Genomic DNA, 42,458 nt, shown 5'->3' with positions numbered 1-42,458 from the left:
CCGGGAACACATCACGTGTTCCTGGTGAATAGGCTCGGTTCCTGAACCCGGCTTTTCGATTCCACTTAGCGTATGCCAGCGCAAGCCCTCCGCGCTCCCGGGGAGACACCAAAGAACCCGGCCGCCGAAAGCATCCCCGCGGACCCGGACACCGGCAATCTCCCTGTCCTGAAACAGCGGGCATACCCAAACCCGAGGAAGAACTCTCCGCTTTCCAGAGGTTCTTTCCCTAACAACGAAACAGGAGCTTACTCCATTACTCTGATCGCATGATAGCCTTCATGAACGGCAGTTAAAATCTTTCTGGGCGCTTCTGCGTCCCCGATTACGGTCAGATCCTTGACGAATCCCTCCAACGCTTCTTCGAGCTGGTTGTTCGCCCTGTAACCGGCCGCGATCATAACGGTATCGCAGTCGATGGACGCTTCTTTTCCGTCTTTTATGTATGTAACGCTATCAGGAGTGATGCGGGTCACTTTTGCACTGCAGATGGCGGGAATGTTCCGTTCGGCCAGCATGGCGCGCAGCGCCTGATCGTTATTCAGACAGTGATCGGCGGTTGCCAGAATGTCATCCAGCATTTCGATAATCGTCACTTCATCCGCTGTCTCTTTCATATAGGCGGCAGCTTCGCACCCGACTAAGCCTCCTCCTATGACCACCACTTTCTTACCGGGCTTTTTCTGCGCGGTCAGATAGGCGTTGGCTGAGGCGGCGTACTCGATACCGGGGATCGGAGGCATAACCGGCGTGGATCCGGCTGCCAGAATGACCTTGTCAAATTGGCCGGCCGCCACTTCTTCTGCGGTTGCTTCCTTTAGTAACCGCACGTTCACACCCAGCTTATGGATCTGTCTCTCCATATAGGTGATCAGGCGCAGTACGTCGTGCTTGAACGTGGGAGTTCCGGCTGCCCACAAATTGCCGCCCAGTCTTCCGGTCTTTTCCCATAATTCCACGTCGTATCCTCTTTTGGCAGCGGTCATGGCGGCGGACATTCCTCCGGGGCCTCCTCCGATTACCAGGACTTTTTTGGAAGTGCCGTCGGGTTTCGGGAGAGCGTACTCTTTTTCCGCATAGCACTGAGGGTTTACCGCGCAGTAGTAATGCTTGCCGGAGAAGCCTGCCAGCAGACATTCGTTACAACCCACGCAGGGGGTGATATCCTCGATTGCGCCTTCTTTTACTTTATTGGCCCAGTGGGGGTCCGCCAGCATCTGATGAGCGAGAACGACATAATCGGCGATGCCGTTTTCAATTACTTCTTCCGCTTTTTCCGGATCAAAAAGTTTTCCCTGACCCAGAACAGGGAGGCTCACGGTATTTTTTACCGCTTCCACAATGTGTAACTGATGTCCTTCCGGTGCGTATACGGTAGAGATCGCTTTGTACCAGGCCTCGTAGCAGCCCACATCCACATGCAGCGCGTCGATTCCGGCGTTCTCCAGGATCTTCGCCATCTCCAGTCCTTCGTCCAGTTCCCGTCCGCCTTCGACACCGTGATACGGCGTGAATTTTACCAGGATCGGAAAATCAGGGCCCACATTGGAGCGGATCGCCTGTATACATTCCAGTGTAAAACGCATCCGGTTCTCCAGGGAACCGCCGTACTCGTCCGTTCTTGTATTCCACTTGGAAGACTGGAACTGATCCAGCAGATACCCGCCGTAGGCGTGCAGTTCCACGGCATCCGCGCCGGACATTTTCGCAAGGGAGGCGGAGTATCCTACTTTATCTGCCAGATAGTGGATATCTTCCACGGCAAACGGTTTGCACTTCAACTGAGGGAACCAGAATGCAGGACAGTCACCGGCGGAATAAGGAGGGGTAAAGGGATCGGTAAACTGCTGACGCCCTAGTCCCGGCGACAGCTGGACACATACCTTAGCGCCAAAATGGTGGCAGCGGTCAATCAGCATGTTCAGACGTTCCACATGATGGAAATTACTGAGTTCCGTACAGGGCCGCGGTTCATATTTCGTAGACACTACGTTGGCTCCTGTGATAATCAGTCCGGTTCCGCCCTTCGCGCGCTCCATAAAGTAATTGATCGCATCGATGTTATAAGCGCCGTCGGCTTCCCCCGTAGTTCCCATAGGCCCCATCACAATACGGTTTTTCAATTTCATGGAGCCGATCTGAGTTTTTTCAAACAATTTGGACATAGGATCTCCACCTTTCTTGAATATTACTATAGTTATATATTTATATTACTGCGGTAATAATATTATAAAATATCGTTATTTTATTGTCAATATATTTCTCTGGTGGATACGAATGATTTTTGCTATACTGTCAATATGTTTAGAATTGGTATGAAATAGAAATGCCGCAGTGTGTGCGGCGTCGGAGGAAATTATGGCAGAATCAGCAACAAAAGAAATGATTATTGAAAAAGCCAACCAGCTTTTCCAGGAAAAAGGTTACAACCAGGTAACCATCCAGGACATCTGCGATGCTTGTGAGATTACAAAAACTACATTTTATTATCATATGAAATCCAAGGACGACCTGATTATCAATAATTACGATATTATCACGGAGAATCTGACGCAGCTGATGGTATCCCTGATAGCAGCCGATAATTACTGGGAACAGCTGTGGATGTGCTTTGAAGTCCTGATCCGGGAATCCGTCCGCTATGGACAGGATCTCTACAGCCAGCTCTTCATCGTCAACCTGAAGGAAGACCGCGGAAGCTTTGACATGCGGGAGGACCTGACCCGCATCGCGATATCGGTTATCCGAAAAGGCCAGGAAGCCGGCCAGATCCGGAATCCAAACCCGGCGGAACAGCTCTATGAGGCGTCCGCTTATCTCTTCACCGGATACGAGATTACCTGGTGTATCAAGAAGGGAAACTTCGACTGGATGGAAAATACACGAAGGTCGCTGGAAGTTATGTATGACATATTGCCTGAGCTGAGATATGATCATAATAAATAATCGAACTATGATCATAAATAATCTAATATCTATAAGCGGTTATAACCACAAAAAGCATCTTTCGGCGCGGAGATTCTGTACAAGGGAAACGCGGAGGGAAAAGCTGGAAATAACAAACGGGACAGGAGGGAGAACCTTCATGTCCGGCACACGATCTGAGTCCGAAGGACGAGATTGCGCCGGACAATGAAATAAAAGTTTCTCTTTCCTGTCCCGTTTTTCATTTTTCGTTTTTCCTGCCGCGTTTCCCGTGTTACAGAAATTATGTCCCCGGATTTGGTTCCGGGAATTCCATTATGCTGATTTCTATCTAGCTTTTTTCGTCTTCCGGATCAGGACCTGTGTCCCGTAATTCAGCAGCAGACCTGCTGCCGCTAACGCCACGCACACCCAGAAGATCGCTTTATACTCGGCAGCGCCGGGATTATCGCCCATCATTTTACCGAATACGGTGAACATGAACGCGTCCGGAAGGAAACCGATGAAGCTGACGATTCCGGCGGCTGTACCGATATATTCGTCGGGAATATCCAGCTCCGTCATCGGCACAAAGTAAGTACCGCGCATCATATAGATCACAAACGAAGCGGCGAAGCCGATGATGATGGACACCACCGCCATGTTATTCCCGGCCGGGGTGATCGTGAAGGCGGCCATAGCCACGATCAGCAGAATAAAGGCCCTGGTCAGGAACTTAGTGGCGGATTTTAACCGGTCCACCAACACTCCGGCAAGAGCGGCGGCCAGGAATGGCAGCAGATAGAGCCGGACGCTGGATAAGGAGGCAGCGACTCCTGTATCCACACCCATGACGGAGGTCCAGTAGGGCACCAGCTTTCCAAGGCCTGCGCCGCTGACGCAGTAGGCGCAGAAAACCATCAGACCTACCATCCAGATCGCCGGCATCTTGCAGACATATGCAAGGCCGTGCATCAGATCGCTGAAGCTGACCTTCTCTTTCTTCTGGGAAGCAGAAGAATTGGGGATGAACAGGAAGGAGAGAACGGCGGCTGCGAAGTAGATAATGGAATAGTAGATGATGATATTGCGCACACCGGTGATGTCGGGGGAAGCCTTGTAGATCAGCCAGGTGCCCAGCTGACTGTAAACGAATGCAAACAGCCCGAAGCCGGCCTCCCGGAATCCGAACATCCGGCCCTGCTCGTCATCGGAGCCCAGCAGTTTGACTGCCTTGATCATGGCAGGCCAGTAAGTGAATACGGTTGAGAAGCCGTAGATCAGCATGATGGCCATCAGCTGCGGGTAGGAGGGGAACGTGGCGAACCAAATGCCGGCGGCTCCGGTAACGGCCAGGGATATGGAGATCAGCCAGCGCACATTGAACTTATCGGCCAGCAGTCCGCCGAAGAGATAAGCGATGGAGCTTACGATACCCAGAACCGTCATCAGATTTCCCATCTGCAGGTTGCTGATTCCAAATGCGGCCTGCAGATCATCGTAAAAAGAATATTGGATATAAGGTAATATGTATACGATACCGCCGCCGACACAGATGATAAACAGGATCAACCATTTTTTAGACAACAATGAACTACTTTTTTCTCCCATAAGTAAAAATCCTCCTTCTCTTTTCAAACACAGGCGTGATCAGTGTAAATTGTTACGGAATGTTACCGGTATCCGGTATAGTTTAACGGGAACTGCTTTTTAACATATCCACGAACCAGCGCCAGAAGCCTTCGATATCTATATCCACCGCTGCGTGTACATTCGGAGCCTTCTCCTCCACACAGTGGAAATCGGCGATCGTCATCCCCCGTGTGACAGTCCCTTCGGTCTCCACCGTCATGTAGAAATCTTTGGTTGTGATCAGATCCGGCCGAACGATACTGGCCAGTGCGATCACATCGTGAAGATTCGGTTCATCCCCTCCGATCTCGATTTTCCGCCGTTTCATGAAGTCGAAGATGCGGGAAACCAGATCCCCATAAGGAGTCTTCACAGCGGCGGCTTCATCTACCACCCAGTCGGGAAGTTTGGGCTTCAGGGTGACATCCAGGCCGATCATGGTCATCTCGATTCCGGAGTCAAAGACGATTTTAGCCGCATCGGGATCGTTGTAAATATTAAACTCACTGGTCATAGTCATGTTTCCGCCCCATATGCCGCCGCCCATAATGGTAATCTTGCGGATCAGGGGAACGATGTCGGGATGCCTGGTAATCGCCATGGCCAGGTTCGTCAGCGGTCCTACGGCCAGAAGCTGCAGTTGGCCTTTTTCTGACAAAGCATGACGGTAGATCACTTCCCAGGCCGGTTCTTCCAGAAACCCGTGGGGAGATGCGGGCAGGACTACATCGCCAAGCCCGGTATTGCCATGGCTTTTTGCGACGGTCAATTCATGTTCCAGCGGCTTTTCGGCTCCTTTTGCCACCGGAAGGTCAGAACCCAGGTAGCTCACCACATTGCGCGTGTTCTGGCTGGTCTTGTCAAGAGTTACATTTCCACAGACGCTGGTAAAGGCTTTGATATCAAGCTGGTCCTGGTGCAGCAGCGCCGCCGTGATGCAGATCGCATCATCCGTTCCGGTATCGACGTCAATGATGATAGGGATTCGTTGCAATGCAGATACCTCCTTTAATCAATTAGATTTGACAAATAGTTCTTGAAAAAGTAAAACGATTGATGTAAAATGATATACGTAAAACGTTTGCGTAACTTTATATTAGTCGATGGATTTTTATTTGTCAAGTGATTAATGATTAGAATTTATTGAATGATTTTTCTTTGCCGGGTAAAATGAAAGAGATGTATCACGTTTGCAAAACGAAAGAACATGCGGAGAAAACAGGCGCAAAAACCGTATGAAAGGGAGTGATGAGATGGAGGAGATTGTTTTATACCTGACCGGCCATAAAGAAGAGATTCTGCAGGCGGCCGTAGAGCATATCACCCTGTCCGGCCTGGCGGTGCTGATCGGATTCGGAATTTCACTGGGAATCTGTATTCTGGCCGTTATGAAAGATGCCGATATGGATAAGGTAATCAACCGGATCAGTTTTTTCAGATTGATTCCCGGCGTCGCCATTTTGGTGGTTGCGATGCCGGTCCTGGGCGTGGGTTTTCTGCCGGCCCTGTGTACGCTGACTCTGGTGACGGTCCCTTCCATATTGGTGAATCTCTACGCGGGGATTAAGAATATCGCAGCAGATACGATGGAAAGCGCGGCGGGGATCGGGCTGTCCAGACAGCAGATTCTCTTCCGGGTACAGCTGCCCATGGCAAAACCGTTTCTATTGTTAGGAATCCGCACGGCCATCGTGGACGCGGTGACCATCGCCACGGTAGCCTCTTTGATGGGAGCCGGAGGACTGGGAAGATATGTAATGACGGGACTTACGATCAATGACTACCGGCTGGTGGTGATCGGAGGCATTCTGATCACGGCTATGGCATTGTGCGGTGAGATTCTGTTCGGATGGATGCAGCGGTCGCTTGAATATAAGTATACAGGGCGGCGTTAGAGATGCCGCAGGACTGGAGGTAAGGATGAAAAAACGGATACTCAGCTTATTAATCATTCTGGTCATGTTAACCGGGCTTGCCGGCTGTAAAGGGAAAACTTCCGAAAATACGGTAAAAATCGGTTCCAAGGATTTTACGGAATCCTTTATTGTGGCAGAGCTCTATGCGCTGGCCCTGGAACAGGCGGGATTCGAGGTGGAGAGAAAATTCAATCTGGGAGGCACCAATGTCACCCAGGAGGCGATGCAAAAAGGGGATCTGGATCTCTATCCGGAATATACGGGCACCTGCCTTCTCAACGTCCTGAAGGAAGAACCTATGAAAGATCCGGAAGAACTGTATGCGCATGTGAAGTCAGTGTACGAAGCGGATTACCATATGACTTTGTTGGACGCTTCCACGGCGAATAATTCCCAGGGGCTGGTCATGACGCGGAGTATCGCAAAACAGTACGGAATACAGACAATTTCCGATCTGCAGAAAAACGCCTCTCTCATACGGTTTGCGTCACAGGGAGCGTTCGAGGAAAATGCGGACGGCATGCCGGCTCTGACCGGGACTTACGGAGAATTTACTTTCCGCTCGGTGGAATACTATGACAATGCTATCAAATATGAGCTGCTGAAAAATGATAAAGCGGATCTGGCGGTTGCATTTACCACGGACGGACAGCTTACCGATCCTGATTTTGTGCTGCTCGAGGACGACAAGGCGGCCTGGCCTTCTTACAACATCGTGCCGGTTATCCGGCAGGATTCCCTGGAGAAGCATCCGCAGATAGAGGAGACGTTAAATCGGGTGTCGGCCGCACTGGATACGGAAACCATGCAGCAGTTGAATGCGAAAGTAGACCTGGAGAAAGAAGAACCGGAGGATGTGGCGGCAGAATTTTTTCAGGAAAATCTGAACGGACGGAGGGGATAGGGTGCAGGATATCATACTGGAATTTCAAAACGTGGAAGCGGGATATCCGGGGCTGAACAGACAAATATTAAGAAATATCAGCTTCCGGATCGTAAAAGGGGAATTTATCACGATTCTTGGTAATTCCGGCTCCGGGAAAACGACGCTCCTGAAGCTGGTGAACCGTCTGATCAGTCCTGACGGCGGCCGGATCTTATTTAAGGGCAAAGAGATTGCACAGGGAAAGCCCGAACAGCTTCGCAAGAATATGGGATATGTGATTCAGCAGGCAGGCCTGTTTCCGCATATGACGGTGGCGGAGAATATCGCAGTGCTGCCGAAAGTATTAAAATGGGACAAAAAAGCCATCAATGGCCGGGTGGATGAACTGTTGTCCATGATGAAGCTTCCGACGGCCATTGAATTTAAGAACAGGCATCCCTGGCAGCTCTCCGGCGGGCAGCAGCAGAGAGTGGGGATCGCCAGAGCCCTTAGCACGGATCCTGATATCCTGCTGATGGATGAACCCTTCGGGGCATTGGACGCGGTGACCAGAAAGGAACTTCAGCAGGAAATAAAGCAGCTCCATCTTACCTTTGGGAAAACCATATTATTCGTCACCCATGACCGGCAGGAGGCAATCGATCTGGGTGATAGGGTGATGGTTTTAAATGACGGTGAGATCTGCCAGTTTGACGAACCCCGCCGGCTGATCCTGCATCCGGCCGGCGATGCCATCCGGGAATTGTTCCATGCGGACACGGCGTTGAAAAAGCTGAGTTATTTTAAGGTGAGTGATTTTGCCGATCTGCTGCGGGAAGGACAGGAAGACAAAGGCAGCTCCGTGGAATGGGAGATGCCGATGGAGACGGTTCTGGACTGCATGCTTCAGGGACAGAAGACCGTTTCCGTGTACCGGGAAGGAAAATATATGGGCAGCTTTCAGCACGGGGATCTGATTCAGGCGGTTGATGGTATTGAGAATCAGGGGCGAAGTCAGGCAGGTGGCAGGGTATGATCAGCTATACGTTAAAAAATTATGATAAATTATTAGGCGCGCTGGCGGAACATCTGGAACTGGTGGGCATCACACTGCTGATTTCCGTCCTGCTGGCCGGCGTGGTTTACATGGTTCTTGGACATTTTCCGCTTCTTCAGAAGGCTATGCTGCTGCTTTTGCTGGTGGCATACTGTATTCCCAGTATCGCTTTGTTTGCATTTCTGGTGCCGGTCTTAGGGCTTGGGAAAGGAACCGCGGTGGTGGGAATGACCATTTATAATCTGTTTTTACTGCTGCGCAGTATTCAGGCAGCGGAAAATGCGGTGCCGGCTAACATCTATGAAGCGGCCAGGGGAATCGGCCTGAACGGGATACAGAGCATGCGCCTGGTCTACCTGCCTGTGATGCTGCCATATCTGATTTCCGGTATCCGGATCGTTACCGTGAGTACCACAGGGATCGCTACCATGGCCGGACTGATCCATGCGGGCGGGCTAGGCAATATACTGTTCGAAGGGATGCGGACCTATCATATGCCCAAACTGATTTGGGGAATCCTGATGGTTTCCGGTCTTGCCATGCTTTTGAATTTTCTGTTTATCCGGCTGGAAAATTGGGCAGTCCGGTATGCACAGGGGAAATCCGGCGTGTGGAGGAAAAAAACAAAAACTGATGATAAAATCCTTTCATTGTGATAGAATGGGATCAGATTATTTGATATAGTCAGGAGAGGTTCCAGCATGGCGGTAACGATAAAAGATATTGCAAAAATGGCCGGGGTGTCGATCACGACGGTATCCAGGATTTTGAATAATAAAGAGGGATTCATCAGTGAAGCGACCAGGGAAAAGGTATTGAGGATCGTAAAAGAGCAGGGGTATACGCCCAATTCCTTTGCCAGATCCCTGGTGACAAACCAGTCGCGGATGCTGGGACTGATCCTTCCGGATATAGTAAATCCCTATTTCCCGGAGCTGTATCGGGCCTGTGACGACCAGGCCCAGGAAAAGGGATATACCCTGCTTTTGTGTAACTCCGATGATGAGAGTGAAAAAGTAAAAGGCTATATGGAGTTCCTGGCCCGAAGGGGCGTGGACGGGATACTGCTGGCCAGCAGCGGAGTCAGTCCGGAGTTAGAGCAGATCGACCGTCTGGGTATTCCGATTGTTACCATAGACCAGTATCTGGAGGAATGCAGCTGGCATGTGGGAGATATCGGGAATGACAATACATATGGCGTATATCTGGCGGTCAGTCATCTGATCGGGCGGGGTCATGAGAAGATCGGCTTTCTCTGCGGAAAAGAGGGAACCTTTACCTCGAAACGCAGATATCAGGGATATCAGCAGGCGATGCGGGAGCATGGCCTGACGGTACAGCCGGAACTGGTCTGCTTCGGCGAATACCAGCACCGGTTCGGCTATCAAAAGACCAGAGAGCTTGTCCGCCAGGGGCAGCCGTTTACGGCACTGTGCTGCATGAGCGACACGGTGGCGCTTGGCGCTATGGCGGCGCTGCGGGAAGAGGGGATCCGGGTCCCAAAAGACTGTGCGGTCATGGGATATGACAACACCTATATCAGCGATTTGATTGAAAAACCACTCTCAACCATCAACCGGTTTACCACGGATATGGCGAAACTGGGCGTACAGGTGCTGGTGGATTATATTGAAGGGAAAAATAAAGAATACGTGGAGAAGATTCTGAAGCCGACCCTGGTGGTCCGCAAAACCACGTAAAATGGAGGAATAACAATGGCGAAGTCAATGACGCAAGATATGACAGTCGGTACACCGTACCGGCTGATTTTGAGGTTCACCCTGCCAATCCTATGCGGCAGCCTGTTCCAGCAGCTGTACAATATGGCGGACGCTATGATCGTGGGCCGTTATCTGGGTATCCGGGCCCTGTCTTCAGTGGGGGCCAGCTCTTCGCTTATATTCCTGATCATTGGTTTTTGTACCGGCATGTGTACCGGTTTTGCGATTCCGGTGGCCCAGAGCCTCGGAGCCGGAAAATATTCCCAGATGCGGAAATTCGCGTTTAACAGCTTTTATCTGTCCGGTATTTTTGCCGTGGTCATAACGGTGGTGACCGCAGTATTCTGCCGGGATATTCTGATTCTGATCCGCACGCCGGAATCGATCCTGCAGGGCGCATGGGATTATCTGTTTGTGATTTTTCTTGGGATTCCATTTACCATACTCTATAATCTTCTGGCCAGTATTTTAAGAGCGCTGGGAGACTCGAAAAGCCCGTTTCTCTTTTTGACGGCCGCGGCGGTGATCAATATTGTCCTGGATTTATTGTTTATCACGGTATTTAACTGGGGCGTTATGGGGGCGGCCATCGCCACGATTACATCCCAGGCGGTATCTGGAGGGCTGTGTATCCGGTGTATCGTCCGGAAATTCCCGGAACTGAAAGCGGACAGCGAGGAGCGCAGACCAACCAAACGGCATATGCTCAAGCTGTTGAATCTGGGATTGCCCATGGGACTTCAGACTTCCATCACCGCGATCGGCAGCATCATGCTGCAAAGCGCTGTGAACCATTTAGGAGAGGTCAGCGTGGCGTCCTATACGGCGGCGCTGAAAATCAAATATCTGTTCCTGTCGGTCTTCGAGGCTGTGGGCACGGCCATGGCCACTTATGTCGGTCAGAACCTGGGAGCCGGAAGGCTGGACCGGATTCGGGAGGGAGTGCGGTCTGCGATTCTGATCCAGTGTATCTATGCGGTGGCGGCAGCTATCGTTTTGCATCTGGGCGGGCGGTATATCGCGATGCTGTTCGTGGACGGGACGGAGACGGAAGTGCTGGATAATGTGCAGATGTTCCTGAATATCAGCAGCATGTTTTATATCATGCTGGGAGTATTATGGGTATTACGTTCTGCTATTCAGGGGATGGGATATGGAAAATCCGCCATCTTTTCCGGTGTGTCCGAGATGGTCGCCAGGACTGCTATGAGTCTGTTTTTTATTCCCCAAATGATGTTCCTGGGAGTGTGCTGGACGGATCAGATCGCCTGGATGGCGGCGGATCTGTTTTTGATACCTGCGTATCTGTTCATCATATATAAAAGAGGCGGTTTCCGTAAAAAGATACCGGCCGCGTAGAATAGAGTCCGCGTCTGCGAAAAGTGCCATTTCACCGGAGAAAAATGAAAATCATACGCGCTTTGCCGCCTGAGATGTTATATTGATTTCATCAATTGCAAAAGGAGGCGACAATATGAATGCAGAAAATGATGTGCGGCGGATCGTCGTTCTGGGAGGTTCCTTCTCACCGCCCACTATCGCACATAGGAAGTTATTGCAGGCAGCAATGGACGCGGTGCAGGCGGACGGCGGAATCTTTGTACCGACACCCTGCTGGTATGTAAAACGCAAGTTGAAGAAAAGCGGCTGCGCACAGGAGGCCCTGCCGGATGAGCTTCGGCTTGAGATGCTGAAGGCCATGTGCAATGAGGACGGCAGATTAAGCGTTGACGGCAGCGAGATGCACCGGACCGAGCGGGGATTTACCTATGAGACTCTCGTCAGGATTCAGGAAAAACATCCCGGAAGCCGGATATACTTCGTGGCAGGCAGTGATAAATTGCATATCATTCCCAGATGGCATCGGATCAGGGAGTTTGTGGAACATTTTACGATTCTTGTGACAAAGCGAAATGGGGAGCTGCCGGAGCAGCTATTGGAAGAACAGCCCTTTCTGGCGGAACACCGGGAGGCCTTTCTTATATTTACAGCGCCGGAGGAACTGGACTACATCAGTTCCACGGCTGTCCGGGATGATCTGCGCCGCGGCGGTACGCTGGCGGAGAAGATGGTGACAAAGGATGTTTGGGAGATTATGAAGAAAAATGGAATGGTTAAAGAGGCTTGTATCAATAGATTCCGGGAGGAGCATGATTTCCTGAGTAACTTTTATCCGGCGCGGGTTGAATACCAGGGACTGATTTACCAAAATGCAGAGGCAGCTTTTCAGGCGCAGAAATGCCGTACAGATGAGGAAAAAAGTGAATTTTGCGGACTTCCTCCCAATATGGCGAAGAAGCTGGGAAGACAGGTGGAGCTTCGGGATGACTGGGAAGAATTGAAAGTGGGATTCATGGAAGAGATCGTCCGGGCGAAGTTTATCCAAAACCCGGATTTGGGAAAAAGGCTGTTGGCAACCGGTGAGACGCCGCTGGCCGAAGGGAACACCTGGGGGGATACCTGCTGGGGAGTGGATAGCCGGACCGGGCAGGGGGAGAATCATTTGGGCCGGATCTTGATGAAAATAAGGGCGGAGCTTGCAAGGGTATTGGAATAGAAAGCAGAGCGGGCAGATGCGGAAGGGGAGAATTCGAATTTGGAGCTGCATCTGCCGGAGCTGCCGCTAACTGTCCTTAATCAAATCCTAGTTTCTGATCTGCAGCATCTGGTTTTGTATTCGGGAAACAGGCTGTCCTTGGAAGAAGAGGCTGTGACAGAAAATAAAGTGCTGGAAATAAGGCTTGAAATAAGTGCTGGAAAATAGAGTTGTTTCATGGGTTATTTATTGATATAATATACCCAGGTACCTCTCAAAATTTGAGATCCGTTTTGCTCTTTGACAATATTCAGAGAAGAGTGGATGGAAGGTACTATCGTACAGCTACAGCGGAAAAAGATAGAACTGTCTCTGATAAAGTAACACCGCCAAACCATGTAATATTCATATTTATTCAAATCATATGTCAGCCTGAATCAGGCGTAAATCTCAAAGAATATAAATTAAAATCATAACCATAAAACAAAAGCTAAACTGTTGTACCGTGTACGATTACATATTATAATAAAAATAGTAGCATTTGAAAAATCTCTCTGACTATTTTTATGCATCGCACATAAGCAGCTAAAATGTCCCGCTGAGTGCTTACAGCTATAATAGAAACGGCGTACGAAAATATTCTGGATTTCTGGCTTGCGCGGTTTCCTGGCGGCGTAGCGAGTAGAGATTTGTTCTTCTTATAGCTTTGGAAAGGAATAGCTATATGGAAGAAAACCACAAACAGGGGCAGCCTCCCGGCAATTACCATCTGGAAGATATGGTAATGAAAACGGCAGCCCAGTATTTCGGAGCGGAACTGCTTCAGTATCTGGGTATTCGACAGCAGGTTCAGTATATTGCTCCGACCGAACTGGTCCAGTTAGAGGCCAGGCAGATGTATCAGGATTTCAATTATGAACTGGAGGACAGAAGCTGGCTTCATCTGGAGTTCGAAAGCGACCCCATCCGGCTCGCTGATCTTAAGCGTTTCCGGGAGTATGAAGCGGCGACAAGCAGAAGGTATCAGGTACCGGTGGTTACCTGTGTGATCTGCACTGCGGATGTAAAGAAAATACGATCTGAATTTACGGAAGGTCTGAATACGTACCGGATAAAGGTAATACGTCTAAAAGACGCGGATGCCGATCAGATTTTTGCCGATATTCAGAAAAAAATCAGTATCAGCGAGATACTGAAAAAAGAGGATCTGCTGCCGATGCTGCTCAGCCCTTTGATGGGCGGAACAATGCGGTCAAAAGACAGAATCAGACAGGCGCTGGGAATTCTGAATGAACCGGTGATCAAAATTGAGGAAGAAGAACTGAGAAAAATGCAAGCCGTCTTGTACGCACTGGCGGATAAGCTGCTGGATGAGATGGAATTGCAGGATATTAAGGAGGTAATCGCAATGACCAGGCTGGGACAGATGTTGATGGAGGATGGGATCGAAAAAGGTATGGAAAGGGGAATGGAAAAAGGAATAGATCTGGCTAAGAAAATATTTCGTTTGCACGAACAGGGAGAAACTGCCGAGATGATAGCAGAAAAATGCAATATCACCGCAGAGAATGTCAGAAAAATCTTAGAAAATTAAGTGTTGATTTACAAGCGGAATACACAATAAGAAGGTTTTAATTCTGAACCATCAGACTATTTATGGATGCCTCCGGAAAAACAGAACCATGTTCCACAAGCAGGAACCGGTTCTGTTTTTTATGCGGTTTTTTAAGAAGCTATGGAGGTTTTTTAACCGATCCCGGCAGATCCGTTGTCTCCCGGTAAACCATATGCTAGTATGTTGCCTGTACCAGTTAACAAATATATATTTAACAGGAGAAGGAGAAGTAGAAAATGAGGAATCACATGAAAAACCATCTGAAAAAATGGACCGCACTGCTTTTAGCCGGTGTGATGAGCATGGCCCTGACTGCCTGCGGGTCTGAAAATACGCAGCCTTCCGGCAAAGACACGGACGCCGGACAGGAGACCCAGACCGGTGCGCCCGCGGATGCCGGGCAGGACACGGCAAAAGCCGGAAACGGCGAGACGATTGAGTTCTGGACCACCTGGGTACCCGGTGGGGACATCGAGGCGGGAAGTCTGGACATGATTGAAAAGTTCGAAGCAGAAACTGGTTATAAAGTAAACTATACGGTTTATACCTATGATATGCTGCACGATAAGGTGATCTCCGCCGCGTCTGCCGGGAATCCTCCCGATCTGATCTGGGGACTGCCGGAATGGCTGGGAGAGTTTCATAATATGGGTATTTTGGAAGACCTGACTCCCTACTATGAGAAGTGGGAGGATAAGGATGCGGTATATGAGTCTGTGCTCTCTGCCCTTCAGATCCAGGATCATTACTATGCCGTGCCTCACGAGATGACGCTGCGGGCGCTGGAAGTGCACAAAGATCTCAACGCCAAAGCGGGAGTGGAAGTACCGAAAACATGGGAGGACGTACTCGCCCTTACCGACTACTATGAGAAAGCCGGCGTATACCCTTACGGCATCGCTGCCGCAGGTGTCCGTTCCCCGCAGGAACTGATCGTATATCTGGCCCAATATGGCTTAGAGGTCTGCACCATCCAGGATGACGGAAAGTACAAAAACACCTGGGCCGAAAATCCGGAAGATCTGGCAAAAGCGGCTAAAGTATTCCAGTTCTACAAGGATCTGGTAGACAAAGGAGTTGTAGATCCCGCCTCAGTGACCTGGGGATATGAAGAGACCGATGAAAACTTCGCGACCGGCTATACCGGTATGTATGTGACCGGAAACTGGCTGGAAGAACGGGAAAAATCAAATCCGGAAACCATGGGTGATGTGGATATCTGCCCGATCCCCTATCCTTCCGACGGACAGCCCGCTACCTACATAGAAGCGAAACCTCAGTATATTTTCAGCGACAGCAAGAATAAAGAAGGCGCATTCGCGCTGGCCTCCGCGGTCTGTTCCAAGGAGTGGCAGGAAGCCGCGTTCGCATCCCATTCCGCCCGCAAGGATGTATTTACCGATACGATCTGGAGTAAAGGCTTTGCCAATCTGGCTGACGACGGCGTCGTATTCCCGCCGGTTACCCTGGGCGGAATCACACAGGCGATGATCGACTCGATCGCCATGGTACTTCAGGACGGCAAATCACCGGAGGATGCGGCTAGCTGGCTGAGTGAGGCGATCAATCAATCCCTGGCAGATTCCGGCGAGCTCAGCGAGTAGCGTATGAGGCTGGTATCATGAAAAACAAACAACGATTACACAAACATAAAAACCGGGCACAGCGGGAGATAACCACATCAGTGGTTATGCTCCTGCCCGCCATCCTTTTTCTGGTCCTATTGATCGCGTATCCGGTTGGAAAAGTATTTCATGATGCCTTTTCCTATACGCATTTGGTCAATAAGTCCATGGAGGGATTCGCAGGATTGGAAAATTTCAAAACCGTCATGCGGGACCCCCATTTTACCCAGGCGATCAAAAACACGGTAGTCTGGACCGTTTTTTCCGTAGCCGGCGAGTATATGGTTGGTATGCTAACGGCGGTACTACTGAATCAAAAATTTAAAGGGCGGGCCATTTTCAGAACTTGTATTTTTATACCATGGCTGGTTCCGATCATTGTAGCCGGTATGACCTGGGACTGGATGCTGAATCCAAACTTTGGAATCGTGAATTATATCCTGACGCAGCTGCACCTGGTGGACGCGCCGGTGAATTTCCTGGGAAACAAATCCACCGCCATGGCCACCGTGATCTTTGTCAATATCTGGCGGAGTTTTCCCTACTACACCATCTCTTTTCTGGCGGCGCTGCAGTCGATTCCAAAGGATCTGAACGAAGCGGCTTCCATCGACGGAGCTGGTATGTTCCGGAGATTTTTCAGTATCACGATGCCGCAGATGAAAACCGTATCCCTGGTCATTATCTTTATGCATCTGATCTGGACTTCCATCAATTTTGACTTTATCTGGGTAATGACGGAAGGCGGTCCCAACTACGCGACGGAAACTTTGCCGCTGATGATCTACAGATACTCGATGAAAAAGTTCAACGTCGGAGCGGCCTCTGCTTTGTCCACGATGATGATCGCCATGATGACCATACTGTTTATCTTTTATTACCGCATGCGTACGCAGGCGGCCAATGACAGTAATTAGAGAGGAGGAAAATATGTTAGGCAGAAAAGCCTGTAACAGGCTGACAAAATTGATTACCTATATCCTGTTGACCATGATCTCCCTGGTCTGTGTATTTCCCTTTCTCTGGATGGTTATCACGGCGTTAAAACCGGAGACGGAAGTACGCCAGGCGGTTCCAAGTCTGATTATCCATCAGCCGACCATAGAGAATCTGCTCAAGGTCCTGTTTGATACAGGATTTGTAAAGTATATGAGGAACAGCTTCGTGGTGGCCAGCGCCGCTACCGTCTTATCCATGATCATCGCGGTAATGGCCGGTTACGTGCTGAGCCGATATTATAAGAGAAGAATCGTGAAACTATCCAATGTGGGGATGATGATATCCCAGATGATTCCGGGGGTGCTCCTGCTGGTACCGCTTTATATAACCATGCAGAAGATCGGGCTTTTAGAGTCCTATTTTTCCCTGATCCTGGCGTATACCACCTTTGTCATACCACTGTGCACCTTTATGATGAGCAGTTTTTTTGACACGGTCCCCATCGAATTGGAGGAGGCGGCGGAAATGGACGGCTGCAATAAATTTACCACCATTGTCCGGGTGATCCTGCCGCTGTCGGTGCCAAGCCTGGTTTCCACGGGATTGTACGCTTTTATCAATGCATGGAACGAGTTTATGTTCGGATATGTCTTTTTGTCCACAGATAAATACCGGACGATCACACCTGCGATTATGCTGTTCAAAGGAGCCAACATTACCGATTGGGGAGGCCTGATGGCGGCCTCCGTCATAGCGGTTATCCCTGTAACCTTCATCTTCCTGTTCCTGCAGAGATATTTCCTGGAGGGGCTGATGAGCGGATCGGTCAAAGGGTAGCAGGACAGTAGTAGATATTTGTAAAAGAAAGGAATATCACAAAATGGATAAAAATACATTTGCCGTTACGCCGCCGATGGGCTGGAACAGCTGGGACTGCTACGGAGCCTCTGTCACAGAAGAGGAACTGCTGGGAAATGCTAACTATATGGCGGAACATATGAAGGCATACGGCTGGGAATACATCGTCTGTGATATACAATGGTATGAACCCAGCGCCAATACCTCGGTATATCATAAATTCGCCCCCCTTGAGATGGATGAATTCGGAAGGCTCATACCCGCCGTGAACCGCTTCCCGTCCAGCGCCGGGCAAAAAGGGTTTGGACCAATCGCAAAGAAAATCCACGATCTTGGGTTGAAATTTGGAATCCACATGATGCGGGGGGTACCCAGACAGGCGGTACATGCCCAGCTGCCGGTAAAAGGAACAACGGTCACAGCCCGGGACATCGCTCATCCATTTTCTCTGTGTTCCTGGAACACCGATATGTACGGCGTGGATACCAGCGCGGTGGGAGCGCAGGCATACTACGATTCGCTCTTTGAACTTTATGCAGAATGGGGCGTTGATTATGTGAAGGTAGACGACATCTGCACGACGGCCTTCCTTCCCCATGACCTGTATTCCGCCAAAGAAGAGATCGAGATGATCCACCGCGCCATCAGCCGCTGTAAAAGAGAGATCGTCCTAAGCCTGTCGCCCGGTCCGGCCCTGCTTACGCAAGCCGGGCATCTGAGCCGGTATGCCAATATGTGGCGGATCACCGGTGATTTCTGGGACCGCTGGGAAGATATCAGGGAAATGTTTGATATATGCCGGGACTGGAGCCCGTATGTAAAAGAAGGCTGCTGGCCGGACTGTGATATGCTTCCGCTGGGGCACATCAGCATCCGGGGAAATGAGCACGGATTGTCCGACCGCTTTACCCGGTTTACCAGGGAAGAACAGACGACTCTGATGACCTTGTGGTGTATCTTCCGGTCCCCCCTGATGATGGGAGGAGAACTGCGCGATAATGATCCATGGACACTGGAGCTGCTTACCAACGCCGAAGTATTGTCCTTGCTAAAAGACACATCCGGTGCCGGAGAAATCTATCGCGGCAGCGATATCATCGCATGGACGTCGCAGGATGCCCGGAACAATACCTATCTGGCCATATTTAATATCGGATGGGTAGAGAAAACGGCTGCCTTCAGCTTGGATAAAATCGGACTCCCCGGCCCGTGTCAGGTAAGAGACTTGTGGAACCACAGGAATCAAGCCCCGGCCAGGGAAATGATCACGGCCAGCATCCCCATCCATGGCGCCGTATTATATAAACTAACGCCGGATCCCGAAATAAAATAATTCAGTGAGGACTGTTTTTATATTCGGATGGGCTCATGCCGTACAGCTGCTTGAATTTATCCATATACTGCCTTACGTTGTGGTAACCGACCGCTTCCGCCACTTCATAAACCTTCTTATCAGTTGTCAGAAGCAGTCGGATGCTTTCTTTCATGCGGATCTCAGTAAGATAGGTTTTGAAGTTTTTCCCTGTTGATTTTTTGAAAAAAGAACTGACGTAGTAGGGATTCATGCAGGCCAGCCGGGACAGATCCGCCAGAGTGATATCCTCCGCATAGTGCTCCTCAATATATTTGACCAGCCGGGCGGTCTCGGAGGAATCCTGATAATTGCCGGATGCGTACAGCTGTTCCAGAAGCGTCCGGTAATATTGAAGAGAGGCCTCCTTTAACGCGGCAAAAGTATCGTAATCCGGGAGCGCTATGAGATATTCCCTGAATCCGGGATCTTCCGGTTCAATCAGATGGTACTTTACCAGATGCTGATGGAGCTGTTCGGAAAAGGAAATACATTTGTGCACCACCGCCGACCTGCTTCCATAGTGCATGACACAGATCAGATCCAGGCAGCCGCCGATACAGGCGGCTGCCTGACTGCGCTGATGCAGGATGTGATCCAATATCTCTTCACAGGATTTTTCGTATTCCTCCTCTACGGGCTCATATACATTCTTGATATCTTCCGAAAAAATCACAGGCTGATTCAAAAAGTAATAGAAATCTCTGGCCATGATGGACGTCTTATAGGTTTTTTGCAGATCTCTTATATCATAGATAAAATCCCCGATACCGGCTCTTAATGCAAACCCGTACTTCTCGCGGATCATCTGGGATATGAGCCGGATATGGCGTTTCATTTCCTCTCTGCCTGAGGCGGCGGGGAGGATGAATACCTGATAACTGTGGCTGACTTCCTTTCTGATGAGAAAGCCGCAGTTATTCTGCCGGACATATTCCTGAATCTCGTTAAAAACGGAGAAGCGGACTAACTGGCGTTTCCCAAATAATTCGTTGGATAATTTTCGTCCGGATTCCGAGGAGAGATAGAAATCCACACAGACCAGAGCCTTATCCTCAAGCGCCAGGCCCAGATCTTTAAAAATCTGATAAAACTCCTCCTCGTTATAGGCCAGGCCCTCGTTGATGCTGCGGAATATTTTGCGGATATCCACATCCTCGTCATTAAAAAGCTGCAGAATACTCTGATCCTGGAGAAGAGATGCGGCCTTTTTCAGGGATTGGACAAGGGGCTCCTCCTCCACGGGTTTTAACAGATAATCCACCGCGCCGTATTGGATCGCTTCCTTTACATAGCTGAATTCCTTGTAACCGCTCAAAAAGATCACTTGGGTCGGACACTGGCAGTTGGCCAGCTCTTTTAAGATATCCAGGCCGGTCTTCGCCGGCATGGCGACGTCCAGTATGGCGATATCTGGTTTGAGAGACAGTATTTTATCAGCGGCTTCCGCCCCGTCCCGGGCTTCTGCGATGACCTGGATGTCCATATCCAGGCCTTGTATTAATTTCTTTAATCCCTTGAGAATCATGGGTTCATCATCAGCAATGACTAATTTAAGCATCTTGGGTTCCTCCTTTTTCCTGGGAAATGTAAGATCCGTTCAGGACCGGCAGCCGGTATTGGACCAGAGTACCCAATCCCGGCCAGCTCTCGATGCAGATACCATAGCCATCTCCATAATACAGGCGGATACGGTCGTGTACATTTTTCAATCCGATATTTTCCGGAGGCGCGTCTGTAACCGGTTCAGAGATATCCTGCTTTAACAGGGACTGCAGGAAGGCCAGGCGGTCTGCATCCAGGCCAAGACCGTTATCGAGAATTTCAATAACCAGGCAGGAAGTATCCCGATCGGTAACCGTCTGAGCGGTAATGGATATTTTTCCTGCTCCCTTGGCCGGAAGCAGGCCATGCTGTACGCTGTTTTCCACCACGGGCTGCAGGATCAGCTTCGGTATCCATACGTTTAGCAGCTCTTCCGGTATACAGAGCTCCAGCTGAAATCTGTTTTCATAGCGGATTTTTATAATTTTAAAATAATTCCGGATATTTTCTATTTCTTCCTTAAGCATCACAACCTCGCTGGGACTGCTGATCAGGTAACGGAGCTGATGGGAGAGGCTGTTTAACATATCGGCCGCATCATGATCCCCATGATCCAGCGCGGTCATCTTGATGACTTCCAGAGTATTGTACAGATAATGGGGCTGAATCTGCACCTTCAACACTTCCAGTTCCGTCTCCTTTTGTTTAATCTCGGCTACGTAGCTCTTCTGGATGTAGGAATTGAGATTTTCCGCCATGTGGTTCAATCCGTCGGCCAGCACGCTCAGCTCGTCACTGCGGTTTAAATGGACCCGGGTATCCAAACGGCCGTTCTCAATACGGATCATGGCCGACTTCAGCTGGCGTATGGGTTTGCTGGTCTGCCTTGAGAAAAAGAGCGCGGTCAGACACAGCAGGAACGAAGCGATCAAGAGCAGAGTCAGTGTGTAGCGCCGATAAGCCTCATAGCTTCCGGTCATCTCCTGGTCGGAGAGCGCGGTAATGGCGATCCAGCTGCTTTTTGGAATAAAGTTATATACCAGATATCCATTCGGTACCGCCAGATACCCTCCGTTATCCGAAAACAGCAGTGAGGTAAGATCCAGGGAATCTATGACGGGCGCCCGCTCGGAAGATTGATAGATCAGCTGATCATTTTCCGTATCCAGAATACAGAAGCTGGAGATCTGCTGGTCCACGTTCATCTTTTCCACCGCCGCCGCGAACTGCTCTACTGCCACGTCTATGTATAAAGTTCCCAGGACTTCCGAGGAGGCTGTCCAGATCGTCGCCGTATTCATATATCTGCGGGCAAAGGTGACCACCATGGTATCCGAATCATAATAATAGTAGTCCGCCCGGTGGGTAGGGAAGATGTGGAGGTCGGAGAAGCTCTTCCATTCGTACCCACCGATATGATCCAGGGTTTTTTCGCGGTTCAGTACGCCGGTATCCGGATGGGAACTGTAGTACAGATTTTTTCCGTTGTCTATAAAATAAGCGCATTTGATGAAGGAATTGCTATTCAAAATACGGTTCAGCATTTTATTCATATTGGCGCTTTTCTTATTGGGCGTGGCGGTCTCATCCAATAACAGATCGTGGAGATAACTATAGTCATCCACCGTATAATACCGGTAAAGAGACATGGTCTGATCGTCGATGTCACGCAGGATTCCTTCCACGCTGGAGGCGGCGGAGTAGTTCATCTGCTCTGTATTATTCAACAGAATTTTCTGCATGTTCCCGATGAAACGGTTCAGCATAATACCGCCGATGACCAGCAGCGGGACCAGCCCAACGACGATCAAAATGGCGGCTAATTTTATGAAAATACTGTGCCTTCCGGCAAATGAATCCGATTTTTTGTTCCATACAGACTTCATAGCTCAAGTTACCTCACAGACTAATAGACGCGGGCTTTGTCCCAGGCGCTGTCCAGGAGTACCGCTGTATCTTCAAGGGAAACCATATCCAACACATAGTCCTTTACGATCAGGCTCATGGCGTTGTTGAACGTCTCCGGGGTGTCCAGGCTGCCGATCAGGCTGCTGAATTTTTCCGCGTAGCGGTAATTAACCAACAGATCCTGCTGAACCTCGATGGAAGGATAGAGTACCGTCTGCCGGGTGGTGGGAATCGCATTTATGGAAATTAATATTTTCCGGTAATTCTCTGTCTGATAAAAATATTGTAAAAACAGGGAAGCAGCCTCAGCCTTTTGCTGATCTCTGGTGCATTCCTTGGAGAGGGCCCAGTAGGATTTCGTATCCTTGGCAGCCATCACATTCCCTTGTTCATCCGGAAGAAAAAACCAGGAAAATGACATGTCGGCGTCCGTGTTCTGTATCTGGGAAAATAGCATGGGCCCCGCATAGAGCATGGCGATATCTCCCTGCACAAAAGAGGTGGCAAGCTGGTTTTCCGTCAGCTCGATAAAGTTCTCATCGATATATCCTTTGTCGAACAGCAGTTTGAAATCTTTCAGCATGCCGGCGGCACATTCGTCCGCAAAGGACGCTTTTTTCAGCCCTCTCAGATATTGCCAGTCCGGTATTTTACACAACACATCCTTGATAAAGTAATAATTGATCCAATAATTCCAGTACCGCATATCATCCCCGGCGACGCCGATGGGAGCGATGCCTTTCTTTTTGAGCGTTTCACACAGGTCCAGAAACTGCTGGTAATCTTTGGGCGGCGTTAGCTGATACCGGTCAAACATCTCCGTATTATAGATCATTCCATAGGTGGTGGAGTACATGGGCAGTGCAAATATCCGGCTGTTATAGGTCAACGGATCATTCACCAGTCCGCTGGCGTCATCGGGGATAATACCGATTTTTCCTGATTTGACAAAGGAAAGGGGCTCCTCGATCTCCATAATATCCGGAAAGTCGTTCAATGCTTTGGAAGCCTTCAGATATTCCATATACACCCCTTCCCGGCCGGGATCCAGTTCGATTTCGATCGACGGATAGAGAGTGGTAAAGGAGGCCACGATTTCCTCGATCTTCGATATCCAGACGATATCCTTTCCCGAATAGGTTAATTTGAGATGGACTTTTGGAGGGGATTCCGCCTGGATCATGGCTTTCTGAGATTCGGATACATCCGGCCCGGATAAAGCCGGACCGTCCATTTTGTGACAGCCCCAGAGCAGGCAGCACATGGAAAGCATAACAAACAGGCAGGCTCGTTTCGTATATTTATTCATAATCATCGATTCCTTATAGACCAGGTATTTTACCGCAGCGTTTGCCGGTACGTTCTGATCTTTATTTTACCATGTGGTGCTAGAGGAACTCAATGTTAAATATTCAGGACGAGAAATGCTTAGCTTTGTAAATAATGTCCAGTATCGTTTGGAAGACAGAATTTGATTTGGGGATATTCCATAATCAGAAGGAAAATAACATAAAGATGTCCATGGTACCTACAGGAAGAATGTGAAAATTTGTCAGTTTAATGCTTGACGGCGTCCCCGATTTCCATAATAATAAAAGTATGTTAAAAAAATAACACACTATTACCCGCATCGGTAAAGGAGGACGTAAGTATGGCAAACATTATTGGCAGCCCCAGCAGATATATCCAGGGCAAGGGGGAAATCAAAAAACTCAGCAGCTACGCAGGCAATTACGGTAAAAAAATCTGTATTCTGACCAGTGAATCCGGAAGAAAGCGGGTGGAACCTGCGATTCTGGAAGGTAAAGGGGATGCGGATCTTCAGCTTATATTTAAAAATTTCAACGGCGAATGCTCTATGACAGAGATCAACCGGCTGATCGGCGAATGCAAGGAGGCCGGCTGCGATACCATCGTTGGAATCGGCGGCGGCAAGATTCATGATACGGCGAAGGCGGTAGCTTATTACATGGGACTTCCGGTTGTGATCGTTCCGACCATCGCTTCCACAGATGCTCCCTGCAGCGCGTTATCCGTGATCTACTCGGACGAAGGCGTGTTTGAAAAATATCTGTTCCTGCCGGCCAGCCCGAATCTGGTTCTGGTGGACACCGATATCGTATGTAAAGCGCCGGCCAGACTTCTGGTCTCCGGTATGGGAGATGCGCTGGCCACGTATTTTGAGGCGAGAGCCTGCCAGAGATCCAATGCAGGCAACTGCGTGGGCGGTAAGATCACGCTGGCGGCTATGGCCCTTGCGAAGCTTTGCTACGAAACCCTGCTGGAAAGCGGTGTCGGCGCGTATCTGGCTGTTCAGGCGAAAGCCTGCACGAAAGCAGTGGAACATGTCATCGAGGCTAATACCTACCTGTCCGGTATCGGATTCGAGAGCGGCGGACTGGCCGGAGCGCATGCGATCCATAACGGTCTGACGGCGATCCCCGAGACCCATGCCTTCTATCACGGAGAAAAGGTGGCTTTCGGTACGCTGGTACAGCTGGTTCTGGAAAATGCCGATATGGAAGAGATCGAGACGGTGCTGGATTTCTGTATGGAAGTGGGACTGCCCACTACGCTGGCTGATCTGGGCATCAAGGAAGTGAATCCGGATCAGATCATGGAAGTGGCGAAACTGGCCTGCTCAGAAAATGACACGCTGGGAAATATGCCCTTCGAGGTGACTCCGGAAGATGTATATGCGGCAATTATGGGAGCGGATGCTCTTGGAAGGTATTATGCGGCGGAATAATTCGGCATTCGGATTCACGGTATTGTCATGACAAAAGGGGCTGTCGGTAAATACCGATTTTTAAGCTCCTGAACTAAAAAAGGAAGGCCCCATGGTATTCAGTGTTTTTAGCGCTTGTTTTTCCATGGGCCCTTCTTTCTCTTTTTATTGTTGCTTATTTTAAGCATAAAAATCCCTTGTCCCTATATTTACGGACACTCCTTTTTCTAAGCTGATTTCTGGACCCTTTTTCCTTCTGATTTTTGTTTTTACCATGAAGAGTATCCTGACACCGATCGAGTTTTGAGATAGTTCTGTTCTCTGACAGTATATAGCGAAGAGTGGCTAAAATGAGACTGGCACTGGGTATTTTAAATGAATGTAGGATATTAAGGAGATAATCGCTATGACCAGACTAGGACAAATGTTGATGGAGGATGGAATCGAATAAGGTATGGAAAGGGGAATAGAAAAAGGAATCGATCTGGCTAAGAAAATATTCCGTCTGCATGAACAGGGAGAAAACTATTAAATTGATAGCTAAAAAATGTAACACGACAGAAGAGAGTGTCAGAAGAATTTTAAAGAAATAGAAAAATGACTTTTAAGCAAGAAAGGCTGTCTGATTTACGATATCAATCGTTTACAGACGGTCTTTTTGTAATTAGAAAAGTGTATAAGAAAATAATTTTTAAATTACGTTTCACAATCATAAATCCGGGATATCAATAAATTTACCTATCTCAGCTGTGCCGAAGGATGGCGTCATGCTCGGGATTCACAAGGTAAACACCGTTATGAACTTTGAGACTTTTCGCATATTCTCTTGGATGCATCCCGGTATACCGCCGGAAAGCGGTGGAAAAGTAATTTAGATTGCAGAAATTAAGACGTGCCGCTATTTGCGTCAGTGTTAAATCCTCAAAGCGTATCATATTTTTTGCAGCTTCAATTTTAAGACGGTTAAAATACGGAATTACAGAGCTGCCGGTATATGCACGAAAAGCGGTGGAAAGCGTTGTTTTGGAGCATCCAAGCGCAGCACATATCTGAGAAATCGACAGGGATTCCATCAAGTGCCGGGCAAGATAGTCAACCGCCCGCTGTCCTAAATGCTCCGCACGGGTGCAGGCGATCGCGTCGGCAGGCCGGAGACTTAAGGAATGTCCTGCAGCCTCCTGTGCACAGAGCAGAAGAAAACTTTCCAGAGAATTGGTAAATAACTGCTCCTGCACTTCACTTACGTCCGGTTTTTTTACGAGATATAACACGTCTTGCGCATCCACCAGTGAGGAAAAAATATCAGTCGCGTATTTTAGAGCTTGGGATAAGGCACGGCGGCGGGTATCATCTAAGATAAAGGTTCGGTGTGCCATAGGGGCGAGGGCGGGAGAATCACAATAAAATGCTGCAATGCACAGAGAGGTATCCTGGTCCTGGCTGGCGATATGCCTATGATATTCCATAGGCGGGTGAAAGGTTATTTGACCTTGTGCCAGCGGATAGGAACCGAGATCTGTTTCTACATGCAAATGTCCACGGTCTACATATACAAACTCCCAAAAATCATGGATTTCTCCACGAGAAATAAAGTCTTGTCCAAGATCACTGTAAAATGCACTTATGACCTGTGTTATATGTAGAGGATGACGCAAGGTCTGTGCCAGAAAACGTTTCTCATCCATTTCAGGTTACCTCCTATTAGTCTGTCAGTTTATATCATTGTAGCATATTTTGAACGATATTGTAAATTATACGTACAAATTTGTATAGAAAGCCGGGTTCTGTTGTGATAAATTGAAAATGCGGAAACAAAAGTTATAAAATATCATAAAATATAACATTGATGTTATGCAAGATGTATATTTTTGCTTCGCGCGTTTTATGTAAAATGAACGATTTTATAATTGTGGACACTGTAGAATATTTAATGAAGAGAGGTAGTTTGTGATGAAAGATAAGCTGAAGCAATTGACACGGGAGTATTCGTCTATACTGGCCATCCTCGTGATGGGAGCTGTATTTACCGTAGCTTCGCCATATTTTCTTACCGCGCAGAATCTCACCAACATACTGCTGCAATGCGCCGCATTATCCATTGCGGCTATCGGACAGGCGTTAATTGTCATCAGCGGGAACCTGGACTTATCGATCGGGCAGTGTGTATGTTTCAGCAGTGTTATAGGCGCTTATTTGATGAAATTCATGGATGTAAATCCCTGGGTGGCTGTAGTTTGCGCATTGCTTATGGGATGCCTGATCGGCTGGTGTAATGGATTCCTGGTGGCATATGTGGGGTTACCTGCGTTTATTGCTACGCTGGGTATGCAGATGATCTGCCAAAGTTTTGCCAAAATCATAACAAATGCTACGCCGATTGCACGCTTGCCGGAAGACATCGCATTTTTAGGGCGTGGCTACCTGGGACCAATTCCGATATGCGTTCTAATCATGCTTGCTTTTTATGCCCTGATACAATTTATAGCAGCAAAAACCCGGTTTGGCCGTAACGTATTTGCCATCGGCGGAGGGAAGGAAGCGGCTTACTTTGCAGGTATACCCACAAAAAAATATCTGTGCGCCACCTATATTCTGGGAGGACTGTTAGCCGGCGTGGCCGGTGTGCTTCTTATGTCACGTCTGGATTCCGTCTCAATCACAAACGGAAATCAATATGAGTTCGATACGTTGATAGCCTGTGTGATCGGAGGCCTTTCCACCACCGGAGGAAAGGGAAAAATTGTAGGTGTGTTATTTGGTACAATTTTCTTAATTATGTTCTTTAATGGAATGACGATGCTGGATGTAGATCCATTTTATCAGAACGCCATTAAGGGTGGAGTACTGATTATTGCAATTACGGCAGATGTGCTGGGGAACAGGAAACGCAATTAAAGCTTGGAGGTGAGTGGATGAGTGAAGATACAATTTTAAGCTTAAGAGGAATTACGAAAGAGTTTCCGGGTGTCAAGGCGCTGGATGACGTGACTTTTACCATTTCCCGGGGCAGGATTCATGCATTGGTCGGGGAAAATGGCGCTGGGAAATCTACATTGATTAAAATTTTGGCGGGAATCTATCTGAATTATAAGGGCGATATCTTACTGGATGGGAAAAAGCTGACGCTGCGGAGCCCGGCCGATGCTCAGGCACACGGAATCAGTGTAGTACACCAGGAACTGAAACTGTGTGAGCCCCTATCTATTACGGAAAATATATTTCTGGGCAATCTATTATATCGCGGGGGCCTGGCGGATTGGAAAAAGATGCATCACAAAGCAGCAGAAATGCTGGCACAGCTTGGTATGAGCATGAGAGAAACGCAGCTTGTTGAATCTCTCTCCGTAGCGCAAAAGCAGGTTGTAGAAATCTGCAAGGCAATTAATCATAACTGCAGACTATTGATCATGGACGAGCCGTCCGCCACGCTGACGGACAAGGAACTGACAGTGATGTTTTCCATGATGCGCCGGTTAGTCCGCAGTGGCGTAACTATTATTTATATTTCCCATCGAATGGAGGAAATTTTTAATCTTGCTGATGATATTACAGTACTGCGGGATGGAAGGTTTGTAAAAACGCTTCCGGTTCAGGAGTGTTCCAGGGAAGAGCTGATTCGTCTTATGGTGGGCCGCACACTGGTAAATGAATATCCTAAGTGTGAGATGGAACTGGGACCGCCGGTTTTAGAGGTGACGGGTCTGACGCAGAAAGGGGTATTTGATAATATTTCGTTTACACTCCATAAAGGAGAAATCTTAGGATTTTCCGGTCTGGTGGGCGCCGGGCGTACGGAGGTCATGCTGGCTCTTCTTGGACTTTCGGATTTGACGAAGGGTGAGGTGCGAAAAGACGGTAGAATGGTACATTATAAGAAGTTTGCGCAGGCAATCCGGGCGGGAATTGGTTTGATACCGGAGGACAGAAAAAAGCAGGGTCTTGTACAAATTGCTTCTATCAGCGGAAATATTTGTATGAGCAGCCTGAAAAAGATAATACGCCGGGGGATACTTAGCAAAAGGCTGGAACGGCGTTATGCGGAGGAATATATCAAGGCGCTTTCCATAGCTGCGCCGGGACCTGATACAGAAGTACAGTACTTAAGCGGTGGCAACCAGCAGAAGGTCGTTATCGCAAAATGGCTGATGGCGGACAGTGATATTATCATCATGGATGAGCCGACCCGTGGCATCGATGTAGGAGCCAAGAGTGAAATTTACCGGCTGATGGGAAAACTTGTCAGACAGGGGAAATCGATTATCATGATTAGCAGTGAAATGCCGGAACTGCTGGGCATGTGCGATAATATTGTGGTAATGTACGAGGGACGCAAGGTCGGAGAGCTTACACGCGGGCAAGCTTCTCAGGAAGCAATTATGGCTTTGTGCGTATAATTACGAAGCTGGTCGGAGTTATCGACTCGTTTCTTTTTTATAATAGAACTTATTGTATGAATACCATTTAAAGGAGGAAACACTATGAAAAAAACAACAGCAATATTTTTAGTACTTATCCTCATCTGCGGATTGACCGCTGGTTGTGGGGCGAAGACGGATGCAGGGAACGCGTCCGGCAAAGCCACATCTGAGGGAAAATCCCTTCGAATTGGGGTGTGTCTGTTTACTAAGAATGACGAATGGCTGGCCGATATTGCAGATCAGTTTGAAAAACAATGCGCAGATAAGGGGTATGAAGTTAACATCCAAGATGGAAATCAGGAAAATGAAAAGCAGGTACAGCAGATCGAAAATTTTATTGCCAAAAAGTATGACGCTATTGTCCTTTCGGCAGCGGATGTAGAGGGGATTTTGCCTGCCATCGACAAATGCCAGGAGGCCGGGATACCGGTTATTGCGATAGACACTCCGATCGACCATGCATGGATTTCCACCTGTATATCCTGGGACAATTATAAAAGCGGCCAGATGCTAGGGGAATATGCGGTGAAATATATTCAGGAGAATCTGGCGGATAAGAATACCGTAAATCTTGTCATGCTGGATGGCACGGGCTATCCCCATCTGGAGAAGCGGGACGAAGGATTTTTGGATGCACTGAAGGATATAAAAAATTTGGATTTAGTCGCGCGTCAGTGTACCAATGGAAATCGTGAACTTTCGGCTAATGTAATAAATAATAACATTGCAAAGGGGATTGATATCGTCTACGGTGTTGTGGATAATCATGCTTGGGGGGCAGTTACGGCCTTGCAGGAAGCGAAAGCGGAAAAGTGCGCTGTGCTGTCCTGCGGAGGATTTGGAGAAGAACCTTTTACCGCATTGGAAAATGATGACCCGTATTATAAGGCGATCATTGTAGTTCCGCCGGAAAATATAGTAGAAGATTCGATTGCGGCAGTGGAAAAGGTACTGGCGGGAGAATCGGTGGAGCCGATTACCAATATTGATATCAGTCTTGCTGACCATAATAACGTAAAGGATTTTATTAAGTAAAAGAACGAGAGTATGATATGACATATCTGAATGCAACGATTCATTCATGGAGTCTTGGTATTAAAACAAATGTCCACATCTTGATTCCGGATTTGAGGCCGGGAGAAAAGCCGCCGGCAGGAGGTTATGCGGTACTGTACCTATTGCACGGCTACACCGGAGACGGCAGTGACTGGCTGCGGCTTTCCCGGCTGGAATATTATCTGATGGAAAAGCAGATTGTAGTGGTGATGCCTGATGGTAATAATGGTTTTTACACCGATACGGCAGCAGGTGATTTATATTGGACCTATCTGTCGGCGGAACTTCCGCAATTTATAACCGGAAATTTTCCGGTATCTGGTAAGCGGGCGCATACGTATGCTGCAGGCTTGTCCATGGGAGGATACGGGGCGTTAAAACTTGCACTGCGTTGTCCACAAAAATATGGGTATGCCGTAAGCTTCTCCGGGATGCTGGATGTTTTGGACATAATAGAGAAATGCAAGGAAACACCAAATATAATTCCTCATTGCAGCGTAACGCCGAATTTTAAAGCAATTTATGGAGAACCAGTGAAGAGAGCGGAAAATGATTTGATGGAACTTTTAAAACATATGAAGCCTAAAAGTTGTCCTCAGTTAAAACTATACTGCGGTGAGGAGGATTTCTTATTCGGAGCAAGTGAATTATTTACAAAAACAGCGCTTCATTATGGCCTCCCTTGTTCCTTTGATCATTTTCAGGGCGGACATGAATGGGGATTTTGGGATACTGCATTGGCAAAAGCATTGGAATGGCTGCCGCTGCGATAATCCCAGGTTAATGGCTCACCGCCGGAGTGGTTCGGCCGGCGGTAAGCACTAAGATCTCTGAGAGCAAACCGGAATCCACACCTCATATTTAGCGTTCTGGGGATCGGGATTCAGATAAACTTCGATATCCGGCGCGTTGCCGTACTCATAACCGGAGGTGGGCAGCCATTCGGTCACGATCCTCTTTTCCAATTCCTGAATGGACTGATTCGTCCCTTCCCCGGGAAATACAGCCCAAGAAGAGGCCGGTATGACATATTCTTCCAGTGTGTCATCCGCGGGTTTGGTGCTGGCCACCGCGATATAGTATTTCCAATGTTCGGTGTTGCAGGCGCTGACACCCAGAAGGCCCATAGGTTCGCCGTCCATCAGGGAAGCCAGCTTCGGGATTGTTCCGTCCGTGGCCGCCCTCTGCCACATCATCGGCACGATCTCAAAATTCTTTTCTAATTCTTTGTGAAGGGGTTCCCCCACACCGATAATGCGGAAGGATTCTTTCTTTTCAATCCGGTAATTCATTTCAGCAGCTCCTTTTATTGTGATATGGAAGCTGATCGGTGGATAGGATTTTAACGGTACGCCGCCCTTTTTTACCAGAGAGGGCGCGATCCCATGGACACTCTGAAAGGCCCGGTTAAATGCGGTGGGAGAAGAGTACCCGTACCGGAGGGCAACGTCGATGATTTTCTGATTTTCATCCTGCAGATCTACGGCGGCTAAGGTCATGCGCCGGCGCCGGATATATTCCGACAAGGTGGTTTCCGCCATGTATGTAAACATTCTCTGATAGTGATAGGCGGAACAGCAGGCGATCTTCGCGATTTGCTCGTAATCGATGTCTTTGTCCAAATGCTCTTCCATATAGTGTATCGAATTGTTTAAACGTTCTATCCAGTCCATTTGTGTCAGCTCCTTGGTATTTAGTATATAGAACAATGGTTATGCTGTCCTCTCTTTTTCCGAACGAAAAAAGAGAGGACTTTTTCTTTTCCTCAATCATAACATAAGGGATTGGGATGGGAAAGCTGCATTTTTATGGAAGGGCCAGAGTGTTAAAGACATGAGAACCGGAACCAGTTGAACTGGATTTACCAGGACTTCTGGCTAGGAATTCAGGATTTTTTGTCAATTACGAAGATGGCTTTTCAATTTACAAAGTGACATCTCAGCATACATATGAGTGCGGGCTATCCGTGGCTATCCGAGCGTCTGTTCTTTCGAATGTTTGACTAACGGATTATGTTAAATATTTAATGATAATCATTAAATTATAATTGACAAAAATAAAAATATGGAGTATTGTAACGATAAGAAAAGTTCCTCATTTATCACAAGACCAATTCCGGGAGGAGAATACAAAATGAAAGAAACCATCGACAAATCAGCCCGAAAAATACTGATCATCTCGCAGGTGCTCAAGGTTATTATGATCATAACCTTTACCCTGCTGCTCCTTGGTATGATTATGATTAACTATCACAGAGGAAATGACGGATATATTCCATTGCCGGAACATGCGCCGGTCACAACGGAGCAGGCGGGAAGCAAATTCGGCATCACGGTCCTGACGGAAAACGGATTAAATGTAAAGGCATTCGATGTTCTTTTGGTCAACCTTGCGGGGCGGATGGCGTTTTGCTTTGCCGCGCTTGTGATACTGCGCAGATTATTAAAGAGGATCGTAAAGAGCTATACCCCGTTCGAGCCTGCCAACGTCAGAAGTATCCGGCAGCTCGCCTGGCTGGTTCTTCTATCGGATGTCCTGCCGGAGGCTGTCGGCTGGATACTTGCCAGACTGTCCGGTGTGGCGGCCGCTTTCCAGCTGAACATCATTTTCCTGTTCATGGGACTGGTGTTTTTATGTGTGGCAGAGATCTTCCGCTACGGCTGTTATCTGCAGAAGGAAGCGGACGAGACGTTATAAAAATGATGCTTTAAAATTAAATAATAATGAAGGGAGTAATGTCCAATGAATAAAACGAATCAATTGACGCAAGCCGTATGGATAGGACTGATTCCCGAACTTTTACTGGCTGTTCTTGGCGTGATGATTCTGCCCGATCAGATCGCCATCCAGTGGCAGGGAAGGGAAGCCGTACAGATGGCTCCCCGATTTGCGATATTCCTGTACCCTGGGGTGTCGTTATTTCTGGCATTGGTGGGAAGACCGGCATTTACCCTGTTCCTGTCCAAATTCACCGTGCAGAGTTCGAAGCTTCTGCCCGGCGTCTTTCAGGTGGCGCATCTTCTGGTCCTGACCTGCGAAGCATATACGCTTTTGTATGCCTTCGGGTTTCGTATGCGGATATCCGTAATTCTTATCATGGAACTGGTTGTACTGGCTGTCATATTTATATGCAGGCTCAGGAACATGGGAACGAAGAGCATGTAATCATCAACTACACAGGAGGAAGTTTATGCCTATTATTCTACGTTTGGATCGTGTCATGGCCGACCGGAAAATGTCTCTGAATGAGCTTTCCGAGAAAGTCGGCATATCCAATGTCAATCTGTCCAACCTGAAAACCGGTAAAGTCAAGGCCATCCGCTTCTCTACGCTAGAGGCCGTCTGTGAAGTCCTGGACTGTCAGCCCGGAGATATCCTGGAATACAAGCCTTGATATCACGCTTCCTTCAGTGAAGGATGCGGTGGCTGGTGCGGGAATGATTAATACAAAAGCTGCTGATACATAGTTACGTTCTATGTACCAGCAGCTTTATTTGCTTGTCTTATTCTAATCAGAATTTCTAAATAATAATTAATATAATTTATTTCTTAAAAGCCCGAATACCGCCGCGATATGCTCGACCGGTTCAGGCGTATCGCTGTTCAGCCAGTCGAACAGGATGGCAAAGGTTCCCTGAAAGACGAACTTACGGATGTATTTGGCCTCTTCTTCCGAATAGCTGCTGGCATGCACCATGTTCTGAAATATCATGCCGATGCTGGGAATATCAAACAGATGGGCGGCGAAATCCTGAGAAGGAATTCTCTGAACAAGGATGCAGAATATCTCCCTCTGTTCGTACAGATGGGCCAGCACCGAGAACAGCGCATCAGGGTTTTGAGCAATAATCCGCTTCAAATCCTCATCCAGCTGTGTTAAGAAATCCGATTCGATTTCGGCTAACAGATCGCTCTGGCTGCCATAATATTTGTAAAATGTAGTGCGGTTAATCTGGGATGTCTCACAGAGTTCATAGATAGAGATCTGGTTAAGCGGTTTTTCTTTCAAAAGTTTCAGCAGCCCCGTTTTCAGCAAGGCCTTACTTAGACGGATTCTTTGGTTTTCCATATGTGATACTCACCTCAACAAAATAGGATCAAATGTTGTTTTTACACATAAAAAGTTCCATATTGTTGCTCTTAACACATTTTAAAATCAACAGTTTGTTGACTTAAAATCAATGAGTTTATTATAATTGAGCCATAGTAATTTGTCAACTTTAACGATTCGTAGGAGGTATGTGACATGACTTTCTGGAGAAAGAACTGGTACTACATAGGAGGTATACTTTTTGTCCTACTTGCATTCGTCATGGGGTTATGGGGCAGCAGCCGCATGAGTCAGATTCAGGTTATTCTGGTATTCAGCTGGATGGGAATGCTCATGCATCAGTTTGAGGAGTACGCTTATCCCGGTGGTTTCCCGATCATATCCAACATGGCTGGGCTTGGTGAATTGGAACACCCGGAGCGTTATCCTCTCAATGCACGGCAGAGTTTCTTAAGTAACGTGATATTCTGCTATTTGAGCTATATCATTCCCATCCTGTTTCCGCATCTGATCTGGATGGGTGCATCTTCGGTGCTTGCCGGAGTTTGGCAGCTGCCGGGCCACGGTATAGCCATGAATATACGCCTGAAAAGCAAATATAATCCCGGACTTGCGTCCACGGCACTCCTGCAGACGCCCGTAGCCATTTATTACATCTGGTATGTGGTGCATTATATGCCGGAGCAGGCGGGACAGCTGTGGTGGGGTATACCCGGTTCCCTTGTCATGCTGTTTCTGACCTTTATTGTTCCGATACTTTTTATGAAGGACAGAGATTCCAAATATCCCTTTGATGACCGGGAGCTCTACGGTTATAACAAGGAGCACGTTATGAGGCTTTGGGAAGAAAGAAAAGCGGCGAAGGCTGCAAAGGAGGAAAGGTAATATGGTTAAGAAATTAGATAAATGGTGCGACATAAACTGGATCATTTTTCTCTGTATAACCGGCGTTATCACGGCAATCTGTGCGGCTGTCTTTTGGAATAAAATGCCGCTTGGGGCTCAGGGCGCTGTGTTTGCCGCTGTGATCATGCCATTTCATGTGTTGGAGGAGTGGAAGTTCCCCGGTGGGTTACATTACTTTTATAACACGCTTCTTGGTCCAAAAGACAAAGAGAAGCAGGATTTGAGCCGGTATCCTATGAGCCGTTTGACCGACATGATTACAAACGTTGGTTTACAGTGGATTCCTTTGGTTTATCTGCTTCTCTCCTGTGTGACCGGCCTTTCCAACGCAACGGCATTATGCATGATGCTGTTCTGTTTCATTGAGGTCATCGCGCATACGTGTGCCGGGATACTCACCTTTTACTGGTTCCGTAAAGATGGAAAGAAGACGATCTACAATCCTGGCTTTGCTACTTCCTATATGATGTTCCTGCCCGGCGGAATATATCTGGTCACACGTCTGGAAAATATCACGGGAAGCGACTGGTTATGGTGCGTCATTCTCTTTATCATAATGATGCTTATATGCATACCGCTGACCGAGACGCCGCTGAAGAAATGGGTGGCCAGACAGGAAAAAGGCATGTTCGCGTTTGCGGATCCGAAGTATTATGACAAGTTCGTCCATAAGAAGTAAGGAGGTCATCGTCATCATGAAATTCTGGCGAAGATACTGGTATCTGATCGGCGGTGTACTGTTTGTGTTCCTCTCTTTTTTCATGGGCCTGTGGGGGTATCATAAACTGCCCCGTATTCAGACCATCCTGATATTCAGCTGGATGGCAATGCTTGTTCATCAGGTGGAGGAGTACGCTTTCCCCGGCGGGATGCCATCCATTACCAACATGGCGGCGTTCCGGGAGAAGGAAGATCCGTATAAATATCCCTTTCATGCGCAGCAGTGCTTTATCTGCAATGTATTTCTGTGTTATACCTTCTATATCCTGGCAGTCTGTTTCCCAAATGCTGTCTGGCTGGGCGCTTCCCAGGTGTTGTGCGTTTTGGTACAGCTTTTGGCCCATGGGCTGCTGATCAATTATTCACTGAAAGACTTTTATAATCCCGGCCTTGGCGCTACTGTATTTTTACAGGTCCCTGTAGCGGTATATTATTTCTGGTATGTGGTGAATTATCTGCCGGAAAAAGCGGGCCAGCTCTGGATTGGGATTCCCGGAGCATTTGTTGCCATGATCCTCTGCTTTATTGCGCCGGTGTTTCTTATGAAAAATAAAAAGAACAAGTATCCTTTTGCTGAAGAAGAAATGTATGGTTATAAGAAAGACAAGATTTTGGAAATTTATCACGACAGCAAGCCTTCCATTTTACAGAAAGTGGGGATAAAATAATGGTAAAGAAACTGGATCAATGGTGTGACAATATCTGGCTGGTTTGTCTGGGTATTCTCGGTGTGATCGCAGCGATTTTGCTTGCGCTCAACTGGAATAACTGGACTCCGGGTGCAAAGGGCGGCGCTTTTCTGGCGGTTATCATGCCGCTTCATGTATTGGAGGAATGGAAATGTCCCGGCGGTCTGCATTATATTTATAATATCATCTTCGGGCCAAAGAAATTTGGAAATAAGTATCTGGACCGCTATCCTATGAGCCGATTTACCGACATGCTTACCAACATCGGTCTTGCGGTCATTCCGCTGATCTACGCTGTTCCTGCACAGCACGCCGGAATGTCCGATATGATAGCCATCTGCATCATTATTCTTAGCTTTGGCGAGGTTCTGGCTCATACGGTTGTAGGCTGTTATTCTCTGAAACGTTACCGAAAGGCAGGTAAAAGATTTATTTACTGTCCCGGATTTTTTACGGCTTATGTGCTTTTTTTGCCTGCGGGCATCTATCTTTGCAGCCGGCTTTCCAATGTAACGGTTGCGGATGTGATCGGAGGACTCGTAGCAATGGCGGTTCTTGGCATTGTCTGTGTACCTCTTCAGGAGACGCCGCTTAAGAAATGGGTACTGAAGCAGGAAGGAGATACTTTCGCATTTGCGAATCCTAAATATTACGCCAAGTTTGTAGATAACGATAACTACTAAGCGTGGATCAGAGAGCAGGCGGAGTCCTGCCGAAGAACCCGGCCGCTGTCGGGTTCTTTGTATGCTTTATGATGAATCCCCAACAACCCTCTTCCATAGCGGCGGTATGATAACTATGCGTCAATCCTCATGCAAAATTCAGAAGGATCATTGCGAAGGGATCTTTCTGAGGAATGGTTCAGTGAAAAAATATATTTGGAAAACATAGTTCAGAGAAAAAACTTGACATCAGGAAAATAAGCACATATAATTGTTTGGTACCGAACAAAGAAGAGGGATGCAAATGAAAAATAAAGATGTAGGACATGAGATTCATGCCATATCGAATCTGATCGGCCGAAAGATCGAAGAGCAGAAAAGGAACAGCGGAATAGAAGGCATTACCCCGATACAGAGCTGGATCTTACGTTTCCTGCAGGAAAACAGGCATCGGGATGTGTTCCAGAAAGATGTGGAGCAGGAATTCTCCATAACCAGGTCCACGGTTACCGGGATACTGAAACTGATGGAGAAGAATGGATTCATCCGACGCATATCCGTGCCGGAGGACGCGAGGCTGAAAAAGCTGGTGATCACCGACAAAGGGGAAGCGATCTGCCTGACAGTATACCATAATATCCGGCAAATGGAGGAACTGATGGTCAGGGGGATGACGCCAAAGGAAGTAGACATGATGTTTGAACTATTGGAAAAAGTGAAAAAGAATCTGATGTAAATGCCGTAGGAAGACGTTTGGAAACCTATTTAAACACTTCAGACGGCAGATTTTTCACAATATTAGTTCGCACTCAAACAATACGGCTACAAACAATACGGTCACAAATAATATGGTCACAAACAATATGGCCCAAAAACATAATGGCCGCAAATATTATGGCTAAAAACCATGTGGGCGGAAACCATGCAGGCGGAAACCATGCGGGTGCAAATAATCCTGGTACAACTGCAAACGGTCCATCTGAAAGTTATTCGCATATAAACTATAAAAAGGAGGAATCATGATGATTCGGGAATTAATGAAGAGCATACGGGAATATAAGAGAGATTCCATACTGGCTCCCGTATATGTCTCGCTGGAAGTTATTATGGAAGTGATTATACCCATGATGATGGCCTGGCTCATAGATAATGGAATCGACACCGGGAACCTGAAATACATATGGGGCATGGGGGCTGTGCTGGCCGTGGCGGCTATGATATCGCTACTGTTCGGGGCCTTGTCGGGAAAGGCGGCCGCCAGAGCCTCCGCGGGATTTGCCAAGAATCTGCGGAAGGATATGTATGATAATGTCCAGAATTTTTCATTTTACAATATTGACAAATTTTCCACCGCCAGCATCGTCACGAGGCTGACTACGGATGTCACCAATGTCCAGAACGCCTACCAGATGATCATCCGGATGGCGGTTCGGGGGCCGTTCATGATTATCTTCTCGATGATCATGGCTTTTGGGATCAACAGCCGGCTTGCTATGATATTTCTGGGTGTGGTGCCGGTGCTGGGGATCGGTCTGTATTTTATCATGACGAAAGCCCATCCTGTCTTTGAAAGGGTCTTTCGCACTTACGATTCGCTGAACAATGTGGTACAGGAGAATCTGCACGGCATACGGGTAGTGAAATCCTATGTCTCCGAGGACTATGAAGTGGAAAAGTTCGGAAAGATATCCGGATCCATCTATCGGGATTTCACCAAAGCGGAAAAACTGCTGGCCTTTAACATGCCGCTGATGCAGTTCTGCGTCTATGCCTGTATGCTTCTGATCTCCTGGTTCGGCGCCAGAACGATCGTGCTGACCGGCGGAGATCCGGTAAACGGCATGTCTACAGGGCAGTTAATGAGCCTGATCACCTACACGATGCAGATTCTGATGAGTCTGATGATGCTGTCCATGGTGTTCGTTATGATTACGATGGCCCGGGCTTCCGCCGAGCGTATCGTGGAGATCAAGACGGAGATCAGCGACCTGAAAAATAAAGAAAAGCCTGTAACAGAAGTCCCCAATGGCTCTGTTGATTTTGAACAGGTAGATTTCAGTTATACAAAAGACACCAGGAAGCTGTGTCTTAGCGGTGTGGATCTGCATATCTCAAGCGGCGAGACCGTCGGGATCATAGGCGGGACCGGAGCGTCCAAAACATCGCTGGTCCAGCTGATCCCGCGCCTCTATGATGCCACCGCAGGACAGGTCAGAGTGGGCGGGATCGATGTGCGAGATTATGACATTGAGAGCCTCAGAAACCAGGTGGCCATGGTTCTCCAGAAAAATGTGCTCTTCTCCGGCACCATCAGAGACAATCTACGATGGGGCAATGAGCAGGCCACAGACGAAGAGCTGATCCATGCCTGTCGGCTTGCGCAGGCGGATGAGTTCGTGCGCTCCTTCCCGGACGGCTACGACACCTACATAGAGCAGGGAGGGAGCAACGTATCCGGCGGCCAGAAACAGCGGCTGTGTATCGCCCGCGCGCTCTTAAAGAAACCGAAGATACTGATTCTGGATGACTCCACCAGCGCTGTGGACACGAAGACCGACGCCCAGATCCGCAGGGCATTCCGGGAGGAGATTCCGGATACCACCAAATTCATTATCGCCCAGCGTGTTTCCTCCATACAGGATGCCGACAAAATCATAGTGATGGACCGGGGCCGGATTCAGGCGGTGGGTACCCATGAAGAACTTTTAGCAGGCAACGACATCTACCGGGAAGTATATGAATCCCAGGTGAAAGGAGGCGGTCAGGATGAGTGACAGAAAAAATAGAAAAGGGATGCAGGACATCAATCCGCAGGTGGTAAAAAGGCTGCTCTCCTATCTGGGGCAGTATAAATTGCGGTTCTGCCTGGTACTGCTTTGTATTATATTAAGCGCCCTGACCAGTGTGGCCAGCTCCCTGTACTTAAAGACCCTGATCGACGATTACATCACGCCCCTTCTGGTGGAAGCATCGCCGGTGTTCAGCGCCCTGTTAAGATCTCTCATAGTCATGGGCTGCATCTATCTGTGCGGCGTGACCGCGACGCTTCTCTATAACCGGCTGATGGTGGCCATCGCCCAGGGAATCCTGAAAAATATCAGGGATGAGATGTTTGCCCACATGCAGACCCTTCCGATCCGCTACTTCGATACCCATACCCATGGGGACATCATGAGCCATTATACCAACGACACGGATACCTTAAGGCAGATGATCTCCCAAAGTATTCCTCAGATCTTCTCATCGGTCATCACCATCCTGGCGGTATTCTGCGCCATGGTGGCCACCAGCTGGCAGATGACGCTGTTCGTGCTGCTGTTCGTCGCTCTTATGTTAAACGTAACCCGAAAGATCGCAGGCAAAAGCGGCTACTTTTTTGTAAGACAGCAGCAGGCCCTTGGCAATCTGAACGGATACATTGAAGAGATGATCAACGGCCAGAAAGTGATTAAGGTCTTCTGCCATGAGGAAAAGGCCATCGAGCAGTTCGACAAGAAAAATGAAAAGCTGTGCCACGACGCTTCCGAGGCCAATACCTTCGCCAATATCCTGATGCCCATCATGGGGAATCTGGGCAACCTGCAATATGTCCTGTTAGCCATCGTGGGCGGAACCATGGCGGTGGCCGGAGTGGGAGGCCTGACCCTGGGAGCCATCGCATCCTTCCTACAGCTGAGCAAAAGCTTCATGAATCCCATCAGCCAGGTGTCCAATCAGTTAAATATGGTAATCATGGCTCTGGCAGGCGCGGAGCGTATTTTCAAAATGATGGATGAAGAACCTGAGGTGGATGAGGGCTATGTGACGCTTGTAAATGCAAAACACGACGAGAACGGCCAACTGACGCAGACAAAAGAACGGACCGGCCTGTGGGCCTGGAAACATCCTCACGGGGACGGAAGCACCACCTACACGGAGCTAAAAGGCGAGGTGCGTTTCTTCGACGTGGACTTCGGCTACAATCCCGACAAGATCGTCCTCCACGACATCACCCTGTACGCGGAACCGGGCCAGAAGGTGGCCTTTGTAGGCGCCACCGGCGCCGGCAAGACGACGATTACCAACCTGATCAACCGCTTTTACGATCTGGCCGACGGAAAGATCCGCTACGACGGCATCAACATCAACAAGATCCGGAAAGAGGACCTGCGCCGCTCCCTTGGAATCGTTCTGCAGGACACGAACCTGTTCACCGGCACGATTCTGGAAAATATCCGCTACGGCAAGCGGGACGCCACCGACGAAGAAGTATTCGAGGCTGCGCGCTTATCCAATGCCGACGAATTTATCCGCAGACTCCCCAACGGCTATGATACAGTAATCACGGGAAACGGGGGCAACCTCTCCCAGGGCCAGCGCCAGCTGATCTCCATCGCCCGGGCGGCCGTAGCAGACCCTCCGGTCATGATCCTGGATGAGGCTACATCCTCCATCGACACCAGAACAGAGGCCATCGTCCAGAGAGGCATGGACAGCCTGATGAAAGGCCGCACCGTATTTGTGATCGCCCACCGCCTCTCCACGGTCCGGAACTCCGACGTCATCATGGTCCTGGAAGCCGGCCGGATTATAGAGCGCGGTACCCACGAGAAACTGATAGAGGAACGCGGAAAGTATTATCAGCTGTATACGGGGGCGTTTGAACTGGAATAAAGGGAACGGAGGGGGCGAAGGGCCGGAGCGTTCTGCGGCAGGGAAGGGCTTCGCGGGCTGCTGCGTCGGCCGGAGGCTCAGACTGACGCAGCAGCCCGCGAAG

Annotated in this window: 38 protein-coding genes; 29 read left to right on the top strand and 9 right to left on the bottom strand. The window is 48.5% G+C overall.

Going from position 1 to position 42,458, the window contains the following annotated elements; all coding sequences use genetic code 11:
* Window positions 1–248 precede the first annotated feature (248 nt).
* The gene (locus tag KTH89_RS21445) at window positions 249–2,165 is read right to left on the bottom strand and encodes an NAD(P)/FAD-dependent oxidoreductase (protein WP_238723036.1); all 1,917 of its coding nucleotides are present in this window, start codon (window positions 2,163–2,165) and stop codon (window positions 249–251) included.
* Window positions 2,166–2,358: 193 nt separating this feature from the next.
* Between KTH89_RS21445 and KTH89_RS21440 the strand changes: the two genes are divergently transcribed.
* Window positions 2,359–2,946 carry a TetR/AcrR family transcriptional regulator gene (locus tag KTH89_RS21440; protein ID WP_158346005.1) on the top strand — a complete coding sequence of 196 codons (588 nt, stop codon included), beginning with the start codon at window positions 2,359–2,361 and terminating at the stop codon, window positions 2,944–2,946.
* 306 nt (window positions 2,947–3,252) lie between these two features.
* Here KTH89_RS21440 and KTH89_RS21435 read toward each other — a convergent pair whose 3' ends face one another.
* The gene (locus tag KTH89_RS21435; RefSeq protein ID WP_238723035.1) at window positions 3,253–4,515 is read right to left on the bottom strand and encodes an MFS transporter; all 1,263 of its coding nucleotides are present in this window, start codon (window positions 4,513–4,515) and stop codon (window positions 3,253–3,255) included.
* Between the two features lie 82 nt (window positions 4,516–4,597).
* Entirely contained in the window at window positions 4,598–5,530 is a 933-nt protein-coding gene (locus tag KTH89_RS21430) for a nucleoside hydrolase (RefSeq protein WP_238723034.1), read from the bottom strand.
* 241 nt (window positions 5,531–5,771) lie between these two features.
* Here KTH89_RS21430 and KTH89_RS21425 point away from each other — a divergent pair, with 241 nt between their 5' ends.
* The 13 genes from KTH89_RS21425 to KTH89_RS21365 all read left to right on the top strand — a co-directional run bounded on the left by KTH89_RS21425 (window position 5,772) and on the right by KTH89_RS21365 (window position 19,001).
* Window positions 5,772–6,431, top strand: coding sequence for an ABC transporter permease (locus KTH89_RS21425; protein ID WP_238723033.1), 660 nt, complete (start codon window positions 5,772–5,774; stop codon window positions 6,429–6,431).
* A 25-nt stretch (window positions 6,432–6,456) separates the two neighbouring features.
* Window positions 6,457–7,356: a glycine betaine ABC transporter substrate-binding protein gene (locus tag KTH89_RS21420; protein WP_238723032.1), complete on the top strand. Its 900-nt coding sequence runs from the start codon at window positions 6,457–6,459 to the stop codon at window positions 7,354–7,356.
* A gap of 1 nt (window position 7,357) precedes the next feature.
* Window positions 7,358–8,353 (top strand): ATP-binding cassette domain-containing protein, encoded by a 996-nt coding sequence (locus KTH89_RS21415; RefSeq protein ID WP_238723031.1) that lies wholly within the window; start codon window positions 7,358–7,360, stop codon window positions 8,351–8,353.
* Window positions 8,350–9,030 carry an ABC transporter permease gene (locus tag KTH89_RS21410; protein ID WP_238723030.1) on the top strand — a complete coding sequence of 227 codons (681 nt, stop codon included), beginning with the start codon at window positions 8,350–8,352 and terminating at the stop codon, window positions 9,028–9,030. Before KTH89_RS21415 ends, KTH89_RS21410 begins: the two co-directional genes overlap by 4 nt.
* A gap of 45 nt (window positions 9,031–9,075) precedes the next feature.
* Window positions 9,076–10,074 (top strand): LacI family DNA-binding transcriptional regulator, encoded by a 999-nt coding sequence (locus tag KTH89_RS21405; protein WP_158345992.1) that lies wholly within the window; start codon window positions 9,076–9,078, stop codon window positions 10,072–10,074.
* A 15-nt stretch (window positions 10,075–10,089) separates the two neighbouring features.
* Window positions 10,090–11,454: an MATE family efflux transporter gene (locus KTH89_RS21400; protein WP_238723029.1), complete on the top strand. Its 1,365-nt coding sequence runs from the start codon at window positions 10,090–10,092 to the stop codon at window positions 11,452–11,454.
* A gap of 115 nt (window positions 11,455–11,569) precedes the next feature.
* Window positions 11,570–12,652 (top strand): nicotinate (nicotinamide) nucleotide adenylyltransferase, encoded by a 1,083-nt coding sequence (gene nadD, locus KTH89_RS21395; protein WP_238723028.1) that lies wholly within the window; start codon window positions 11,570–11,572, stop codon window positions 12,650–12,652.
* A gap of 39 nt (window positions 12,653–12,691) precedes the next feature.
* Entirely contained in the window at window positions 12,692–12,859 is a 168-nt protein-coding gene (locus KTH89_RS21390; protein ID WP_238723027.1) for a hypothetical protein, read from the top strand.
* Window positions 12,860–13,355: 496 nt separating this feature from the next.
* The gene (locus KTH89_RS21385) at window positions 13,356–14,225 is read left to right on the top strand and encodes a hypothetical protein (protein WP_238723026.1); all 870 of its coding nucleotides are present in this window, start codon (window positions 13,356–13,358) and stop codon (window positions 14,223–14,225) included.
* Window positions 14,226–14,482: 257 nt separating this feature from the next.
* Window positions 14,483–15,850 carry an ABC transporter substrate-binding protein gene (locus KTH89_RS21380; RefSeq protein WP_238723025.1) on the top strand — a complete coding sequence of 456 codons (1,368 nt, stop codon included), beginning with the start codon at window positions 14,483–14,485 and terminating at the stop codon, window positions 15,848–15,850.
* Between the two features lie 17 nt (window positions 15,851–15,867).
* Window positions 15,868–16,788 carry a carbohydrate ABC transporter permease gene (locus tag KTH89_RS21375; protein ID WP_158345984.1) on the top strand — a complete coding sequence of 307 codons (921 nt, stop codon included), beginning with the start codon at window positions 15,868–15,870 and terminating at the stop codon, window positions 16,786–16,788.
* Window positions 16,789–16,801: 13 nt separating this feature from the next.
* Window positions 16,802–17,647 carry a carbohydrate ABC transporter permease gene (locus tag KTH89_RS21370; protein ID WP_238723024.1) on the top strand — a complete coding sequence of 282 codons (846 nt, stop codon included), beginning with the start codon at window positions 16,802–16,804 and terminating at the stop codon, window positions 17,645–17,647.
* Between the two features lie 43 nt (window positions 17,648–17,690).
* Complete coding sequence (locus KTH89_RS21365) at window positions 17,691–19,001, top strand: glycoside hydrolase family 27 protein (protein ID WP_158345980.1); 1,311 nt, start codon at window positions 17,691–17,693, stop codon at window positions 18,999–19,001.
* Between the two features lies 1 nt (window position 19,002).
* Here KTH89_RS21365 and KTH89_RS21360 read toward each other — a convergent pair whose 3' ends face one another.
* The 3 genes from KTH89_RS21360 to KTH89_RS21350 are packed head-to-tail and all read right to left on the bottom strand — an operon-like array spanning window position 19,003 to window position 23,781.
* Window positions 19,003–20,580, bottom strand: a complete 1,578-nt coding sequence (locus tag KTH89_RS21360; protein ID WP_238723023.1) for a response regulator — start codon at window positions 20,578–20,580, stop codon at window positions 19,003–19,005.
* The gene (locus tag KTH89_RS21355) at window positions 20,573–22,450 is read right to left on the bottom strand and encodes a cache domain-containing sensor histidine kinase (protein WP_238723022.1); all 1,878 of its coding nucleotides are present in this window, start codon (window positions 22,448–22,450) and stop codon (window positions 20,573–20,575) included. The genes KTH89_RS21360 and KTH89_RS21355 overlap by 8 nt, the downstream gene beginning before the upstream one ends.
* A gap of 20 nt (window positions 22,451–22,470) precedes the next feature.
* Entirely contained in the window at window positions 22,471–23,781 is a 1,311-nt protein-coding gene (locus KTH89_RS21350; RefSeq protein WP_238723021.1) for an ABC transporter substrate-binding protein, read from the bottom strand.
* Between the two features lie 342 nt (window positions 23,782–24,123).
* Between KTH89_RS21350 and KTH89_RS21345 the strand changes: the two genes are divergently transcribed.
* Window positions 24,124–25,221: a glycerol dehydrogenase gene (locus KTH89_RS21345; protein WP_158345972.1), complete on the top strand. Its 1,098-nt coding sequence runs from the start codon at window positions 24,124–24,126 to the stop codon at window positions 25,219–25,221.
* 722 nt (window positions 25,222–25,943) lie between these two features.
* Here KTH89_RS21345 and KTH89_RS21340 read toward each other — a convergent pair.
* Window positions 25,944–26,885 carry a helix-turn-helix domain-containing protein gene (locus tag KTH89_RS21340; protein WP_238723020.1) on the bottom strand — a complete coding sequence of 314 codons (942 nt, stop codon included), beginning with the start codon at window positions 26,883–26,885 and terminating at the stop codon, window positions 25,944–25,946.
* 265 nt (window positions 26,886–27,150) lie between these two features.
* Here KTH89_RS21340 and KTH89_RS21335 point away from each other — a divergent pair, with 265 nt between their 5' ends.
* The 4 genes from KTH89_RS21335 (at window position 27,151) to KTH89_RS21320 (ending at window position 31,447) form a co-directional block, all read left to right on the top strand.
* Complete coding sequence (locus KTH89_RS21335) at window positions 27,151–28,095, top strand: ABC transporter permease (protein ID WP_238723019.1); 945 nt, start codon at window positions 27,151–27,153, stop codon at window positions 28,093–28,095.
* A gap of 17 nt (window positions 28,096–28,112) precedes the next feature.
* Entirely contained in the window at window positions 28,113–29,594 is a 1,482-nt protein-coding gene (locus tag KTH89_RS21330; RefSeq protein WP_238723018.1) for a sugar ABC transporter ATP-binding protein, read from the top strand.
* An 84-nt stretch (window positions 29,595–29,678) separates the two neighbouring features.
* Window positions 29,679–30,653 (top strand): sugar ABC transporter substrate-binding protein, encoded by a 975-nt coding sequence (locus tag KTH89_RS21325; protein WP_238723017.1) that lies wholly within the window; start codon window positions 29,679–29,681, stop codon window positions 30,651–30,653.
* 17 nt (window positions 30,654–30,670) lie between these two features.
* Complete coding sequence (locus KTH89_RS21320; protein ID WP_238723016.1) at window positions 30,671–31,447, top strand: alpha/beta hydrolase; 777 nt, start codon at window positions 30,671–30,673, stop codon at window positions 31,445–31,447.
* Between the two features lie 48 nt (window positions 31,448–31,495).
* Here KTH89_RS21320 and KTH89_RS21315 read toward each other — a convergent pair whose 3' ends face one another.
* Entirely contained in the window at window positions 31,496–32,347 is an 852-nt protein-coding gene (locus KTH89_RS21315) for an AraC family transcriptional regulator (protein WP_238723015.1), read from the bottom strand.
* 460 nt (window positions 32,348–32,807) lie between these two features.
* On the opposite strand from KTH89_RS21315, the gene KTH89_RS21310 reads away from it, so the two are divergent.
* Genes KTH89_RS21310 through KTH89_RS21300 form a run of 3 tightly spaced genes read left to right on the top strand, consistent with a single transcriptional unit; the run spans window position 32,808 to window position 34,068 of the window.
* Window positions 32,808–33,371, top strand: coding sequence for a DUF2975 domain-containing protein (locus tag KTH89_RS21310; protein ID WP_238723014.1), 564 nt, complete (start codon window positions 32,808–32,810; stop codon window positions 33,369–33,371).
* 45 nt (window positions 33,372–33,416) lie between these two features.
* On the top strand, window positions 33,417–33,839 hold the full coding sequence (locus tag KTH89_RS21305; RefSeq protein ID WP_238723013.1) for a hypothetical protein: 423 nt from the start codon (window positions 33,417–33,419) through the stop codon (window positions 33,837–33,839).
* A 25-nt stretch (window positions 33,840–33,864) separates the two neighbouring features.
* A complete protein-coding gene (locus tag KTH89_RS21300; protein WP_158345964.1) occupies window positions 33,865–34,068 on the top strand; it encodes a helix-turn-helix domain-containing protein in 204 nt (67 codons plus the stop codon).
* A 138-nt stretch (window positions 34,069–34,206) separates the two neighbouring features.
* On the opposite strand, the gene KTH89_RS21295 is transcribed toward KTH89_RS21300, so the two are convergent.
* Window positions 34,207–34,743 carry a TetR/AcrR family transcriptional regulator gene (locus tag KTH89_RS21295; RefSeq protein ID WP_238723012.1) on the bottom strand — a complete coding sequence of 179 codons (537 nt, stop codon included), beginning with the start codon at window positions 34,741–34,743 and terminating at the stop codon, window positions 34,207–34,209.
* A 177-nt stretch (window positions 34,744–34,920) separates the two neighbouring features.
* On the opposite strand from KTH89_RS21295, the gene KTH89_RS21290 reads away from it, so the two are divergent.
* From KTH89_RS21290 to KTH89_RS21260, 7 genes are all read left to right on the top strand, one after another.
* Complete coding sequence (locus tag KTH89_RS21290; protein WP_158345962.1) at window positions 34,921–35,610, top strand: HXXEE domain-containing protein; 690 nt, start codon at window positions 34,921–34,923, stop codon at window positions 35,608–35,610.
* Window position 35,611: 1 nt separating this feature from the next.
* Complete coding sequence (locus KTH89_RS21285) at window positions 35,612–36,310, top strand: HXXEE domain-containing protein (protein WP_238723011.1); 699 nt, start codon at window positions 35,612–35,614, stop codon at window positions 36,308–36,310.
* A gap of 16 nt (window positions 36,311–36,326) precedes the next feature.
* Window positions 36,327–37,019: an HXXEE domain-containing protein gene (locus tag KTH89_RS21280; protein WP_238723010.1), complete on the top strand. Its 693-nt coding sequence runs from the start codon at window positions 36,327–36,329 to the stop codon at window positions 37,017–37,019.
* Window positions 37,019–37,723, top strand: coding sequence for an HXXEE domain-containing protein (locus KTH89_RS21275; RefSeq protein WP_238723009.1), 705 nt, complete (start codon window positions 37,019–37,021; stop codon window positions 37,721–37,723). Before KTH89_RS21280 ends, KTH89_RS21275 begins: the two co-directional genes overlap by 1 nt.
* Window positions 37,724–38,006: 283 nt before the next feature.
* Window positions 38,007–38,438, top strand: coding sequence for a MarR family winged helix-turn-helix transcriptional regulator (locus KTH89_RS21270; protein ID WP_238723008.1), 432 nt, complete (start codon window positions 38,007–38,009; stop codon window positions 38,436–38,438).
* Window positions 38,439–38,724: 286 nt separating this feature from the next.
* Window positions 38,725–40,476 carry an ABC transporter ATP-binding protein gene (locus KTH89_RS21265; RefSeq protein ID WP_158345952.1) on the top strand — a complete coding sequence of 584 codons (1,752 nt, stop codon included), beginning with the start codon at window positions 38,725–38,727 and terminating at the stop codon, window positions 40,474–40,476.
* Entirely contained in the window at window positions 40,469–42,355 is a 1,887-nt protein-coding gene (locus KTH89_RS21260; RefSeq protein ID WP_238723007.1) for an ABC transporter ATP-binding protein, read from the top strand. Before KTH89_RS21265 ends, KTH89_RS21260 begins: the two co-directional genes overlap by 8 nt.
* The last annotated feature ends 103 nt before the right edge of the window (window positions 42,356–42,458 follow it).

It is taken from the genome of Diplocloster agilis, assembly GCF_019042275.1.
GTDB classification, from domain to species: Bacteria; Bacillota; Clostridia; order Lachnospirales; family Lachnospiraceae; genus Diplocloster; species Diplocloster agilis.
The sequence above is the reverse complement of the archived record's forward strand: the minus strand, read 5'-3'. Positions and strand labels throughout refer to the sequence as shown.

Excerpts from the sequence above, each read along its gene's own strand:
- KTH89_RS21335 (WP_238723019.1), top strand. The coding sequence starts at position 27,151 with ATGAAAGATAAGCTGAAGCAATTGACACGGGAGTATTCGTCTATACTG.
- KTH89_RS21285 (WP_238723011.1), top strand. The coding sequence starts at position 35,612 with ATGGTTAAGAAATTAGATAAATGGTGCGACATAAACTGGATCATTTTT.
- KTH89_RS21330 (WP_238723018.1), top strand. The coding sequence starts at position 28,113 with ATGAGTGAAGATACAATTTTAAGCTTAAGAGGAATTACGAAAGAGTTT.
- KTH89_RS21375 (WP_158345984.1), top strand. The coding sequence starts at position 15,868 with ATGAAAAACAAACAACGATTACACAAACATAAAAACCGGGCACAGCGG.
- KTH89_RS21435 (WP_238723035.1), bottom strand. The coding sequence starts at position 4,515 with ATGGGAGAAAAAAGTAGTTCATTGTTGTCTAAAAAATGGTTGATCCTG.
- KTH89_RS21405 (WP_158345992.1), top strand. The coding sequence starts at position 9,076 with ATGGCGGTAACGATAAAAGATATTGCAAAAATGGCCGGGGTGTCGATC.
- KTH89_RS21410 (WP_238723030.1), top strand. The coding sequence starts at position 8,350 with ATGATCAGCTATACGTTAAAAAATTATGATAAATTATTAGGCGCGCTG.
- KTH89_RS21360 (WP_238723023.1), bottom strand. The coding sequence starts at position 20,580 with ATGCTTAAATTAGTCATTGCTGATGATGAACCCATGATTCTCAAGGGA.
- KTH89_RS21290 (WP_158345962.1), top strand. The coding sequence starts at position 34,921 with ATGACTTTCTGGAGAAAGAACTGGTACTACATAGGAGGTATACTTTTT.
- KTH89_RS21425 (WP_238723033.1), top strand. The coding sequence starts at position 5,772 with ATGAAAGGGAGTGATGAGATGGAGGAGATTGTTTTATACCTGACCGGC.
- KTH89_RS21380 (WP_238723025.1), top strand. The coding sequence starts at position 14,483 with ATGAGGAATCACATGAAAAACCATCTGAAAAAATGGACCGCACTGCTT.
- KTH89_RS21265 (WP_158345952.1), top strand. The coding sequence starts at position 38,725 with ATGATTCGGGAATTAATGAAGAGCATACGGGAATATAAGAGAGATTCC.
- KTH89_RS21355 (WP_238723022.1), bottom strand. The coding sequence starts at position 22,450 with ATGAAGTCTGTATGGAACAAAAAATCGGATTCATTTGCCGGAAGGCAC.
- KTH89_RS21385 (WP_238723026.1), top strand. The coding sequence starts at position 13,356 with ATGGAAGAAAACCACAAACAGGGGCAGCCTCCCGGCAATTACCATCTG.
- KTH89_RS21260 (WP_238723007.1), top strand. The coding sequence starts at position 40,469 with ATGAGTGACAGAAAAAATAGAAAAGGGATGCAGGACATCAATCCGCAG.
- KTH89_RS21270 (WP_238723008.1), top strand. The coding sequence starts at position 38,007 with ATGAAAAATAAAGATGTAGGACATGAGATTCATGCCATATCGAATCTG.
- KTH89_RS21295 (WP_238723012.1), bottom strand. The coding sequence starts at position 34,743 with ATGGAAAACCAAAGAATCCGTCTAAGTAAGGCCTTGCTGAAAACGGGG.
- KTH89_RS21320 (WP_238723016.1), top strand. The coding sequence starts at position 30,671 with ATGACATATCTGAATGCAACGATTCATTCATGGAGTCTTGGTATTAAA.
- KTH89_RS21340 (WP_238723020.1), bottom strand. The coding sequence starts at position 26,885 with ATGGATGAGAAACGTTTTCTGGCACAGACCTTGCGTCATCCTCTACAT.
- KTH89_RS21315 (WP_238723015.1), bottom strand. The coding sequence starts at position 32,347 with ATGGACTGGATAGAACGTTTAAACAATTCGATACACTATATGGAAGAG.
- KTH89_RS21350 (WP_238723021.1), bottom strand. The coding sequence starts at position 23,781 with ATGAATAAATATACGAAACGAGCCTGCCTGTTTGTTATGCTTTCCATG.
- KTH89_RS21275 (WP_238723009.1), top strand. The coding sequence starts at position 37,019 with ATGGTAAAGAAACTGGATCAATGGTGTGACAATATCTGGCTGGTTTGT.
- KTH89_RS21370 (WP_238723024.1), top strand. The coding sequence starts at position 16,802 with ATGTTAGGCAGAAAAGCCTGTAACAGGCTGACAAAATTGATTACCTAT.
- KTH89_RS21310 (WP_238723014.1), top strand. The coding sequence starts at position 32,808 with ATGAAAGAAACCATCGACAAATCAGCCCGAAAAATACTGATCATCTCG.
- KTH89_RS21300 (WP_158345964.1), top strand. The coding sequence starts at position 33,865 with ATGCCTATTATTCTACGTTTGGATCGTGTCATGGCCGACCGGAAAATG.
- KTH89_RS21440 (WP_158346005.1), top strand. The coding sequence starts at position 2,359 with ATGGCAGAATCAGCAACAAAAGAAATGATTATTGAAAAAGCCAACCAG.
- KTH89_RS21445 (WP_238723036.1), bottom strand. The coding sequence starts at position 2,165 with ATGTCCAAATTGTTTGAAAAAACTCAGATCGGCTCCATGAAATTGAAA.
- KTH89_RS21325 (WP_238723017.1), top strand. The coding sequence starts at position 29,679 with ATGAAAAAAACAACAGCAATATTTTTAGTACTTATCCTCATCTGCGGA.
- KTH89_RS21365 (WP_158345980.1), top strand. The coding sequence starts at position 17,691 with ATGGATAAAAATACATTTGCCGTTACGCCGCCGATGGGCTGGAACAGC.
- nadD (WP_238723028.1), top strand. The coding sequence starts at position 11,570 with ATGAATGCAGAAAATGATGTGCGGCGGATCGTCGTTCTGGGAGGTTCC.
- KTH89_RS21280 (WP_238723010.1), top strand. The coding sequence starts at position 36,327 with ATGAAATTCTGGCGAAGATACTGGTATCTGATCGGCGGTGTACTGTTT.
- KTH89_RS21305 (WP_238723013.1), top strand. The coding sequence starts at position 33,417 with ATGAATAAAACGAATCAATTGACGCAAGCCGTATGGATAGGACTGATT.
- KTH89_RS21420 (WP_238723032.1), top strand. The coding sequence starts at position 6,457 with ATGAAAAAACGGATACTCAGCTTATTAATCATTCTGGTCATGTTAACC.
- KTH89_RS21345 (WP_158345972.1), top strand. The coding sequence starts at position 24,124 with ATGGCAAACATTATTGGCAGCCCCAGCAGATATATCCAGGGCAAGGGG.
- KTH89_RS21400 (WP_238723029.1), top strand. The coding sequence starts at position 10,090 with ATGGCGAAGTCAATGACGCAAGATATGACAGTCGGTACACCGTACCGG.